This is a genomic window from Enterococcus sp. DIV0213h, from assembly GCF_051711285.1.
GTDB lineage: Bacteria > Bacillota > Bacilli > Lactobacillales > Enterococcaceae > Enterococcus_D > Enterococcus_D casseliflavus.
Genome location: NZ_JBIOMH010000001.1, coordinates 115,343 through 173,013, shown reverse-complemented (window position 1 = coordinate 173,013; position 57,671 = coordinate 115,343). Strand labels below are relative to the sequence as shown.

Genomic DNA, 57,671 nt, shown 5'->3' with positions numbered 1-57,671 from the left:
CCCTATTTTTCGATGGTTCCAATAAAAACTAAGAAAAATGATCGTATACAATAATGCGGTGAAGCCAGTGACCGCCAATGGGTTAGTGATCAAAATACCGACAAACAGCAAAATCAGTGCAAGGATCGCCCCACTCAAGAAAATCGTATAGCCCATTTTCTTCTGCTTGCGTACCAAAACAAACGCCGCCGCACTGATCAGCAACCAGATCAGCAATACAGTATAAGACAGGGAGCCTGCTAGATAATTGAAGAGTTTGTCGCCTAAAAAGTAAGAAAGAACGACCCCAAGATATAAAGTACCGCTGCAAAACATGATCGCTCGTTGGGGCACGCTGTTTTTATTCAGCATCGTAAAGCGGCTTTTTTTCTGGCCATTGTTGCTTAATCGGAAAAACAACGTTCTTGAAGAAGCATAGACTCCAGAATTGATCGACGAAAACAAAGCCAAAATAATCACTAAATTGACGATGTCGGAGGCAAATGGGACATGGATTTTTTGAAACACCATCACAAAAGGACTGACATTTGGATCGGCTAATTGATTCCACGGATAAATGATCAGTAAAAGAAACAAGGGAATGATGTAAAAAGCGGCAATCCGAGTCATTACTCCTTTGATTGCTTGCGGGATCGCTTTTTTGGGATTTTCCGCTTCACTGATCGTAATGGCTACTAACTCAGAACCGCCGTACGAATAGATCACAACCAGTAAAGAATTGATAAACCCTTTGAGACCATGAGGGGCAAAACCACCATAGTCTGTCATTTGTCTCATCGTCGGGAAAAAGCCCCAATCAAAGACTTGCGTGGCAACCAGATAGAGACCCACCAAGATCAACGCGATCACCACACTGATTTTGGCCCAGGAAAGCCAATATTCCGTTTCCGCAAACAAGCGAACCGAAAACAAATTGATGATGGTCGTGAGCAGTGCCAAAATCAACACAAAGATCCAAGCTGGAATATTGGGAAACCACAACTGCAAAAAGCTTGCGGCAGCAACTGCTTCGGCGATGATGTTGATCATCCACATTGACCAGTAGATCCAGTCAATGAAATCGGCTGTATGCACGCCAAGATATGGCTGGACTAAGCCCGAAAGACCATGTTGTTTTTGGTCAGATAAGACCAACTGTCCCAGTCCTGTCATGACGACAAATAAGATCAGCCCGCAAAAAATAAACGCCAGCAAGACCGCAGGCCCCGCTAACTGGATCGCTTCACCGCTGCCCTTGAATAGGCCAGCACCGATGGCGCCACCTAGTGCCAACATAGTGATATGTCTGGTTTTCATCTGCTTTTTTAATTGATTTTTTTCTGTCATAGGTTCCTCCTTGAAAACCGTTGATCCTCCATACAAGGTGATTCTCTCATTGTCGCTATTTTTAATTATATGAATGATTTTTTTTAACTACCTCATAGAGAATACCAGACGCTTCTGCTATTGCAACTAAGAATTGAAAAAATTATCTATTTTTTCTGAAAATTCTATCATCCTCTAATCTTTTTCACCTAAATCAAATCTTGGCGAGCTTTTATCTAAGTGAATGCACGAAAAAAGCCATCTCCCAACTTGCGGGAAATGACTTCCTGTCCTTTTTTCAAGCAGGCTTGATGATCAATGAGTCGTAACCAACTCGTCTTTGACGGCGTCAGGGAGATCTTGTTCGGTCACCTCTTGATACGACTCCACATGTTTGCCCTTTGCATCAAGCTCTAGGTAGGCATTTTCTTTTAGCTTTTGTGGTGCCCAAAACGTGATTTTGATCTTTTGCCCATCTTCATTGACCCCTTCTTGTGTATATTCGTAGGAATCGTGTTCTTGCAACACGCCATACTCGTCGGATGTTTTGACATAGACCTTTTTCTCCGGTACGAACGGATTGAAACGATCCACCAGCTGAACCAGTTCGCTGGAATCATCTTTCGTAAAATAAGACCATGTAACCAATGTGACGGTCCCGATCGTTAACACGAGCAGGATCATACTAATTGCTTTCTTCAAGTGATTGTCCTCCGTTTTTTCTATCTACCTTCAGTATAAAAAAACAAGCGATAAATATAATCAAACTTAAGGCGTATTTTTCCGTCGGTCATTGTGACTAAGACAAAAAGGGACCACTTTTTCAAAAGAAGCAGTAGTCCCTCACTTAGATGTTCCGTTTGTTCGTGACCCTTAAACCGTCACTGCCACATCGATCAGCTTGCTTTGCAAATGAACGAGGGTCTCTTGCGCGACACCAATCGTCCGCAAATAATGATACGCATCGGTATAGGTTGCTTCCAGATGCGTTAAGACGGGCAACAGATACTCAGGTGCTGACAGCCACATCTCATTCGTGATCGTTTGGACTTGCTGAGCTACCAGCGGGTTAGCAGCTAAATAGGTGTGCGTCGTTTGATAGTTGGCAATGATATCGGCTTTTGCTACATCTGCCAGTTGAAGCAGCAGCATAGCGATCACACCCGTCCGATCTTTGCCCGCCGCACAATGAAACAGCACACAACCTTCAGCAGCCGCCATCGTTTCCATGATCTGCTTGATTTGCTCTTTACGGTCTTCAATCATCTGGATATACAGCTCCGCCATGTTGAAAATCAGCGGCTGCTCCAGTTGGGTCACATCCCCCATCGTTTCTGAAATCAAAGAGATCGGCCAATTCTCCACACCGTCGATCACAGGTGTTGGCTCCTTTTCGATCTCTAAGGTCGTCCGTAGATCAATGATGGTCGTCAGCTGATACCTTTGTAAAAAAGCGATATCTTCTGGATGTAGATTGGCTAGACTGTCGCTTCTTAAGAAACGCTTCCAGGCAGTTGCTCCGTCTTTTGCGGCATAACCGCCTAAATCTCTTGTATTATAGGTTCCTTTTAATGGCAATCGTGTGTACATTCTTGATCGTCTCCTTATCTCATTCGTTTTTTGACTTGTCCGATCCCTAATTCGACACTGATCATCGTGAAAAAGATCAGCAAAATCAGCATCGAAATTTCACCATAATTGTATTGACCGATCGCCCGCGTCAAGAGCATGCCGATCCCGCCGGCGCCTACCATTCCAAGTGAGATCGATTCAGCGATGTTGCCTTCCAGACGAATCGACGTCCAGGCTAGAAAGCGGCTGCTCAAGTTAGGCAGCAGGCCTTCTGTAATCATTTGCAGCCAGCCGGCACCGGTGGCTTGCATCGTTTCAATGATTGCCGCGTCTTGTTCTTCGATCGAACTGATAAAGGATTTTGTTAAATACCCCACCGTCGGGAAAACCAGTCCTAAAACCCCCGAGGTATTCCCAAATCCTAAACTAGCCACCACGATCAAGATCCACACTAGGGCTGGAACGGCCCGTACTACCGCTACACTGCCTTTGATAAGCATTGAAAGGAAAAGATGCGGTGTGGTGTTGGCTGCTCCAAGAAAGCTTAATACCAGTGCAATGAGCCACCCGATGAATAAGCCGCAGATCGCCATACACAAGGACACAAACAATTGGCCCAACGCTGGAATGATTTTTGAAAAGTCGAGGGTCATAAATTTTGCCAAAATCGTCCCAGCATCTTGCCAACGGCTTAAAAAGCGCGCGACCTCCAAGTCCAGCAAAGCCACACTTGTGATCAGCAACAAGATGAGGCCACAAATCGTGCCTAAAGTCAGCAGTCGTTCTTTTTTCGTAGATAATGCAATTTTTGTTGTCATCGCTTCCTCCTTCAATCAGGCAATTCGTTTTCTAAGCTGATTGACTGCAAATTCAGTCAATAGCACCAGCAAAACTAAAAGAATAATTAGGGCAAACGCTTCGCGGTATTTAAATAAACGAATATTGGTCTGAATCATGATCCCCATTCCTCCTGCCCCTACCATTCCTAAAATGGAAGACGCACGAATATTGATTTCGAAAGAAAACAAAGTCCAATTGATCCAAGAAGGAATAAATTCAGGAATCAATCCATGAAAAAGAATCTGCCAATAAGAGGCGCCTGCTGCTCGCAGCGCTTCTAATTTACTGCTGCCGATCTCATCGATCGAATCCGCATAAGAACGAGCCAGAAAACCTAAGGTCGCAACGGTCAATGCCAATAGCCCCACCATATTCCCAATGCCGAAAATATAAACGAACAGCGATGCCCAAACCAGTACTGGGATATTTCTCAGAAAAGAGATCACCATGCGGACGCTCGTCCGCACGAAAGGATAGGGATTTGTCTGCTCTGACATCAGCAACCCGCAGACAAAAGCCAAAAAAGCCGAGAGATAGGTGCCAACGATCGCAAACAAGACGGTCTCTGCCACCAAAGGCAAGTAACTACGGATATTTGCAAAATTTGCTGGGAAAAAGTTTTGCACAAAAAATCCCACAAATGCTGGAAGTGACCGAAAGGCTTCCACCACATTGATTTGCAAATAGGCAAACGACAATAGAACAGCTACTACTACCAATAAGCCGTTCAAGACTCGTCCTTTGTTTGACTCAACCCTCAACGGAATCACAAATCTAGGCTTCTCCATAGGTCAACTGCTCCTTTCCTACGGGAATCGTTGCTTGCGTTAACCTCTGCTGTTCTTCTTTTCCTTGATAGATATGTGCGATCATCGCTTCTGTCAATTCTTGGGGCTTTCCGTCAAAGACGATCTTCCCTTCTTTGACGCCGATGATCCGAGTGGCATACGCCTTGGCAAAATCAACTTGATGCAAATTGACGATGCAGGTGATCTGGCGCTCTTGAGTGATCTCTTGCAACTGTTTCATGACGACTTTCGCAGCGTTAGGGTCTAAAGAAGCGATTGGTTCATCCGCCAAGATCAGCTTCGGCTGCTGCATGATGGCGCGGCATATACCAACTCGTTGCATTTGTCCCCCAGACAAAGCATTAGCTCGCTGGTACATCTGCTCTTGTAGACCGACTTTTTCTAATAGTTGGACCGCCTCTTGTTTGTCTTTTTCAGGATACAGCCCGAAAGCCGTTTTGCGAAAAGGAATTTTCCCTAAACGTCCATGCAGGACATTCTTAAGCACATTGGTACGGCCAATCAGATTGTAATGTTGAAAAATCATGCCAATTTCTGAACGAATCTGTCGCAGCTGCTTTTTCTTCGCACGGGTGATGTCCGTCCCCGCAAAGATCACTTGCCCCTCAGAAGGTTCGATCATGCGGTTGATTGAGCGGATAAAGGTCGATTTCCCAGCACCCGATGGACCGATCACGACGATAAATTCCCCTTCTGTCACCGTTAAATCAATTTGCGACAACGCATATTTTTTTCCATCATAGGTTTTGCTCAACTGCTTGATTTCTAATAAGTTATTCGCCATGACTATTCCTCCTCTAAGTTAAGGATCTCGACCATTTCTTGTACCACTTCATAATCTTCATCTTTTGCTTCGGTAAAACGAACCTCTTTGCTGCCATAGAAGGTCTCAAAATACTCTTCGTTTTCATAGGTAAGGTAAAAGTCTTTCAATGCCGCTTTGGTTTCTGCTGGCAAATCGGAGCGAACGACGAAGAGGGCATTCGGGATCGTCTCTGTTTCTCCAATCACTCGGATATCGTCTTCTTGGATCATCCCAGCATCTACGAGTGAGGTGATGACTTGTCCAGCCACTGCTGCGGCATCGTAATCTCCTTTGGCTACCCCCATCAAACTGGAATCGTGCTTGCCTGAATAGGCAACAGTATCAAAAAAATAGCCGGGATTTTCTAATTGATTGGGGTCCAATGACAACTCTTTGACTAATTTCGCCTTGGGGTACATATAGCCAGAAGAAGAAGCAGGATCAACAAAGGCAAAGCTTTTTCCTTTTAAATCAGCCAATGACTGAGTCGTGGTATCGTCTTTTCCAACAACGAAAAGCGTTTTGTATTCTTCTTGGCCCATTGAAGTCGTTGTCACTAGTGGTTCTGCACCTGCGATTTTTTTGGCTTGATAATAACTCATCGGACTAACCAGTAAAACATCCAGCTTCCCTGCTTTCAACGCTTCGATCCCGACTGAATAGTCAGCACCTTCTAATTCTTCCACTTCAATTCCTAACGCCTCTGACATGTCTGAACGGAACTGCTCATTTTTCTGACCAGAGTCTGGATTTGTTTCATCTTGTATTTGAACGATCGTCAGTTTATCAACTGACTGTCCATCCTTAGCATCCGCCGATGCTGCTGATTTCCCGCAGCCTGCCAGCATACCTAGTGCAAAAATGTGAATGAGACCAACCAAAGCCCACTGTTTTTTATTCATAATAAAAAATCCTCACTTTTCGTTTTGTTTAGTAGTATACTACTAACAATATGTAGTATACTTTGATTGAAACAAAGGCGTCATCAAGAACGGGTAAAAACTACGTAAAGGTCTTGTAAACCCACAAATGGAGGAAACGACGTTGGAAGAAACCATCGAAACCATTGTCTATAAAAAAATAAAAAGTGAGATCCTCACAGGAAATATCAAAGTCGGCGAAGCATTTTCGGAAGCTTCTTTGTCCAAATCGACCGGCTATAGCCGCAGCCCGATCCGCTCTGCTTTAAAACAGCTGGAACACGAAAAATTGGTCACTTATAAGAAAAACCGCGGGGTCGTTTTGCGGGAAGCTTCAATCAAAGAACTGGCCGATATCACGCAAATCTGTGTCAATTGGCTGATTTTAACTACTGAGCAGGTTGCTGATGGCTTGGGGAGTTTTGCGATTGACGACATTCAACAGCTGCTGAATGAAGCCAAAACGTACCGACAGCAGATGGATTACGTCAATTATATGAACAAGATGCCAGAAGTCTACATGGCGATCATGGCAGCCAGCCCCAATGATCTTCTGGTCAGCACCTACCAATGGTTGAGCAGCCGTGTCATTAGTGCCTCAATCTATAAAAAAATGGCGAATCCTAAAAATTCGCCAAGAAAAACACTGTCGACGGTTCAATTTTTCCAAACCTACATCGACCATCTCCGAGCAGAAGATTATAGCCAAGCGATTCGCTGCCTAAAAGACTACCAGCAATATGCCAATCATCAGATTCTTTATTATGGGTATTTGTAAAATCGAAACTTCTATACTTTATAATAACGATATCGATTGAAATCCACTTTAAAATGGTTAACAAGTGCATGCCAATGTTCCCCTAGTAGCGAGACATTGGCATGTACAATACTTACAACCACATCAAACCAAACAACTGCTTCTAAAAAAGATAACGAGGTGCTCCATGCTAGAAATCAAACGGATCGATCAAAAACATCAAGCTGATATCCGCTTGAAAAACGAACCCTTCTCCTTATGGGGGAAACTGCTGCCGACTTATAATGAGGGCAACTGGCAGTACACGATCTGTAAATTTGCATCCGAAGACATTCAGACGATGTGTTTCCCAGATGAAAATTATTCCTATGACGAAATGAGCCGAAACAGTCTGTTTATCGGTGCTTATGATGATGGAAAATGCATCGGCTTAGCGATCGTTCAAGACGCTTTTTTCAAGTATCTGTACCTCTATGACTTAAAGGTCAACACAGACTACCGTAAGCAAGGAGTCGGTCAACTGCTGATCCAACAGGCACTGAAAGCGGCCCTTGCCAAAGGTTATCGCGGCATCTACACGCAAGCACAGGACAACAATCCTTCTGCCTGTCTGTTCTACTTGCGAGCAGGCTTTCGTATCGGAGGTCTGGATACGGAAGTGTACAAAGGAACCAATCAGGAAGGCAAAAGTGACATTTTGTTTTATTTGGATGCAGCGGAAACGGCAGGCAAAAAATAGCTAAAAAAAGAAAAAAATTCCTCCTGCCAGATGGTACACTTAAGGCAACAATGTTTTAGAAGGTGAGGAAGAAGAATGTACGTAGGATTTGATATTGGCGGAACAAGTATTAAATATGGTGTTTTAGATGAAAACGGAGTGATCCTTGAAAAATCAGCGATCCCTACTAGCTATGAGCCAGCCCAGTTTTATCAGGATCTACTCACGATCATCGAAAATGCCCAGAACCGCCACACGATTGATGGCATTGGGATCAGCGCCCCCGGGATCGTTCAAAAAGACGGCTTTATGTTAACTGCGGGCGCCATCAAATCGTTATATGGCGAAAATTTCAAAGCAGTATTGGAAGCGCGTACAGGGTTGCCTGTGGCGGTGGAAAATGATGCCAATGCAGCAGCGATCGCTGAAAAATGGATCGGCAATGCGCAAGAGGCTGCCAACTATTTGTGTCTTGTCCTAGGCACTGGTGTAGGCGGTGGGATCGTGATCAATAATCAAGTCTACCGAGGTGCTCATGGCATGGCTGGTGAATTTGGCTGGATGGTGATCGATCAGCTGCCAGAAGAAGGCAATATCGAGGAAAGTTCCATCAATAAAAAAACTGCCGTCGTGGGCGGCTTGATTCGCCTCTACAATTTAGCGGGGGCAGCAGTTCCTGGCTTTGAACCCACCCAAGACGCCAAAGAGATTTTTGACCGCGCGCAGCAAGGCGAAGCGTTGGCGCTGAAGCTGACGGACCAATTTCTGACGGATCTGTCTGTAGGGCTGATCAATTTGATCAGCTGCTTTGACCCAGAATTGGTATTGATCGGCGGCGGCATCAGTGCCAATCCTTATTTCTGGGAACGCCTGCAGGCTCGCTTGACGATCACGGAAACACGGCATGAAGCGATCAATTATTTGCGCGGACAAACCATCGCACCTGTTCGTCCAGCGAAGCTGAAAAACGACGCCGGCTTGATCGGCGCAGTCTATCAGATCCACCAACAGCTGCACCGTTAAAAGTTCGGATATGCTATACTGGTGTAAATTGATTATCTAGGACAGCGAGGAACCAGCATGGCGCTTTTTGAACAATTAAACTTGAACAAGCTCTCTGCGGTAGAACAAGAAATCTACCGTTTTATCGTCAATCACTTAGAAAAGATCCCGTATATGCGCGTGCGCGACATTGCCGATGATGCCCATGTCTCTTCGACTTCGGTCTTTCGTTTTATTCAAAAAGTCGGCTTTCAGTCGTTTCCAGAATTTCGCTTCTATATCAAAAATCATTTAGAAAAAGCCCATTTTGATGCACATCCGGAACACTTGGGTTTAGAAGCGCGCATCAAAGGCTTGAATATGCAGATCTTCCACCCTGATGCGGAATACCAAATACGAAAACTCGCCGAAGCGATGCGGGATGCCGATTTGATCTTATTTATGGGCATGGGAGCATCTGGTGCGATCGCGCAATACGTTGCCCGCAAACTAGCCAGCCTCGGTTACTTTAGCATCAGCATTGATGAACTGACCTACCCGATCAAAAGCTTTTTACGAAAAGATCAAAAGAATGTTTTGGTTTTTTTGAGTGTCTCTGGTGAAACCAAAGAACTGATCGAAGTCATTACCGGTTTAGACAATCAGGCGATCGTGCAGAAGTACTGCATTACCCCAAATCGGGAAAGTACGTTGGCACGCCTGTGCGATTATTCGATCGAGTATGCGATCAAAGAGGAACGCAAAGACATCTTTCTTGATTTGACTAGTCAATTGCCTTCAGTAGCGATTTTAGAAACGCTGATCGGCTATTTACAAGATTATCGTACCCATTCTTGATGGTTCAGTTTACTGAACCATCTTTTTTTGTAACACTGTGTTCCAGCTGCGGAATTTTTTTCATTTCTTGAGAGATATGTACGGAATCCGTATCCGCTTACTTTTAGCCGTTTTCATTCGCTATAATGATGGCATCAATTAATGAAAGGTGTTATTATTATGCAAAAATTCAATGACCTGTTAGACCGCTCGTTGGTACCAATCGCAACAAAGTTGAACAATCAACGCCACGTAGCAGCGATTCGAGATGCGTTCATGCTGATTTTCCCACTGACCATCGCTTCTTCTCTCGTTATTTTGGTCAACAATATTTTATTTTCCAATGAGAGTTTCATCGTGCAATTATTTCAACTGAATCGACTTTTCCCGAATCTGGAAAGTGCCCAGCAAGTCCTAGCTTCCGTGGCGAACGGGACCATCAACATTATGAGTTTATTTATTGCGTTTCTTGTTGCTCAGCTTTTAGCCAAGCATTTCCAAGCAGATGCTACGCTAGTTGGTTTGACAAGTGTCGCTGCCTTTATGATCTTGTACCCGACCTCCTTTGCAGTAGATGATGTCAATGTGATCTCCACACAATATTTAGGCGCCCAAGGGTTGTTCGTAGCTATGATCGTGGCTTGTTTGGTCGGTGAATTCTTGCCGAAGCTTTTCAAAGTCAAACGACTGCAGATCAAAATGCCTGAAATGGTACCACCAGCAGTTTCTCGCTCCTTTTCTGGCATGATTCCGATCGTGATCATCGTGGCAGTCACTGCTTTGATCAATTTCTTAGTTTTGATGATCGCGCCAGAAGGCATCAATGAACTGATTTATAATGGGATCCAAAGTCCATTGCGGGATCTGGGGGGCAATGTCGTCGGTGTCTTGATCTTGGCGTTCTTGCAAACTACGTTGTTTGCGATCGGGATCCATGGACCAAATACTTTGAATGCGGTTCGTTCAGCGATTTTTACCGAACAGGACCTAGCTAACCTAGACTTTATCAACCAAGGCGGCTCCTTGTGGGACGTTCCTTACAAAGAAACTTGGGGCGTTTTAAATGATATGTTCGCAAATATGGGCGGAACTGGTATGACATTGGGCTTGATCATTGCGATCTTCATCGCTTCAAAACGTCCAGAACAACGTGAGATCGCTAAGATGTCTTTAGTTCCAGGAATTTTCCAAATCAATGAGCCGATGATCTTCGGTCTACCGATCGTCTTGAACCCAATCATGATCATTCCGTTTATTTTGACGCCAATGGTCAATATTTTAGTGGGTTATTTTGTCACTGTTGTCTGGCCGATCATGCCGACCCCAGCGATTGGGGTACCATGGACGACCCCCGGAATCATTAATCTCTTTTTAGGAACTGGAGGAAATGCGATCGCTGCAGTTGTCGGTGTCGTTTGTCTTGCGATTTCGGTCTTGATCTATTTGCCATTCGTGATCGCCTCTAACCGTTCCCAAAAAGTGGAATTATAAGCAAACGAATGAGTCGAGGAGGAATGAAATTTATGTCCGCAAAAATGCCAAAAGATTTTTTATGGGGCGGCGCGATCGCTGCCCATCAAGCGGAAGGCGCTTGGAATGTTGCTGGCCGTGGAATGAGTACCGCCGATGTCATGACGGCCGGCGGCAACGGTATTCCCCGTAAAATCACCAAAGGCGTCATTGAAGGGGAATATTACCCGAACCATGAAGCCATTGACTTTTATCATCGTTACAAAGAAGATATCCAGTTATTCAAAGAACTGGGCTTGAAATGTCTACGGACATCGATTTCTTGGAGCCGGATCTATCCAACTGGAACAGAAGAAGAACCAAATGAAGCCGGTCTCCAATATTACGATGATCTTTTCGACGAATTGCAGGCAAACGACATCGAACCCGTCATCACTTTGTCCCACTTTGAAATGCCTTATGCCCTCTATGAAGAATTTGGTGGGTTTGCTAACAAAGAAGTGATTCCCCTCTTTGTCAAATTCGCCAAGACTGTTTTTCAACGGTATCGTGACAAAGTAACGTATTGGATGACCTTCAATGAGATCAATAATCAAGCAGATGGGCAAGAGCCGCTGCACGTTTGGACCAATTCCGCCATGATCATCGAGGATGACAGTCAAAAAGAAGCACTCGTCTTTCAAGCGGGCGTCAATGAGTTGATTGCCAGTGCGGCAGCGGTGATCGAAGGCAAAAAAATCAATCCAGAGTTTCAGATTGGCTGTATGATGGCCTATGTCCCAGTCTACCCCTACTCTTGCGCACCCGCTGATTTGATGGCATCCGTCAAAGCCAATGAACGGCGTTATTTTTACAGCGACGTCCATGTACGAGGCAAGATCCCAACCTATGTACAAAAATATTGGGCAAAAAAAGGCATCACGATTGAGATCACGCCCGAGGAACAAGCGCTATTAAAAGCGGGAACCGTTGATTATATTGGCTTCAGCTATTACATGTCAGGAACGATCTCAACCCTTGATGAAGTGGCTGGCACACCAACTGAGGATATCCCAGGAGCAAAAATCGTGAGTAATCCTTATATCAGTGCTTCTGATTGGGGCTGGCCTATCGATCCAGTCGGGTTGCGCTATGTGTTAAATACGATCTATCAACGCTATGACTTGCCGCTATTTATCGTAGAAAATGGCTTTGGTGCTTACGATCAATTAACCGATGAGCAGCAAGTCCATGATGACTACCGCATCACTTACCTGAAAGAGCATATCGAACAGATGGAAAAAGCGGTGGTTGAAGATGGTGTACCGCTATTAGGTTATACGCCTTGGGGGATCATTGATATCGTCAGCTTCGGCAGCGGCGAAATGGAGAAACGCTATGGCATGATCTATGTCGACAAAGACAATACTGGTAAAGGTACCTTGAACCGTTTGAAAAAAGATTCCTTTGCGTGGTACCAGCAAGTGATCGCCTCTAATGGTGAAACGCTCTAATTACTGCTTCCATGACTAACACAAAAAAAACGCCCCCTCGTTGCGCCATACTCCTTTTTACAACAGGAGCCTGGCAACGAGGGGGCGATTTTCTTATTAAAGAGGTGCGCCATTGCGAGGATGGCTTTTCTTATCATCACTAAACACTACCTCAATGCTGTGGTACACTATAGCTATTCATTTACTTTTACGTTAAGGAGGAACTGCATGAAGCCGATATTTCGTCCGATCCAATCTCAAGATGATGCGCCCTTAGCCGCTATCATTCGCAAAAGCTTGACCGACCACCAGTTGGCGGTTCCAGGAACTGCCTATTTTGATCCCGAGTTAGATCACTTAAGTGAATTTTATGCAGCAGATCCTGCTAGCCGTCATTATTTTGTCGTCACCGATGAATCGGGTACCCTTTTGGGTGGCGGTGGTCTTGCCGCTTATGATTCAGAAGGGCAAATCGCCGAGCTGCAAAAATTTTATCTCAGTGATGCTGCCAAAGGGCAGCGCCTCAGCTATCCCTTGCTGGCGAAGATCGAGGCCAAAGCTGTTGAACTAGGTTATCGGCAACTCTATTTAGAATCCCATCATTCTCTAAAAGCAGCCTTGCATGTCTATCAAAAAGCCGGCTATCGCGCATTGTGCCAGCCACTATTGGCAGCACAGCATACCACGATGGATCGCTTTTATGTGAAAACACTAGAGCCGCAGCAACCAAATCAATGCAACAGCACCCACGGTTTGGACGGCGCCAACGGAAAGACCATAGAATAAAAAGCGCGGGCCTTCTTTTAAAAACTTGCGGAAATCCAAGCGCAAACCGATGGCTGCCAACGCCGTCGTTTCAAACCACGTACTGATAAAATGAGCGCCCTCATTCAACCAGCTAGGCAGCGGCAAGAAGCTGTTCAAGATACAGATGGTCAAGAAGCCCAACACATACCAAGGGATCGGCAGCCGCAGCTTGCCTTTGGCTTTGGTTTTGGTGGGGGTCTTTGTCGTCATTCGTTCAAAAACAATGACGACGACTGCCAACATGATGATGCGCGCGATTTTAAAGAGCATCGCGTATTTGACGGTGTCGGCATCAATCAAACTAGCCCCCGCCACGACTTGTCCGACGGATTGCAGCGTGCCACCAAGTAAGGCGCTTTTTTGCAACAGATCATCGCCGTATAAGGCCAAGCCTAAAAACGGCAGCGTCAGCATCATCACTGTTCCTAAAAGATTGACCAAGGTGATGATCTGCCCTTTTTCTTCATCATCGGCATCAATGGCCGGTGCGATCGCCGCAATCGCAGAGGACCCGCAGACAGCGTTGCCGCCTGCCATCATCAGGCTCATCTTTTGATTAAAGCCCATTTTTTTCCCTATCAAATAAGCAGCGGTAATGACCAAACTCATCATCAGCAATATAAAGAGAAAGCCCCGAAGGCCCATTTCACTGATGGTCTGGAAAGTGACGGTAAAGCCCAGCAAAACCACCGAATATTCCAAGAGCCGACTTTCCGCAACCTTCGTTCCGACTTGATAGCGTTCTTGCTTGAACAGTGTATTTCCTAAAATGATTCCTAATAAAATAGCAAGGGTTGCTCCCCCTAATTTTGGCACAGCCAAAGCCATGATTCGGGCGATGACGGCTACCGAAAAGGATAGGAACAAACCGGGAAGTATCAAAGCTGTTTGTCGTTGCTTCATTGCTTTCATCCTTTCATATAACATCCATTATACACAGATTGACCGATCAGTAGGATTTATTGGTATAATAGTTATGATTGAATTTTCTAATGGAAGGGATTGCAATGTTAAAATTACTGGAGACCTTCAAGATGGTCTATGAAACGAAAAATTTTTCGAAAGCTGCCGAATTGCTGTTTATTTCGCAGCCCACGGTTTCTGCTCAGATCAAGCAGTTGGAACAAGACCTGGATACACCGCTTTTTTTACGCAATGGTCGCAAAAACGTGATCGCCACGCCCCAAGCAGAGTACCTTTACGAAAAGGCACTGAATTTATTGGATGAGTGGTCGACGATCGCCAGCGAGATCCATACCAACACGCAGCATCAAAGCCACTGTGCCCTAGGCATCTCTCATACCTATGCGATGGCCTTGATGCCTGACTTGATGATTGCTTTATACAACGCCTTTCCCACGGTGCGTTTTCGGGTATCGATGATGAATTCCGCTGAAGTCTTAACAGCGCTTGAGCAACATCAACTAGATTTAGGGATCATTGAAAAACCCTTATCTGCACCAAGTATTTTGCGTTTCCCGATTTTGAAAGATCAGCTCGTCTTAGCTGGTGATCCCCAAGTCGGTCCTTGGCTCGTCCGAGAAGCGAGTTCTGGTGTCTACTATTACACTAAGCGCTATCTAGAGGAACAAAATATTCAAGGACCGATCATTGAGATCGCCAGCAATGAATTGATCGTCGCTTTACTGAAACAAGGCTTCGGCTGTTCGATCCTTTCCAAGCGAGCCGCCCACGGCATTGGCTATCAACTGCTGGATAAAAATTTTGAGCGGCAATTTTACCTCATCCAGCGCAAAGCCGTCACAGAACCAGCCATCGAGGGTTTGCGGACCTTCATTCAGGAGTGGTCGCAAGAGGATTCCTTGCAAGCAGAAAGCAAATAAATTCACTTGTTTTTAAGGGAGGAAACCACCGCCTCGTGGGATTTCTTAACCTTTTCTTACGATTACGCTTCCTCGCTGCCGATCTGGTCCGTTTGATTGTTTCTTAAGAAATTTGTGCTAAAATGAAGAGTACTGGCTATGGGCTCTAATGTTCCCCTTTTCGGTGGATCTTAGACCGCCCTTTGACTACTTTTGCAGTTCGTGAGCAAACCAGTAAGAAAGGATCTTGAAATGAACGAACAAATCAAGAACAAATTAGCGCTGCTTCCTGACCAACCCGGTTGTTATTTAATGAAAGATAAAAATAACAAAATCATCTATGTTGGGAAAGCCAAAATTTTAAAAAATCGTGTCCGTTCGTACTTTACCGGCAGTCACGATACGAAAACCGAACGGCTCGTTCAAGAAATCAATGATTTTGAGTACGTCGTTACCGAATCAAATACGGAAGCCTTATTGCTGGAAATCAATTTGATTCAAAAAAACAAACCGAAATACAATATCATGCTAAAGGACGACAAGTCGTATCCTTTTATTAAAGTGACCAAAGAGCGCTATCCGCGTCTGATCATCACTCGTAAAGTTTTAAAAGACGGGGCTTTATATTTTGGCCCTTATCCTGATGCACGAGCAGCCAATGAAACCAAACGGGTGCTGGATCGCCTCTTTCCATTGCGAAAATGCGGTCCTTCTCAAAAGCGGCCTTGTCTTTATTATCATTTGGGTCAATGCGTCTGTCCTTATGTCAACAATGTAGATCCCAAGGATTATCAGAAGATCGTTGATCAAGTCAAACACTTTTTCCACGGCGGTCACGTCGATATTTTGAAAGACCTGAAAGAGAAGATGGGCGAAGCTATTGAAACGTTAGAGTTTGAACGAGCGGCTGAGCTGCGGGATCAGATCCAAGCAATCGATACCGTCATGACGCGACAAAAAATGACTCTGACAGATCTGATGGACCGTGATGTCTTTGGCTACAGTGTCGACAAAGGCTGGATGTGTGTCCAAGTCTTCTTTATCCGTCAAGGAAAGCTGATCGAACGGGAAGTCTCTTTGTTTCCTTTCTACAATGAAGCGGATGAGGATTTCTTGACCTTCGTCGGCCAGTTTTACCAAAAGAATGAGCACTTCATTCCCAAAGAAGTCTTTGTTCCACAAAATGTCGATGCTGCCCCATTAGAAGCGCTGCTGGAAACCAAAGTCCTGCAGCCCCAACGAGGCGACAAAAAGAAATTGGTCGATTTGGCCAATAAAAATGCCCGCATTGCCTTGGCACAAAAATTTGCGTTGATCGAGCGTACTGAAGAACGGACGATCGGTGCAGTGGATCGTCTAGGCGAAGCCATGGGGATCGCGACACCTTATCGGATCGAAGCCTTCGATAACTCCCACATCATGGGGACCGACCCAGTGTCTGCAATGGTGGTTTTTGTCGACGGGAAGCCGTTTAAAGATGATTATCGGAAATATAAGATCCGTACCGCACAAGGCGGCGACGATTATGGCTCTATGCAAGAAGTCATCTACCGCCGATACTCTCGTGTCCTAAAAGAAAACCTGCCTTTTCCTGATCTGATCATCATCGATGGTGGGAAAGCCCAAGTCGGTGCTGCCCAAGAAGTGCTGTATAACCAGCTAGGTTTAGATATTCCCGTTGCCGGTTTAGTGAAGAACAACAAACACAAAACCAGCGAGTTGATTTTCGGGGAGTTTTTAGATCCGATCCAGCTGGAACGCAATTCTGTGGAATTCTTTTTGCTGCAACGGATCCAAGATGAGGTCCATCGTTTTGCGATCACCTTCCATCGCCAATTGCGCAGTAAAAACAGCTTTTCTTCCAAACTGGATGAAATTCCTGGCTTAGGACCAAAACGCAAGCAACAGCTGATGAAAACCTTCAAGTCGTTAAAAAACATCCAAGCAGCTTCCGTGGAAGAGATCCAGCAAGCTGGCATCCCCAAAGCCGTTGCGGAAACTATCTTAGCCAAACTAGGCGATCAAAACCAACCCACTTCTTAAGTCAAAACAAAAACGCTCCATAGCCAACAGTAGCTATGAAGCGTTTTTTCGTTAAAGAAGCATTTTGTAAGCCGTTACTTTTTGCGGTGCTGTAACAGGTCAGGCTTCATGTCTAACATGGAATAGCCACGAACATCATACCGATTGCGGCTGCAGGAATAGTCCACTGGACGTCCCGATTCTAAATAGATGATCTGTTCTAATTCCAATACTGGGTCATCTGCTTGGCACGCTAAATAGGTTTGATCGTATTCATCGCTTTTGGCAGCCTGAAAGGTCCGATAAGCACCAGCAAATTTGTAGCCTAAATCTTGCAGTAGATAGTCATAGACGGATTCTTCCAAGATTTCTTTCGTCAAACCGCTGACCAGATCCAACGGCATATAGGAATGCTCGAGTATGTATGGATTGCCTTCTAAGATCCGCAAACGGATCACATGATAGATTGGTTGTTCGGCAGTGATCTGAAGCATCTCTTGAATTCTTGTTGTAGGAAAACAGACTTCAAAGGTGATGACTTGGCTAGTCAATGTCCGTTTTTCTTGTTTCATCTGATAGCTCAGGCCTTTGTATTCTGTCACCGATGAGGTATCTTTGCCCCAAAAGGAATGATTCAAAACTTTGGTCCCTAAGCCGCGCTTTGTCAGCAGCAAGCCTTCCATAATCAGGATATTCACCGCATTTTTAATCGTCATTCGGCTGACGCCAAACTCTTCCACTAACTCTGTTTGATAAGGTAAAAGACTGTCTTTCGGATAAGTTCCGTCCTTGATTCTTTTACGCAGAACATCTGCGATCTCCATATATTTGGGCATTTTGCCACCTCCAAAACGTGTGTTGTATTGTATTGATTGAAAAACGATAAAAGAACCGGCCAAACGAAAAGAGTGTCATCACACCACTGCACCTTCCAATGAAGCAGTGTGATAAGGGGTATTGCACTCTGATCGCGGCCGGATAAGGTCTATTACGTTTGGCGCTTGTTTCTAATCGACTCGATCAGACATTACGCATTTTTTAAACGGCGTGTTTCTTGAATTTGCGCCATTTTCACGAACGGCAAGTAGATAACGATTGACAAGATCAAGTTTACAGCTGCCAAGATTCCGCCAGCAATACTTTGTGTCGACAAAATACCGCCGATGATTGGTGGCGTCGTCCATGGTGCGATGACGGTACTTGCAGGAACTAAGCCAGTTGCGGTTGCAAAATAAGCAGTCGTTACTAAAACAAGTGGGGTCAACACATATGGGATGAACAAGATTGGGTTTAAGACAACTGGTAACCCAAACATCACTGGTTCATTGATCATAAACACACCTGGTGCAACAGATAGTTTTGCGACAGTCATATATGCTTTATGATGACGAGCAACTAAAAAGATCGCAATCAAAAGACCTAGTGTCGCACCTGTTCCGCCGATGTTCACGAAAGAATCAAAGAATGGTTTGTTCACGATATAAGGCAAATCTGTTCCTGCTTCTAATGCTCGTGCGTTTGCTTCGATCGCTGGCACATTGATCGTTTGCATGAACGGGTCGATGATGTTGGCACCATGTAAACCAAAGAACCATAAGAATGCAGAGATAAAACCTAATAGCAAAGCAGCTGGGTAAGAGTTTGCCAAGCCCATGAATGGTTGTTGCACCAATTCATAGAAGGACAATACGATACTTGTCACACCAAATGCTTGGAAAATTGCTGTAAACAAAGCAAAGATCGATACGGTGATCATTGCTGGGAATAATGCAGCAAATGAACGTGAAACTGCTGGTGGTACTCCATCAGGCATGTTGATGACTAAGCGTGGGTTGCCAGCTAGACGACGGAAGATCTCAGTAGAAATGATCGATACGATTAATGCTAAAAATAATCCTTGAGAACCAAGTCCGGCAGCTGTTAACAAACCATCTGGGCCTGTCGCCATAGCACCTAATGCGAAGAAACTTGCAACTGAGATCGCCCCAGCACCTAATGCGTCTTGATTGTAGCTTTTAGCTAAATTATACGCTACTGTGAAAGCGATTAACAGACCAAGTATTGAAAAAGTACCTGCTGACAAGTTGTTCCCAAAGGCTTGCCATGTTCCTTCACCAAAAATGCCATTCATAAAATCAATATAGGCAGGGATTGGTAAGTTGTTGATCAATACCCCAAAAGAGCCTAAGATCATCAACGGCATCGTTACGATAAATCCGTCACGAATGGCCACTAGATGTCTTTGAGAGCCTATTTTAGAAGCGATCGGAATAAAGTGCTTCTCCATAAATCCAATAAATTTATCCATTGTTTTTTCTCCTTTCAAACCCTAAACAAAATAATGAAACCGATTTCTACTAAAGAATACCACGAGAACGTTTCCATGTCTAGTCTTTTCTTTATCAAAACTGTGCTTTTATTTAACCCAGCTTATCATTTGCAAAAACAGGTGGTTTTTTAATAGAATCCCCCCTTTGAAATTAGCCAGAAGAAATCCGCGATTTTACACAAAAAAAGCAATGCTGATTCCTACAGCATTGCTTTTTTCATTGTTATTAAAAGCCGTTATTATCTGAAACTTCTTTAAACCAACGACCTGATTTTTTCACCGTTCGTTTAGCATCATTTGCTAAGTCAACGGAGATAAATCCGTAACGGTTCTTGTAAGCATTGGTCCATGACCAGTTGTCCATGCAGGTCCACATATGGTAGCCAACACAATTGGTTCCTTCTTGGATCGCTTGGTGGACGTACTTCAAGTGGTCAGAGACAAATTCGATGCGGTAATCATCTTCGATCACGCCATCAGCATTGACGAAACGTTCTTCTCCTTCGACACCCATGCCATTTTCAGAAATGTAGCACTTGATATTGCCATAGTTTTCTCGCGTGTTCGTCAAAATATCATAGATCCCTTTTTCATAGATTTCCCATCCACGATACGGGTTCATTTTCTTGTTCGGCATATCATAGTTATCAAAGTAATCATCAGGCATTGGACTTTTCGCTTCATCGATCGGTGATTCTTTCTTCATGATACGACGAGGTTGGTAATAATTGATCCCCAACAAGTCGATCGTGTTTTCGCGAATCGTTTGTAAATCATCGGCTTCCATCGCTGGTACCATATCCAATTCCTTGACGATGGTCACTAATTCTTCTGGGAACGTGCCTTTGACCGCAGGGTCTAAGAAAGAACGATTAAAGAAGGCATCCGCGATTTGCGCTGCTTTGACATCCTCTGGATCGTTCTCATCTCTTGGATAGCTTGGCGTCAAGTTCAAGATGATGCCGATCTCCCCATCAAGGTTCATCTCATGATAGACTTTGATGGCTTTAGCACTCGCCAACGTTTCGTGGAACCCAACTTGGACTGCATGTTTCATGTTGATCTCATTTGGATAATGGAATTGGTAAAGATAGCCGCCTTCAACAGGGACGATCGGTTCATTATGAGTGAACCATTTCTTGACACGATCACCAAATAATGTAAAGCAGGTTTGCGCAAATGCGACATAGGCATCCACGGTCTCTCGGTTCAACCAGCCGCCTTTTTCTTGCAGCGCCATCGGCATATCGAAGTGGTAAAGGTTCATGAAAGGTTCGATCCCATTGGCGATCAGCTCATCAATGTAGGCGTTGTAAAAATCAACGGCTTTTTGATTGACTTCTCCTTTGCCTTGCGGGAAGAGACGACTCCATTGGATCGACGTCCGAAACGTCGTATGGCCGGTTTCTTTCATTAGTTGAATATCTTCTTGATAGCGTGTGTAGACTTGCGAGGTTTTTTCAGGACCTACCTTATTGAAAAATTTCTCTGGTTCTTGCTGATACCAGTAATCCCAGATGCTTGCCCCTTTGCCATCGCCTTCAAATACACCTTCTGTTTGTGGGCCACTAGCGGCTGAACCCCACCAAAAGCCTGCTGGAAATTGATAATCCATCTTCATTCACTCCTCATTTTTTCTTTGCTGCCCTAATCATAAAGGAAGCAGTTACAAAAATCAATCTTTTTTAAAATAAATGTATAGACATTTAAAATAAAACATGATACATTATCAATGTAATCGATTGCAAAAAGAAATTTAAGGAGTGAAATAATAATGAATGGTTTTATGGACAAGTTATCTGAAAAGATTTTGCCCTTGGCGAATGCCTTAGGACAAAATCGCTACCTGACCGTCTTGCGGGACGCGTTTATGCTTTCGTTCCCAATCACTATGTTTGGATCGATCGTGGTCGTTTTAAACAACCTGCCCTTCTTCAGTGATGCCACTAAAGGAACATTAGGAACACTGTTTGGCAATGGGCAAAATGCAACAATGAGTATCATGACTGTTTTCGTTACTTTCGGTATTGGCTATTATTTATCAAAATCATATGATGTGGAAGGGATTTTTGGTGGTGCCGTTTCGTTTGCCAGCTTTTTGATCTTGACTCCTTTCTTTATGACTACTGAATCTGGCGAAACGATCTCCGGTGTGCTGTCTCTTGATCGTCTTGGCGCAAAAGGGATGTTTATCGGGATGATCGCAGCATTTTTGGCAGCTGAAATCTATTGCCGCATCACAAAACGCGGCTGGCAGATCAAAATGCCTGATGGGGTACCACCAGCAGTTTCTAAATCTTTTGCCGCTTTGATTCCAGCAATTATCACCTTAACGGTATTCTTAGTGATCAATGCCATCATGACGGGTGTCTTCAATGCCAACTTGCATGACCTGGTTTATGAATTGATCCAAAAACCATTGACTGGACTAGGCAGCAGCTTGCCAGCAACTCTATTGGCTTTGTTCTTTGTTCAATTCCTTTGGTTCTTCGGTCTACATGGTCAAATCATCGTCAACTCTGTGATGGACCCGATTTGGAATACATTGATGTTAGACAACTTAGAAGCGTATCAAAATGGGGATGCACTGCCGCATATCGTCACAAAACCATTTATGGAAACCTTTACTGTTGGATTAGGCGGTTCTGGTATGACGTTAGCCGTTGTTATCTTGATGGCTTTCGTATTGAAGAAAAAACAATACCGCGATGTGGGTCGTTTGGCTTTAGCACCAGGGATCTTTAACGTTAACGAACCAGCCATCTTCGGTATGCCGATCGTCTTGAATGCGACGATCCTGATTCCTTGGGTCGTAGCACCTCTTGTGGTAACGACCTTCAACTACTTAGTGATGGCGGCTGGACTTGTTCCTGCACCAACTGGTGTTTCTGTTCCTTGGACCGTTCCAGTGGTCTTCAGTGGTGTCTTAGCAACCAACTCTTGGTTAGGTGGTTTGCTGCAAGTCATTGACGTGGTGATCGTCGGCTTGATCTGGTATCCATTCTTACGTGTGTTAGATCGTCAAGCAGAACCATCGATCGATTAAGCGCAACGGCTGGCTGAATTTTTTCAGTCAGCCGTTCTTTTTATAAAAAAACCAAGGTTTGATTGTCGAAACCGCTTTTTTCAGCTATACTTCTTGCGAGGTGATCAGATGCCAAAATACCAAGAAATTGCCAATATTTTACGCACACGTATCAAAAACAAAACGTATCCGCCTGACAGCTTACTGCCGAATCAAACTGATTTAGTCGAGGAATTCGGAGTCAGCCGGATGACCGTCAAAAAAGCCATCGGTATTTTAGCCATGGAAGGACTGGTTTATTCTCAGCGGGGCGCTGGAACAAAAATATTGAACCACCCATTCTTAAAAAAAGACACCACTGCTTTAACGGTCTATGAAGGCTTGTCAACGGAAATGGGCAAAGCTGGCCGCAAGCTAGTCAGTCAGGTCATCGATTTTCAAGTCGAATTTCCTGACCAAACGATCCAAGAAAAGTTGATGTTAACGGAAGAACAGCCGATCTATAGTATTGTCCGCTTGCGGATTCTTGAAGACCAACCGTTTATTTTAGAATATACCTATATGCCCGTCCATTTGGTGCCCAATTTAACTCGTGGCCATTTAGAAAGTTCTATCTACCGTTATGTCAAAGAGGAACTAGGGGTCCAGTTTGCCGGCGCTTACCGCACCATTGCCGCTGATAAAAGTACCGCATACGATCAACAGTATTTGGACTGTAAAGCCGATGATCCGGTCTTAGAGATCGAACAGATCGTCTATCAGAAAAATGGCTCACCTATCGAATTTTCCCGTAGTCGCAACCGTTATGACGTGCGGGCCTACTCTTATTTAGATGTCCAGCACTAAAAAGACCTGCCCACGGTTTTCTTCCATCAGAAACCGTGGGTAGGTCTTTTTGTTGGTGCATTCGTTGCTTCGTTTACTTTTTCGCTGAGGGTTGGAATCGTTTCAGCCGCAAGGCATTTAATAAAACGGATACCGAGCTGAAGCTCATGGCCGCCCCAGCGATCATTGGATTGAGCAAGGGGCCACCGAAAAGATGCAGCACACCCATTGCGACAGGGATGCCTAAGACGTTATAAGCAAAAGCCCAGAAAAGATTTTCTTTGATGTTTTTGATGGTTGCCCGACTTAACTCGATCGCTGATGGGACGTCCATCAGATCGCTGCGCATCAGTACGATGTCTGCCGATTCGATGGCGACATCGGTACCAGAGCCGATCGCGATCCCTACATCGGCTTGGGCTAACGCGGGCGCATCATTGATCCCGTCACCTACCATCGCAACCTTTTGGCCTTTGGCTTGCAGGCCAGCTACTTTGGCGGCTTTATCTTCTGGCAAGACGTCACTGATCACTTCATCGATACCGACTTGTTTGGCGATGGCTTGGGCCGTTCGGGCATTGTCGCCCGTGATCATTGCTACGTACAAGCCCATTTGATGCAACCGTTCAATGGCTTTTCGACTGCTTTCTTTGATAGTATCTGCCACAGCGATGATCCCGATCGCTTCGCCGTCTTTGGCAACATACATCGGTGTTTTCCCTTCGTGAGCCAATTGTTGGGCTTGCTCGATCAGGCCATCGATGGCAACGTTTTGTTTTTCCAACCATTTCTGGTTGCCTAATAGGACTGGACTGCCAGCGATCGTTCCTTGAATCCCATGCCCTGGGATCGCTTCAAATCCGTCAACTTCTTGTAGGGCGAGAGCTTGCGTGCGGGCTTCGATCACAATGGCTTCGCCTAATGGATGTTCTGAGCCTTTTTCAACAGAAGCCGCCAGCTGCAGCAATTCCGTCGGCGTGTGATTGCCTGCAGGTAGGAGATCGGTTACGACTGGTTTGCCTTCTGTGATCGTGCCGGTTTTATCAAAAACGATCGTCGTCACATTTCTAGCTGTTTCTAACGCATCGCCGCTTTTGATCAAGACGCCATTTTCTGCCCCTTTGCCCGCACCCACCATGATGGCGGTCGGTGTCGCTAATCCTAAGGCACACGGACAGGCAATCACTAATACAGAGATCGTAATGGTCAATGAGAAGATCCAGGTTTCTTGTCCTAAGAAAAACCAGGCAAGTCCTGCAAAAACCGCCAAGACCATGACGATCGGGACAAACACACCCGAAACTTTGTCAGCCATGCGGGCAATCGGCGCTTTGGAGCCTTGGGCATTTTCTACTAACTGAATGATTTGCGCTAACGTTGAATCTTCTCCCACATTGGTGGCTTCATATTGAAAGGAGCCGTTTTTGTTGATGCTGGCGCCGATCACCCGATCACCGACTTGTTTTTCGATAGGTAAGCTTTCTCCAGTGATCATTGATTCATCGATGGCAGAGCGCCCTTGGGTAACGATCCCATCCACAGGAATCTTCTCACCAGGTCGTACGACTAAGATATCGCCAGCTGCGACTTCTTCAATACCCACTTCGACTTCTTCGGCTTGATTCCCGCTGCCACGAAGCACGCGGGCTTTTTTCGGTGCGAGATCCAACAACTTCTTGATGGCTTCGGAGGTTTTGCCCTTCGAGACCGACTCAAGGTATTTTCCTAAAGTAACTAATGCCAAAATAACGGCGGCCGTTTCATAGTACAAGTGCATCGCATAGTGGGTCGTGCCCAGGTAGACCATCACGGTTCCATAAATACTATAAAAGAAGGCAGCACTGGTTCCCAATGCGACGAGGGAATCCATGTTGGGATGGCCTTTCCAAAGCGCTTTGAAACCAGCAATGTAAAAGGCGCGACCGAGGACCATCACCGGTAAGACCAAAAGCAATTGAGTGGTAACGAAATTGACTGGATAGGCCATCGGATCTAAAAAGCCAGGGATCGGCAAACCGATCATTTCCCCCATCGTCAAATAGAACAAGGGGATCGTAAAGAGCGCTGAAAGCCAAAACCGTTGCCATAAAGCACGAATCTCTGCCTGTTTTGAATCCACCTTGTCGGCAGAAGCGGTCGGCAGCTGTGCATCATAGCCCGCCTCTTTCACGGCAGCTGCGATCTTCGCGGCGGTCACTTGATCTTGTTGATAGCTGACCGTCAGTTTTTCTGTTGCCAGATTGACGGAGGCTTGCTCCACACCCGCTAATTTTCGAACAGCTTTTTCTACTGTTTGGGCACAAGACGCACAGGTCATGCCCGAGATGGCAAAGGTCTCTTGTCTTTGGGAGCCGATCAGTTGATAGCCCGCTGCTTTGATGGCCGCAGCGAGTGTTTCTTCGGTGAGCTGCTGCTCATCATAACGAATATGTAATTTTTCAGTAGCCAAATTGACAGCTGCTTGGTCGACCCCCGCCAGCTTGCTGACTGTTTTTTCGACGGTCTGGGAACAAGACGCACAGGTCATCCCTTTTACCCCATAATTCTTTTCGATCATTGTTTCCTTCCTCCTTGCTTGCTATGCAAACCCATTAACCTTTTATGTTTACAGTTGTAATCTTCTTCTACTTTACAATTATCGTTTACACTTGTCAACGATAATACTCAAAAAAAGGACGTTCTCCTTTGAAGCGGCCCAAAACGCGAGACTTTTGGTCTACCTTTGGGCGATCGCTACCGGTGGAACGTACTTTTTTCTAAGAAACGATCACTGCCGTTGCAGGGGTCGTTTCGCTTATTCAGGTATTGGTTTTAGGAGGCTAGCACTCTTGCCCGTTGGTTTTGATCAGCTCTTGGTACCAGTAGAAGCTGTCTTTCTTGTAGCGTGCCAAAGATCCTTCTTGCGTTTCATCTTGGTCGACATAGACAAAGCCATAGCGTTTTTGGTAGCCGTTCAACCAGCTTAGCAAATCAGTGAAGGACCAGGTGCAATAGCCAAGAACTTCCGCGCCGTCGCTGATCGCTTCTTTGATGGCATGGACATGCCCTGCTAAATAATCGATGCGGTATTGGTCATGGATTTGATGATTGTCGGTTAGTTTGTCGTATTCACCAAGTCCGTTTTCCGTAATGATCACAGGCACCCGATAACGGCTAGTGATTCGTCGTAAAGCGATCCGCAGCCCTTGAGGATCGATCTCCCAATCCCAATTCGTCCGTTCCACAAATGGATTTTCGGCTTTTTTGAACATTCCTGGTGTCCCGGTTTCTTCGGAGCTGCCTTTTTTCCCAGTGGTGTTCATTTTCCCCGCACCGACACCATCTAATGGATTGTAGGCATTTGTTGCTGTTTGGTAATAGTTGATCCCTAAGAAATCTGGTTTTGCTGAACGCAGCAAGTCCATATCTCCTGGTTCGATCGTTGGTGCGATCCCTTGCTCTTTCAAGTAATTCATTGCCGCAATCGGGTATTCGCCCCATAGATAGACGTCTAACCAATAATGCGCCATCAAGTCTTCCGCGTTTTCAGCTGCCAAAATATTTTTCGGGTCGCTGTTGATTGGGTAGTTTGGTGAGTAGGCGAAACTTGGTCCGATTTTCCCTGGGATTTTCATCTCATGGAACTTGTTGATCACCGAAGCATTCGCCAAGTTAGCGATATGATTGACTTCATACATCCGTTTAGGATCGGTCACTCCTGGTGGATGGGCAGCTAAAAGATAGCCTAACGAAGTAAAGATATTTTGTTCATTCAAGCTGACCCAATAGTGGACTTTGCCGCGAAAGGCTTCAAACAATACAGCTGCATAGTTGGTGAAATCTTCAATGATTTTGCGAGATTCCCAGCCACCGTATTCTTCTTGCAAAGCTCGTGGCAGATCCCAATGGTACAAGGTCACCATCGGTTCGATCCCTGCTTTTATCAGTTCATCGATCAATGCTAAATAAAAGTCTAACCCTGCTTGATTGACTTCTCCTCGTCCTTCTGGAAAAATCCGTGTCCAAGCAATGGAAAAACGATAGGTTTTCAATCCTTGTTCTTTCATCAAGGCAACATCTTCTTTGAAGCGGTGGTAATGGTCGACCGCGACATCTCCGTTAGTTGCTTTAAAGGTTTTTCCGGGAATGCGGACAAAATCGTCCCAAACCGAAGCGCCTTTGCCGTCTTCTTGCCATGCGCCTTCTACTTGATAGGCTGCTGATGCTGAACCCCATAAAAAATCATTGGGGAATTCTTTTAGTTGTTTATGATCCAATTGTTTCCCTTCTTTCTGTTTGATGATACCCCTTTCTTAAGTATACCGATAATTGCCTGATTTGTCATAAGAAGATTTTGTACCTATGCCAAGAAAGTCGATGGCACGCAAAAAACATCCTTGCAAGCAGTGGCGTTCTCCTTGCAAGGATGTGGACTAGCTATGGATCATGCATCAAATTGTGCCTGATAGAGTGTGGCGTAACGCCCCTCTTTGGCTAATAACTCTTCGTGGGTCCCTTGCTCTACGATATTCCCCTGTTCCACCACGAGGATCGTATCGGCATGTCGAATCGTGGACAAGCGATGGGCGATCACAAAGGAGGTTTTGCTTTTCATCAATTTGGTCATCGCTGCTTGGATCAACAGCTCTGTTTGCGTGTCGACATTCGATGTGGCTTCATCAAGAATCAACAGATCGGCATCCAACAGCATTGCTCGTGCAATCGTCAACAGCTGTTTTTGCCCTTGTGAGATACCGGTTCCGTCTTCAGAGATCAAAGTATCATAGCCTTTTGGCAGGCTCATAATAAAGTCATGGATATGGGCGGCTTGTGCAGCAGCTTGGACTTCTGCCAACGTCGCATTCGCCTTGCCGTAGGCCAAATTGTCGAAAACCGTTCCCGTGAACAACCAGGTATCTTGCAGCACCATCGCATAGCTTTGCCGTAAGCTGCGGCGTGTCGCTTGGCGGATATTTTTACCGTCTAACCGAATCGCTCCTTGGTCAGGGTCATAAAACCGCATCAAGAGGTTCACGATGGTGGTTTTCCCCGCTCCCGTCGGTCCGACGATCGCGACCAAGCTGCCAGCTGGTACTTGTAGCGAAAGGTCTTTGATGATGGGTTGCTGTGCTTGATAGCCGAAGGTCACATGGTCAAAGGCGACATCACCAGACACCTCGTGGTATTCGTAGGCTCCAGGAACATCAGAAACTTCAGGTTCTTCATCCAGCAAACGGAAGATCCGTTCTGCCGCCGCCAATGCTGATTGCAAATCGCTGAAGATGTTGGCTAACTCATTGATTGGTCCTGAGAATTTTCTGGAGTAAAGAACAAAGGAAGAAACATTCCCTAATGTCAGATGACCGAACAAAAACAGCAAAGCGCCAAACATACTGATCAAGGACAACGACAGATTGTTGATAAAGTTGATGGAAGGACCAGTCATACTGCCGTAGTACTCAGCATTGTAATAGGCATCCACCGCTTCTTGGTTTTTTTCGTCAAAACGGCTGATGATCGCTTCTTCTTGGTTATACAGCTTGATCGTTTGCTGACCAGAAATAATCTCTTCCACAAAGCCGTTCAGTTCGCCTAATTTGCGAGAACGACGGCGAAACAATGGTTGAAATTTGCTCATCAAAAAGCGGGTCAAAAAGATCGAAGCGGGAACCGTTACGACAAAAATCAGCACCAGCAGCGGCGAAATCAAAACCATCATCACAAACGAACCAATGATCGTCACAAGACTGCTGAGGACTTGAATGGCATCGCTGGCCAATGACGTATTGATGGTATCGACATCATAACTGATGCGGCTGATGATATCCCCAGTGGCGACTCGGTCAAAATACCCAACCGGCAGTTCGGTGATTTTATCAAAAATCGCCTTGCGCATCGCTGCCACCACCCGCTGACTCAAGCGGATCATCATGAGCGAAATCAGATAACTAAGAAGGGAAGACGCAAGATAAAACAGCAGCATCAGCCCACAATAAAAGAAGACTCGGTCAAAAATGACCTTGCCGGGACCCGGTTGAATGGCATCAATGGCGTACCCTGAAAGCAACGGTCCCACCAAGGCGAAAATGTTGCTGGCCATCATCAATACAGCGGCTGCCAGCAGGAGACCTTTGTACTCGTAGAGATAGCCCCACAAACGCCGTAGTGTTTTCTTACTATCCTGCGGTTTTTCCGTTTTTTTCTTCGGCATCGTCGGTACCTCCTGTCTGACCTTGATAAATGGCTTGGTAGATCGCATTTTCTGCTAGTAATTCTTGGTGACTGCCAAAGCCGTTCATTTGCCCGTTTTCCAGTACCAAAATTTTGTCGGCATGCTGGATCGAGCTGATCCGCTGCGCGATCAAGACCGTCGTCGTCTGTTGAAACTGCTGTCTCAGGACCTTGCGCAACTGAGCGTCGGTCCGATAATCCAGCGCACTGGCAGAATCATCCAAAATCAAAATCTCTGGATCCCCCGCCAAGGCCCGCGATAACAAGACCCGCTGCTTTTGACCCCCGCTTAAATTGCTGCCTTTAGCATGCAGTGGATGAGCTAAGCGCTTGGGTAGTTGATTGATAAACTCCTTGGCTTGGGCGCGAGCCGCCGCTTCTTCGATCTGTTCTTTAGAAAACCGCCGACCAAAAGCGATATTTTCTTCGATCGTTTCCGCAAAAAGCACGTCTTTTTGTAAGACGACACCGAATAACTGATGCAGCTCCGTCGGATCGATGGAGCGAATGTCGCGACCAGCGATGCGAATCATGCCCTTCGTTGGGTCATAGAGCCGCAGCAGTAGTTTGACGATCGTTGATTTTCCACTACCAGTCGCACCGATGATCCCTAAAGTTTCTCCCGGCTGCAAGGAAAAATCGATGTCTTTCAGCACCTGGGTACCGTTAGGATAGGTGAAGGAAACTTTTTCAAAAACGATATGCGCAGACTCTTCTTTGACAGGCGCCTCAATGACTTGCATATTTTGCGGCAGGCGCAAGACGGATTGGATCCGATCGGCAGAAGCCAGCCCCTTCGACACGATCACAAAGATGCGCGTGATACTGAGCATGGCATTCAAAATGATCGTAAAATAAGTCAAAAAGGCGATGATGACGCCTGGTTGGGTCAATCCTTGATTGACGCGAAAGGCACTGACGACGATCACTAGCGTCAGTCCGATATTCAAAAATAGGTCCATCAGGGGTGGTGTCGCAGCCATCGTTCGATTAGCGGTAGTTTCCGCAGCTACTACGTCTTGGTTGACGTGGTCAAAGCGCTTTTTCTCGTAATCTGCTTTGGACAAGGCCTTGATCACCCGAGCCCCAGTCACATTTTCACGGACAGTTCGCACCAACACATCCACTTGCTTTTGTAATGAAGCAAACAAGGGGATCCCCCGTTTCGAGATCGTGACTGCCGCCACTAAAGTGAAGGGCAAGACGCCTACTAAGACCAGCGTCAACACGGGATCTAATGTGGCAGTGATCATGATCCCCCCTAATAACAGAATCGGGGCACGAATCCCCATCCGTTGGATCATGCCTACCGTTTGATGGATGTTGTAAGTGTCTGTCGTCAAACGAGACACCAAAGAAGGGATCCCGACTTCTTCGACTTGCGGAATCGACAGATAGGAAACTTTTTCAAATAAATCATGGCGTATACTACCAGTGGTATCGCGAGCAACACTGGAGGCCATCCGATTGGCGATGATATTGGTGACGACTGCGATGATGGAGCAGACCACCATCGCCCCACCCCAAGCAAAAATCGCAGATACCTGCTTCGTGGGGATCACAGAATCGATGATGTACGCCAAAATCCAAGGCAATAGCAAGTCCATCAGGGAGCCGAAGAATTTGATACTGACGCCAAGGGAGATGCGGCCGATATAGGGTTTTAAATATTGAGTCAAAAGATTCATTCCATCGCCTCATCTTTCGCTAAAAGCCGCTGGGAATTTTCTTTGACGATTTCCAGATCGGCGATCAACTGCTGCTGTTGGGCAGCAGAAAAACCTGCTACGACTTGTTCATTCCAGCTTTGAAGCAGCTGCTGGATCGCTGGTTGGACGGCGAGTGCTTTTTCGGTTGGATAAACCAGTAATTGTCGTTTGTCGGTGGGACTGCTGGTTCTAGTGACAAATCCTCGTTCTTCTAGGATTGCTAGTTGACGGGCAACATTGCTTTTATTCACAAAAATCTTCTTGGCTAAGGCTTCTTGACTGATCCCCGGTTGGCGGCAAATGTTTAAGATATAGGTATGATGCATCCCGCCTAAACCAAATTTTTTCAGTTCTTTTTCCCGATAAAGGGTGGCGAGACGGGCAATATGATTGATTGAGCGGATAATGGCTTCCATGAGCACTCCTGCCTTTCTTAGTTCTTCAAAGTGTCTAATCTATTATAAGGAATAATCGTTGCGTGCGCAACGATTATTGTTTCTGACGAAAAGCAACAGGTACACTGTTGTTGATCAGCAAAAAAAGAACTTCAGCCCTCTCGCTGAAGTTCTTTTCTGATTCATTTTATTCAGATTCTTTCAATAAAGCTTGTACGACCTTACGACGACGGTACAGCTGTCTTGTTTTCCAGCTGATAAAGCCGATGAGTAAAGCGAGCCAAGAAACGATCGTCAGCCATAAAGCTCCGTCGAAAAACCAAGGCGCGTCGTAATCAACGACTAAGACATTCTCCCCTGCTTGCTGTTGGACAGAAACGGCACCAATGGCACTCAAAGAGACATCTTTTTCAGTTAGTGGCTGCTGATTGAGGATCAATTCAGTATATCGGTAATTGATGATCGGTAACGCCTTCCACGTCTCTTGATCACCTTGCCAACGTAAAGTAAGCTTCCCGTTTTCTACGGTTTTTGCCACGGTATCATTCTTTTCAATGATTTCTTCTCCGTACAAATTGTATTTGTTCTTCTTGGTCTCTTGATAGAGGGGCAGATAATCTGGGGTAGAACGTTGATACAGCGCTAATGCTAAGGACTTGTCTTTACTAAAATAGGCTTCCTTCAATTGCGCTTCAGATTCCGCGGACAGATAGGTGTGGTTTCGCAGTGAAACCGCAGCTTCATCGGAGTGCCAGTCCTGCATTTTGACCGTGTTTTGGATCAGGATTTGACCAACACTCAAGACTAAAACGAGGACAAACCAACGCGGATTTGCCAATGGCTTGCCCCGATAATAAGGAACTAGCAGGCACAAACCGACTAAGATCAAAATCGTGGCAGGAACAAAGAACCGAAAAGGAAATTGCAGTAAATTGATTACACCATTGTCCAGACTGCCTAGCCATTGCCAAGGAACAGCGTTCGATGATAAAACGAAAAAGACTGCTGCAGCTGCCGTCATTAATTTGAAGCCGCCAGATAGACGTGGCCACACACGGATCGCACCACAAAAGAACAAAGCACATAAGATGGGCAGCAGGTACGGAGTCGTCCACCAATAGCTGCTGGTTCCAGTAATGGTATTGTTCTGCATGTTGCGATTCACAAAAGGCGCGATCAACGTGTTACTCGTATAAAGATCCAACATCCCTAACCAAATATTGGCGGTCAGTAGCAAGAAGATCCCGATCGCTCCTGCTAAGCGCAGCACCAATTGTCGTTTTTCTTCGCCAGAAGTCCCAACAAAAAAGGCGCGTAAGAAAAAGGGCACGTATAAGAACACTAACAAGATGCTTGAAAACACATGGATTTGAAATAAGACCGCCACGGAAACCCCTACCGCAAAAGGCCGTAACCGTTTATGTTCCCCTAGTGCGATCAGTGGAATCAGGCACAGCGGCAGCACAGCCGCCCCCCAAGCAGAAAAGCCCTGTCGCTCAATCCAATACTGGACAGAATAGGTCGCCATAAACAGGACGCTCATCCCCACTGACAGCCAACCATTGACTCGTAATTTCTTTAATAAGCCAAACATCGAAAACCCTGCTAACAAATAGAGCAGCCCGTTGGCGAGCAGCTGGTAGGAAAACCACGAAGGACTCAGCAAGACCAGCAATCCTTGGAAATAGGCAAAAAAGGGCCCGTATAATGCATTGACGATACGAGCAGATTGCTGAAACCCGTAGATAGAAAGAAAATATTGAAAATTGCCCTCTTTGATCTGCTGGCTGGTCTCATAAAAACGATTGAAGTGAAAGACCACATCAGAGCCCAAAATCATGCCTTGGCCTAAGATCTGCGGCAATAAAAAAACACCACTCATTGCAATCAGAATCACCACTTGCCAGAAAAGCGGCTTTTGTACTATTTTTTGTTTCAAAAAAAAACCTCCTTGCACCTTTTCGGTACGCTCATAAAAAGAGTACCAGATAGGGACGAGGAGGGGAAAAAGAAAGCTTAGTGAAAAGGGATACATGGTAAAAATTTAACCAATTACTAAACTTTTCTAGGTTTTAGGTGGTCGTTTCTGTGCTTTTTCTCAAATTTGTTGGGTGATCGTTTGCCAGCTTTCCAGTAGTTCGCTTAAAAGTGGGACGACCGTTTCTGCAGGGGCTGCCTCTTTTTGGACATTGGCACTGACTAGCTGATCGTACATATAGCCATACAGAGAATCGAGATCTTCAGCGATAGCGCCGCCTTGCTCACGGTCTAAAGAGACCCGTAATTCCAATAAAATATTCTGCGCCTTGACAAATTGCTGATGAGCTTGGCTCAAATCTTCTTTTTCCAATGCGATCACTGCTAATTTGATATTTTTGATCGCTGCTTGCAACAGCATTTCAATCAGTTTGTTGGGGGAAGCACTCATTACTTGGTTCTGCAAATAGTTGTTTTGCATTTTTTGATAATTCATCTTTTTTTCCTCACTATAAATCAAATTCGACGAAGGCGGCACTGTCTTCTTGCTGCAAATACGTTTTGACAAGATTGTTTTTGCGGTTCAAACGCCCCAATTCTTGTTTGATCTCTTGCTGCTGGGCTTTGACCTGGTCTAAGAACGCTTGATACGCTTGGATCACTTGTTGCGCCAATGCACTGGTTTGTGGACTATGGCTCTGTGCTTCTGCTTGCATGGCTGCTATGACCGCTGCATTGGCTGCCATCAAACGACTGGCTTCTTCGCTGTCGCCGCGCCATTGGGCAAAACCAGTTAAAATCTGATTCAAACGTTCATCTAATGATACGTGTGGCTCCATAGGTTGTTTCCTTTCATGTTGACGAGGGTTTCTTATGCGAATGAAAAAATGACTGCTTTAATCGGCTATCCTGCCTAGTTTGACGTATTGGCAAACTGATTGCTTAGGTAGCTCAGCTGATTTTCAGCCTCCATCATCACGGAGTCTAACTTGGTAAACATTGTGATGTAACGCTCTTTTTTCATTGCCAAAATATCATCAAACCGTGTGATCTGCTTGTTTAAATCCTTGATGGTACTGTCATAGGTCGCAGATTTGGTGGCAATGATCCCTTTATTGGCTGAAGTATTGACGACATAGCTGTTGGCTAATTCTTTTAGGGCTAGTGTATAGCCAGTCTCTTTCGTGCTCGCAGTGCCATCAGCTTCTTTGGTTTTCGTACTTGCATAAAAGAAAGACTTCACAGCAGCGGGATCTTCCGCTAAGGCTTCTTTTAACTTTGTCGTATCCAGTCCCAATGTACCATCATTATCAACGGTGGAGATGCCTAGCTTATTGGCGGTCAGCTTTGAGCCGCTGACGGCTGGAATGGTGATCAAATTTCGCAATTGGGTCTGTAGACGAGTCAACGCACTGTCTCCCACCAAGGTCCCCGTCTTGTTGTTTTCACTACTAGGATCTCCCACGGTCAAATTGTCGCCGATAAAACTCATCAAGCTATTGTATTGATCCACTAATCCTTGCACTGCATCAACGACTTTCGAGGTATCATTGGCTAAAGAAAGCGTCACATGCTCCTCGCTTTTTTTCGCTAACGTCAGCGTGACACCATCGATAACATCCGTCACACTGTTGCTGTCGCGAGTGATCTTCATGCCGTCTAGCTCAAAAATAGCCGGTTGGCCTTGCGTCGTTGTCGCAGTTGAACCGATCCCTAACCCTTCGGCAGCATTGCCGTCGATCAAGAAATTTTTGTCGCCCATTTTGGTGTTCGTTAAAATCAAACGGTTATCCACGATGCTCGCCGCGACGAAAGTCGACTTGCTTTGGCTATTGATCTTGGCTGCCACATCTTTTAAGCTGTCTTCGGCCGTGATCTCGATCGAAGCGGTGATCGGTTTGCCATCTTCATCGACTTCCGAACTGGTCAATGACAGCTGACCACTGACATTTAGGGCCGTTTTGCTGCTTTGAGCTACTTGACTCCCCGTCACCTTCGTGGCTGTTGCTAGTTGGTTGACTTTTAGATCATAGGTGCCTTCTGGAGCTTCCGTTGTTCCTGCAATTGAAGCGATGCTGTTATTGGTGGTCGTCGCTTTTTTCGTTTGATAAGCATCATCTTTTTGTAATGCATCGACTTTTGACAAAAAGTTAGTCAAGCGAGTGCTGATATCACTCCACGCCGTTTTTTGTGCTTTAAGCGACGTGATTTTATTCTCAGCGCGGGTCTTGTTGATCGCATCTGCCGCCAATAATTTTTCAATATCTTCTGAAGTCACGCCAGAATAACTCCCTAGCGTTGTACTGATTCCTGAACTGCTGGTTACACTTGCCATGTTTTCATCCCTTTCGATCGACCGCGATGCCCATGTCATCCCATATTTTCCCAATCACGTCTAGCATGTTGGCGGGCGGGATCTCTTTGATCACTTCGTTGGTCTGCATATCCACTAAACGCACCATCGTACGCCCTGTGCGCTCATGTACTTCATAAGCCAATTTCATATCTTTGCCAAGTAGTCGCTGATTCACTTCCTCCACGGAGGCTGCGATCTTGTGCTGATCGGCTACTGAAAAATAGTGGATCGGCGGTTCAGTGGCCACTGTCTGTTCCTTTTTCTCCGCCAGTTTCCCCTCTTGGTGTTGCGGCTGAAGGTTGGCGTTCTCTTGATCTAGGGATTCGATCGGACGTGCTTTAGCGACCGACGCAACGGCTTCGATCGGGTGTATTCCTGACATTGGCTGAATATCCATCAGAGCTTCCTCATTTCTAAGCGTTTTTGTGCTGCTATGTAAAACACAAGAACTGCGCTTCCCCTAGGCAGTCCTTGTGTCAGTGGTTCACTTGATCAAAAATTATCCTTGTAACAAGCTCAATACGCTGTTAGGCATTGAGTTTGCTTGTGCCAACATTGAAGTTGCTGCTTGAGAAAGGATGTTGCTCTTCGTAAAGCTCATCATTTCTTGCGCCATATCAACGTCACGGATACGTGAGTTTGCTTCAGATAGGTTTTCTTGCGTTGTACCTAAGTTGTTGATTGTGTGTTCTAGACGGTTTTGCGCCGCACCAAGATCCGCACGTTGTGCAGAAACTGCTTTGATCGCTTCATCGATTTTTGTGATTGGGTTGTTTTCAACGCTGACAGTTGCCGCTGCTGCTTTGCCTTCATCAGAAGCGGTAAATGTTGCTAAAGCATCATCGTATGTTTTTTGAGCTGTTGCTTTTGCTGTATCATCAGCTGCAGATTCGATGGCTGTTTTTAATTCAGCAACTGTTTTACCAGCTGCCGCATCAACTGTGCCGTTCGCTGCATATTTTGTTGTAGTATCTGCTTCGAAGGCAGTCGCTACTGCTTTATCTTTTGCTGCAGCAATATCGCTTGTGTCAAATGCTTGTGTTAAATCTAAGCCTTTTACTTTCAATGCAGATGAGCTCATGTTGTTGATCGAAACGCTCATTGTTTGGTTTGCGTTGGCACCGATTTGGAAAGTGAATGATTTCGCATCATCGCCTTCACCAGTTAACAAGCTTTTTGTATTGAATTCAGTGGTATTGCTGATACGGTCGATTTCATCAGACAATGCGGTGTATTCTTTGTTGATCGCATCGCGGTCATCATTACTTAACGTACCATTTGAACTTTGAACTGCAAGATCACGCATACGCCCTAAGATACTGTGGGTTTCATTTAATGCACCTTCTGCTGTTTGGATCAATGAGATACCATCTTGTGCGTTGCTTTTTGCTTGTGACAAACCGCCGATTTGGCCTTTCATTTTTTCAGAAATTGCTAAGCCAGCTGCGTCGTCCCCAGCTTTGTTGATGCGTAAGCCTGAAGATAATTTAGACAAAGAATTGCTTTTAGAAGCATTTGCTGCCGTTAGGCGTGAGTAAGTATTCAATGCTGAAACGTTTGTATTGATTCTCATGTGTAGTTCCTCCTAATTTTTATTCGCTAAGGTTTCCCTCTGCTACTATTTATCGGAAGAAACCGTTCAGGGTTAAGCCTTTTTTCTAAAAAAAATAAAAAACTTTTGCTCTCAGCAAAGAACAAAAGTTTTTGGGTTAATTTAAATAATCTAGAATGGACATCTGCATGATCTTTGTTCCCATCGCTAATGTTGAACGGTAGGCAGTCATTTGATTTTGATATTCCATATACTTTTCCGCAATATCGACGTCTTGTTTGTTGGACAGTGTTTCGGTCAAGTTCAGCTTTTCCGTCTCATTTCGATCAGCTGCCGCCTCCAAGCGATTGTAGAGGGTGCCGATCTGCGCCCGTACATTCACCACATTAGTGGCATGCTGGTCATGAGCGGTTAAAAGCTCGCCCCCTAAGGCATCTTTATCATCACTGCGCAATGCAGACAACAAATCATTGAAATAGGTGCTTAAATTTTGGGGATCCGCAGCTGTGCCCGTCTCGTTCATCAGACGATCACCGCTGGCTAACAGATCCACTGAGACCCCATTTGCGATTTCTCGCGGCAAGTCTTCGCTGGTGCCATTGTATTTGATACCGACGATGGCGTCATTTTCTTTGACGATCTCAAAAGGCGCCGTCGTCGTATTCGTTCCGCTAAATAGATAGCGGCCATCAAAGTTGGTGTTTAATGATTCAACGATGCCTTCGATCTCTTGCTCGATCTCTGAACGATTTGCCCCTAATTCCTCACTGCCAGCTGTCGCATTGGCAGAAGATTGAACCAACGAGCGAATCCGCAGCATCGAAGTACTGACGCTTTCTAAAGCAGAATCTTGGGCTTTTGTCCAAGAAATACTGTCTTTGATCGTATTGTTGTAAGTTTTGTTTTGATTTAACGACACATTGAGATCCATGATTTTTGAAACCAGCAGCGGATTATCCGAGGACTTGCTGACTTCTTTTAAGCTCGATAGCTGATTCAACGTGGATTGGACTTTGGAGGCGTTGGTTCCTAGATTTCGTAAAAAATCATTGTAGGTGATTGAATTGGAAATACGCATGGTCTACACTCCTGTTCGATTGATCAATGTGTCTAACATTTCAGAAACGACCGATAATATGCGGGCATTGGCCTGAAATCCTTGTTGGAAACGAATCACATCTGACATTTCTTCATTTAATGAAACCCCAGACACCGATTGATTTTTGTATTCTAGTTGATTCAGCAGCGACAATTGGGCACTGACCGTATTGTCGGCTTGCTGTTTTGAGATTCCGTTTTTGGTGACGATGCTGTTAAAATAACTGCTGACACTCATGCCCGATGCTGCATTAGCAAACGTCAATGTCTCAGAATCAAAAGAAGCGATCGTCTTTTCTGACAACGGGAAATCCAATTTGGCACTGCTGAGTTTCGCCATTGCAGCAGCTCTTGAACCATCTCCTGCTGCATTGCTCGTTCCGCCGGTCACCAGACTTGGGTTATCTAACAGTGCTTGGCTGACCCGAATCGTCGTCGCTGTGCCGGTATCATCTTGGCCGATCTCAAATAGTCCGCTTGTGCGAGAAGCGCCGCCGGTAAAGACCATGTTCATGGCTTGCGCGATCGTCGTCGTAAAGTTGTTCAATTCCGTCAAGCGGCTGCCGATTTCACTAGATGATGCTTGCAGGCCACCAATCGCGCCTTCTTTGATCGGCAATTCTGTATAGGCGGTTTCGCCATTGTCGGTGGTTTTCGTCAACAAGACGGTTCCAGCTGGATAAGACCCTGTAATGGTTTCGGCAGGATTCAAGGCGTTGCCGTCTTTGGAAACCAAGGCGCCTGTGTCGCTTTGTCCCACCACCACACTAAGGGTATTGCGTTCCTCCGCACTTAAAATCGTCTGTCCGCTCATAGATACAAACCCACGGCCATACTGATCGGTCTTGGTTTCGATCCCTGCTAGACCCGAGAGATCTTTCAACAGACTGTCTCGACGATCTAAAAGATCATTGGGTGTCTCACCACTCGTCGTCAACCCATAGATCTGTTCATTCAAGGATTGCAGCTGTTTGACCTTCTCATTGAAGTCCAGCGCGGATTTTTCGATGGTATCCAGCGTGTCGCTTTGCAGCTGCGTCATTTGTTTGCCCATTTGGTTGATGGTATCGGCAAACGTACTGCTGTTTTCCAGCACAAGGGTCTTAGACGTATCCAGTTCAGGATTGTTGGCTAATGCGGTCCAAGAATCAAACATCGTTGCCAGCTGTTTGGACAGTCCATTGTCAGAAGGCTCATTCATTAAACTTTCCAGCTGTCCTAATATGTCTGCTTTTTGTTCATAATATGTATAGGTAGAATTGGCATTGCGTACTTGTCCAATGACAAAATCATCGACGATCCGTTCGACACTGCCGACTTTCACACCCATACCGATGCTGCCGACACCCGCTAAATGATAAGACGCTTCGGCTTGCAAGTTGACTCGTTGTCTTGAGTAGCCGTCTGTATTGGTATTTGCAATGTTATGGCTGCTGGTTTGCAACGCTGCTTGATTGGCGGTCATGCCCCGGGTTGCGGTGCCTAATGAACCAAATAGTCCTGTCATAGAAGTACTCCTTACATTTTTTGATCGATGATCGCTGTTGAGACAGCTTGTTTTTCTTGGTATTTCGAATACGTATTTGCCGGTGTCTTGATATTTTCTTTGACTGCATCCATCAAAACAGTTTGGAAACTAATGGCTTGCTCCGTCAGCAGGAGATTTTCGGCTTGCTGCACTTGGATTTGGCGGATGAGTTCTTTGATCGTCACTGAAAGAGTTCCTTCATACGTGGAAAAAACGGGTACGAAGGCGGTTTTTTTCTCGACGAGTTCTGGTAATTTTTCTGCTTGATTTTTGATCAAGCAGGTCTTTTCTTTTTGCAGCAACCGCAAGAACTGCTGAAGCTGACGCTCAAATTCCCGTTCTGTCATCTAGTCGACCTGCTTTTCATCTTGTTGCAGCATTTTATCTGCGATCGTTTCGGCAGATACTTGGTAGGTGCCTTCTTTGATCGCTCGTTTCAATTCTGCCACTCGCTCACTGCGACTGGCTGTTTGATTGGCACTCTTTTGAATGGCTTGAGCTGTTTCGGACAATTGAACATCGACGGTTTTTTCTGTCTGAGCAGCAGATGGCTTTTCTTGTTTGACCGCTTCACGTTTGATGGCCTTGTCGCTGTATTCTGCGTAACCTCTTTCGATTTTCATAGGTTCTCCTCCGTTCTCATTCTTCTACCCTCTACTATCGGTCAAATCACAAAAAAGTTAAACCCATATGTTTAACTTTTTGCGATTTCTTCAAATTAATGCAAATTGTGGATGCGTTGTTTTTGCGAAAGAATGTTGGTGATCCGCACACCGAAGTTTTCATTGATGACCACGACTTCCCCAGTGGCGATCAGTTTGCCGTTCAACAAAATCTCTAGCGGTTCATCCGTCAGTTTTTCCAGCTCGATGACGGACCCCGTATTGAAAGATAAAATGTCCTTAATAGTTTTTTTGCTGCGGCCTAACACGACACTTAGATCCAATGGCACATCAAGAATCAAGTCCAAATTATCCCCATCGCTCACTCCGCTGGAGGCCAATGTTTGAAACGCAGGTTTGCTGACTTCCACGGGCTTTGATGCAGCCGCTGGTTCTGGCGTAGGCGCAGCAACGGGTGCCGTTGGCTGCGGTGTTGGTGTTTCCCGAGTAACGACAGTCGCTTCATCGGAGAGCATCGCACTGGCGATATCGTTGACCACAGGATCGGTAAAGATCTGCATGATTTTGCTTTCGATCAAACCTTCGACGCGCAAAGAAAATGAGATACAGTAAATCTCTTCCTCTGCCTCGATCCCGCTATACTCAATGTTTTCTGGTGTCTCCCATAGTTTGACGATCGGCGGCAAGATATCCACTTTGCGGCTGATCATCGTTGCCATCGAAGTCGAGGCAGTCCCAATCATTTGGTTCATAGCTTCTGCCACAGCACTTAGCTCTAATTCCGTAAATTGAGTGTTGCTGGTTTCACCAGTTCCACCCATCATCAAATCGGCGATCACGATGGCATCTTTGACTTCTAATAGCATCAAATTACTGCCTAAAAGGCCTTCTTTAAATTCAACTGTCGTCGCTACTTTTGGTGCAACGAGGTCGTTTAAGATCTCACCAAATTTGATTTTAGACACTCGGGGAGTCGTGATGCTGACCCGACGATCAAGAATGGAAGACAACGTCGTCGCCGCTTGCGACATGGAGATATTGCCAACTTCGCCGATAATGTCGACTTTGACTTGCTCTTCTAATCCTTGCGGCTGGGCTGGGGCACTTTGATTCAACAATGCATCGATTTCTGCTTGGGATAAACGTTCACTCATAGTTCTTGCTCCTCTTCTAACTTGTCTAATAATTCAATGGCTAAACGGTCCTCTTGCTTCCCAGGTTTTGCTCGGAAGTAAGGTTTTCCATCGATGAAAGTCTCCAATGGTTCAGTAATTTTTTTGTCTAGTTTGATGACATCGCCTTCTTCTAAGTGGAGAAACTCAGAAAGACTCATTTGAGCATGGCCCAGCAGAACTTCTAAATTCAAACCGACGCCATTCAAACTTTTTTGCAACTCGCGGCTATCGTCTTGGTTGACTGGCTGATTGCTATCAAACCAATTGCGGAAACTTAATTTATCAATGATCCCTTCAAAGAAGACATAAGGGATACATAGATTGATAAAATGTTTCACTTCAAAAATTTTGATAGTAAAGGTCACTAACACGACGGGTTCGTTGGGCGACATGTTTTGCATCAATTGCGGATTCGTATCGATTCCATCCAAAACCGAATCCAAGGCAACGATGTCCTTCCAAACATTTTGGTAGACCCGTACAAATTGTGCCACCACTTCTTCCAAGATTGCTGTTTCAATATCAGTAAAACTTTTTTTCTCGCTAAAATCCATTTCGATCGGCTTGTTTTGATAGACATCCAAGCCGCCGCACAACAACTCCACCAACATCATACACAGTTGTGGGTTCATCTCGATCATTTGGATCCCGCTCAAAGGCTGCGAATGAAAGAGCCCCAACAAAGTAAATTTTGGTATCGAATGGATAAATTCGTCATAACTGACTTGTTCGATAGCTGCCAACTGCAAAGAAACATTGGTCCGCAGTTGGGTAGAAAGCATGCTACTGCTCATCTTCGAGAAATCCTCGAAGATCATGTGCAGGGTATTGACGTATTCTTTCGACAGCTTTGTTGGTCGGCGAAAATCGTAGGCTTTCACTTTGGCTTGTTTGTCTTCTATCTCAATAATTTCTTGATCGATCTCTCCGCTGCTCATCGCATTCAACAATAAATCAATCTCTTGCTGCGTCAATACCTGATCCACACTAATCCCCCATTTTTTTAAAAAATCATGTGATCGATTTGAATCACACTGGCTACTTTTTCACCGATCGTCACGACCCCAACGGCATGTTCTGTCTCTTGATTGCCCAGTTGGATATCGTCTTCGGTGATATCAAGAACTTCAATTACTTCTTCTACGAGGACCCCTTTGGTCTCCTCTTGCTTCTTCATGATCAATATGTTTTTTTCGTAGGCTGGTTCCATGATGGGAATCAATTTTGCCAAACGAATCACCGTTACGACAGACCCCCGCAGATTGATCAACCCTTCCACCCACTCTGGTGCTAAGGGCACCTTCGTAAAAGAAGGGGCATCAATGACCTCGTCCACCGAGTCTGCCGAGATCAAATAGTACTGCTGAGCCATTTTGAAAAGAATCATCTGCATGTCGCTATCCTCCTAGGCATTAGGCAAAGGCTTTGTCGATGGCAGTGATTACGCGGTCCGTGTCAAAGGGCTTCACGATAAAGTCCACCGCACCGGCGCGAATCGCATCCATCACCATTCCTTGTTGTCCCATGGCACTGCACATTACGACTTTGGCCTGCGCATCAAACGTGCGGATCATTTTTAATGCCTCTAAGCCATCCACTTCTGGCATCGTGATATCCATGGTCACTAAGTCTGGTGTCGTTGCTTGGTATTTTTCAAAAGCCTCTTGGCCATTTTGGGCTTCCCCCACGACTTCATAGCCGTTTTTTTCTAAAATATCCTTTAATTTCATGCGCATAAATACCGCATCATCCACGATCAATACTTTTTTTGACATTGTATTTGCCCCTTTCAAATTCCTAATGAATCAAATATGTTTTCTAGTACACCGATTTCTGGAATCAAAAATAACGATGCCTCTAATGTTTCTTTGGCGTAGACGAACTCATTACGGATCACCATCACCTGCTCATCATACTGGGCCATCGCCAAATAGATGGAGCTGATCGCTGCGCCAAAGAAATCATAGCTGGCGCTTGGTAAAGACGCACTCAGCTGGGTTTCCAACAGTTGCCCGATCGCGATCAAAAAAGAATTGGTAAGGATGTTGGTCAACTCGTTGATGACCGATTGCTTCAATTCTTCAGACGGATCGCTTTCTTGGATCATCAACTGACGCAATTTTGCGGCGGATTCATCCGTTAAGACAAACAAGAAGATCCCTCGAAATGCCCCTTCGATCTGGCTCATCACCACATGAACTTCTTTGTCTTCCGCCATGATCTGCTGATACAGGTCCTCATACGCTAGAATCTCGACTTCCGGTACCCGCATATCGATCGGTTGTTGGACGAGCTTTGATAAACTAGTCGCAGCGTGACCACCGCCGATATTGATCAGTTCTTTTAGGCCATCGATTTGCAGCGCTGTATAGCTCATAAGCGGTCATCCTTTTTTTCCTGACAGATGGCATGAATGTCTAGGATCAGTGCGATCGAGCCGTTGCCCATAATCGTTGCCCCTTGATAGCGATTCAGCTTTTGCAGCAATGGATCGATTTTCTTGATGACGATTTCTTGCTGGCCGATCAGCTCATCTGCCAAAATGCCGTGAAATTGCTGGTCATTGTTGACGATGATGGCGAATTTTTTCTCAGATGGATCGCCTTCGATCGCTAAGAGTTGATCGGTCCGAACCAACGGAATCAACTCCTCTTGAAAACGATAGACCTCATCTGAGACCGTCTGGATGATCTCTTCTTCTTTGACCATCACCACGCGTTCGACGAGATTTAATGGGATCGCAAAGGTTTCTGCTCCGACGCGAACCATTAACGCTTGAATGATCGACAGAGTCAATGGCAATTTGATCACAAACTGCGTGCCTTTATTTGGCTGGCTCTTCATTTCGATCGTGCCCCCTAGTTGGGTGATCTTGGATTGCACGGCATCCATCCCGACACCGCGCCCAGAAATGTTAGTCACTTCTTGTGCCGTTGAAAAACCAGGATGGAAAATCAGCTGCTGCAACGCTTCATCGGAAAGACCTTCCGTTGCTAAGCCTTTCTTTTCAGCACTTGCTTTGATTACTTGCGGATCAAGGCCTTTGCCATCATCCTCTAAAGTAATGATCACGCGATTGCCTTCTTGATAGGCCGCCAAGCGAATCGTGCCCTTGCGCGGTTTGCCCAGTTTTTCCCGAACATCGGGTGCTTCGATGCCGTGATCGACAGAATTACGTAACAGATGGACCAGAGGTTCGCTCAATTCAGAAACCACTGTTTTATCCAATTCCGTTTCTTCCCCAAAAATGACAAGTTCCATTTCCTTTTGCAGTTCATTGGATAAGTCCCGAACCATTCGTGGAAAGCGACTAAAGACGACATTGACTTGCTGCATGCGGATCCGCAAGACCAAATCTTGCAGCTCAGAGGTCAATCGCGAAACTTGCTCTAAGGGGTCTTTGACTGCTTCGATGTTTTCCCGCTCACTGACATCTTCCAATTGATTGCGATAGACCACCAATTCGGACACGAGATCCAAGAATGAATCTAAGCGATTCAAGTCGACTCGGATCGATTGATTTTGGGCGGACGCATGATGCGCGGGCGCCGGCGATTTTTCTTTCGTTTCTGTTGTCGCTTGCTGAAGAGCAGAAGTCTCTGACTCTGGGGTCGGCACTGGTTGAAGCAGCTCTTCTGCCTCCTCCAACACAGCAGCTGAAGGATCAAACGGTGCCACCACGAAGGCTTCGATCTCACTGTTGCTGGCGATGTTTTGCTCGACATCAGCCAGTGTTTGCTGCGTCAAATACAGTAGTGAAAAATCTGATTCAAAGGTGCCTTCTTCAAGTGTTTGGGCATCTGGTTCTGTATAAAGAACATCCCCTGCTTGGCCAAGCTTTTCCATGATCAAGAAGGCACGAGCACCTTTTAACATGGATTGGGCATCTAAGCGAACAGCAATTTGGACCGCTTGATAGCCATCTCCAGCCGCTTGCTCGATCACATACAGATCAGAAGGATCGATCTGTTGAAGCTGTGGGGTTAACGCGCCCACTGCGGTGGGGTTTTGGCTTGCTTCTGTCTCGGTTGATATACCGCCAGAATGTTCCGTTTGGTCAAGTTCGGCCAATAAATCGGCAATTTGAGCTGGCTGCAGGTCGCGTTCTTCCCGCAAGTCCTCCACAAGTTCTGACAGGCGATCCAGACATTTGAAAATCAATGAGATCGATTGCTGGGTCACTTGCAAGGTCCCAGTTTTAAATAACTCAAAAATATTTTCCATTTTATGGGTCAGCTGCGTCATGACGTCATAGCCCATCGTTGCCGCCATCCCTTTAAGGGTATGGGCAGAACGGAAAATATCATTCAGCAAGGCGCTATCTTTTGGATCGTTTTCCAATTGCAAGACATGATCATTCAACTGTGCTAAATGATCGTCTGTTTCTTCAAAGAAAAGGGTACGATAGACACTATTGTCATCCAAATGGGTCCCTCCTTTACAAAATTATACTTTTTGATAGATAAACGAATCGATTTTCTTAAGGCCGAATTGTTCCGCGAAATTGATCGTTTCTGTCGCTCCCGTAAACAAAATGCCCCCTGGGACCAATGCATCGCTGAATTTTTGATAGACGGCATCCCGAGCATCACTTTTGAAATAAATCGTCACATTGCGGCAAACGATCACATCAAAAGGCCCATTGTACGGGTCTTTCAAAAGATCGTGTTGCTTAAAATGAACCCGCCGTTTGATTTCCGCTTTGATCTGATACTGGTTCTTTTCTTTTGCATCAAAAAAACGGGTACGTTCTGCCGCTGAGACATTCCGCAATTCGTGGTCTCGATAGAGTCCTTGCTTGGCTTTTGCCAAAATTTGCGTATCGATATCGGTAGCCAAAACATTGGCTGTGGCAATTTGGTTTTTTTCTAGCAGCATCGCGATCGTATAGGGCTCTGCCCCAATCGAACATGCGGCACTCCAAATTTTGGGCAGCGTGGTTTTCGGGAGAACAATGGTTTTCAAGACGCGTTCAAAGGCGTCAAACAGTTCTTTGTTGCGATAAAATTCCGTTACGTTAATGGTGATATGGGCTAAAAAAGCCGCCCGCACCCCGTCATCGCCTTCGATCAATTGCTGGTATTCCCTCAACGTTTTTGCCCCGCTGTTTTCCATGATCGTAAGGATGCGGCGCTGCATTTGATTTTCTTTGTATGCGGCTAAGGGAATCCCTAATCGGCGATCCACCCACGCATTAAATAAGGCAAATTCTTCTTCCATCTTCTTCACCTGACCATCTGTGCAATTTTTGCTTCAATGCCCTGCAATGGCAGGACTTCATCCACGACTCCTTGTTCAATGGCATACCGTGGCATCCCAAAGACTGTACACGTTTCTTTGTCTTGAACGATCGTATAGCCCCCAGCCGCTTGGATCTGTCGTAAGCCAGCGGTGCCGTCTTTTCCCATCCCCGTCAAAACCACTGCCGCTAGTTGCGGGCCATAGTAGTCAGCTGCTGAGGAAAAAAGGTAATCGACGGTTGGCCGCGTCCCATGCCGTTTTTCTCGCTGGTCCAGCTGCAGGTGCCCTTGTTGGACCGTCATGTGGTAATCACCTGGACAAAGATACACTTGATTTTCGATCCGCATGCCGTCGACTGCTTCTTGTACTCGGACGGTTGTCTCTGTGTCTAAGCGTTTTGCAAAGGAAGCCGTGAAGCCCGCTGGCATATGCTGAACGATCAAAATCGGGCAACGCAAACGTGCAGGCAGACGGCGAATAATTCCCAGCAAGGCACGGGGTCCGCCTGTTGAAGCACCAATGACTAGCGCATCAAGTGATACCGGCAAGCTGTTTTGTGTCAGCTTAGTGGGCTGGGCAATCGTTGGTACTGGCGGGTGAACCGTACCGACTTCATGATCCATCGCCAAAATCTTTTGATGAAATTCAGCGATCCATTCTTTTTCGATCATCGATAGACTGACGGGTTTTTCCACAAAATCTCGGGCGCCAAGCGCCAAAGCCTCAATCGTGGTTTCTTGATTGGTTAATGAACTAAGCATGATGACGGGAATGGCTGATTGCTGTTTCATCCTCCGCAAGGTCTCTAATCCGTTCATCACTGGCATCTCCACATCCATTACTACCAAATCGATCGCTTCTTTGGTCAGATAGTCCAATGCTTGTTTGCCATTGCGGGCAGCGACGGTCACCTCGATATCAGGCAGCTGATTCAATAAATCTGTCACTACTTTCCGCATGAATGCCGAATCATCGACGATCATTACTTTTTTCATGTCCCTGTACTCCTTTTACAAATAAACGATTTCTTGTTTGACTTGCCGAACCATGGTCTTGAAATCCTGAAGATCTACGATCATCGTTCGACCAGCGCTGCCGCCAACATGTTTGGCTACGATCGGAATGTTTAACCGAGCCAAGACTTCCTCGACGGCTTCAATATTGCGCTGGCCAATATTGCTGGCAGCGTTAAGCGTCTGGAACTGAAACATATTGGCGCCGCCAACGATTTTCGCTTGAAAGCGAGGCCGACGGATCTTTTGTTCCAGCTCAGCCACCATCGCTGGCAATGCCAAGTCCGCAAACTTCTCGGGCTTGATTTCCCGCTTGTGCAAAAAAGGCTGACTATCTGGCAGCATAATATGACTCAAGCCGCCGATATGACTGGCTTCATCGTAAATGATCGTGCCGATGCAAGAACCTAAACCCACCGTGATCAAACGCGTCGGCGCTTGGGCGATCTTATACTCCGAGATCCCCACATGCAGTTCCTCATTCACGGTCATCATTGTCATGGTCATTGGCGGCTGCCAATTCCTCTGTCTGATAGGCGTCTAACTCCGCCGTCATCTCAGCGGCTTGTTCATAGCTGAAGAGAAACGGCAGCTCCAATGCCAGCACAAGTTCATCGTCTTTTTTCAGAAAGGCTTCGATATAGTTTTGCTTGAGTCCTGATGTATTTAGTTCCGCATTGCTAGGACTTTCAACGAGCGGTAAAATGCCGACGATCTCTTCCACGTAAAGGCCGATCGCCTGCTCTTGCCAGTGACACAACAAGACCACATTTTGCCCAGTTTCCGGTGTAAATTCATCAAACAGCTTTTTGCGGATGTCAATGATCGGCACCATCGCCTCTTCAAAAGGCTGGATCCCCAGCACGAAATCCGCCACTTCTGGCAGCTGTGTAAAAGAAGCAGCCTCAATGACCCGTACCACATAGTCGATACGCAAGGCAAAGAGTTGTTGATGACTTTTAAATACAACGTATTGTTCCATTGGCGTCACTGCTCCTTTTTAGAATTTGAAACTATCCACTTGGAATTTAAGGATAGTGGCGATCGTTTCGATCTCTTGCACATTCCGTTCAAAGTCTTCGATGACTAAGTAGAAGTCTTCTAAGTTTGCCGTTACTTCTTGGGTGCCGGCAGAGGTTTCCGAAACAGCAGCCGAAATGTTGCTGACGGAAACTTGAACCATGTCTTTTTTCTCAACGATCCCCGTAATATGGGCTTCCACGGCTTGAATACTTGAAACCAATTTTTCGACAATATCAGAGATCTCATTGGCTGACTCGATCGCTTTGTTGATATTGTTGGTTTGTTTTTCGCCGCTTTCAAAGGAATCCGTCACTGCAGAGACCACTTTTTCCGATTTTTTGCGGATCGTTTCAATGATCGAACGAATGCTTTTCGTTGATTGACTGCTTTGTTCCGCCAAGCTGCGGACTTCTTCCGCAACGATGGCAAACCCTCGGCCCGCTTCTCCAGCTCGAGCTGCTTCAATGGATGCATTCAATGCCAGTAAGTTGGTCTGATCAGAAATGTCATTGATCAGCTGAACGATCTTACCGATGCTTTGGACATCTTCGTTCATGTCGTTCATGCTTTCTACTAATTCTGCTTGGTTTTGCCGTTCGATCTCCCAGCTTTCAAACACATGGAACATCATTTCTGAATTGTGGACATTGCTGCTTTGGGATTGACCGACATAGCCGTTCATCAATTCGATCTCTTTGTGGATTTCTTCGATACTTAAGGCTAGCTCGTCCATATCAAAGGAGGTTTGTTCCGCTTCGGAGGCTTGTGAACTAGTGGCATCTGCGATGGCATTCATCGTCTGACGCACATTTTCAATTGAATTTTTGGCATTTTTTGAGGTTGTCGTTAGGCCGCCTACCATTTTTTCCATTCGGCTGCTTTCTTCGTGCATGCCAACGATCACCGCTTTGAAGGTGTTTAAAACCCCTTGAAAACGATTTTGAACTTGCCCAAAAAGAGAAGTCTGGTCGCTGCTGCCGATCTCATCGATATGCGACAGATCGCCAGAACCGACTGCTTCTAGTTCTGTCAATAACGTATCCATGCCTGAATGGGTCTCTTTTTTTACCAAATAGGTCATTCCTACTAACACTGCGATTTCTAGCAGCAGTACGATTACTGAAAAAATAAAGAAACTTTTTGCTGCTTGTCCGTCTCCGTGGGTGCGGATCACGAAGAAATAGCATCCTAATAATACGATCAGGGTAAATCCTAGCGGAATCAACGCCGCCAAGCGGATTTTTTTGATGATAGCTTGTACCTTCTTCTTCATAACAGTATCCTTTCCTATGCAAAATGATCAGTCGTGCTGTTTATCAAGATTCGCTCTTCACTTGATAATCGTTGGGTCACTCCTTCTTTATCCGATTATGAAAACAATCTTCTAGTTCTTTAATCGGATCTTTTGCTAGAAAAGTTAAGCATCTTCACCAGACATATGTATCTTTTGGATCAGCAAAGCGCGTATAGCCGCCTTGATATTCATCACGAACCAAGCGACCGTTTTGCAGCTCGACCACCCGATTACGGACCGTATTGACCATCGTGCTGTCGTGAGTCGCCAAGAGGATCGTGGCACCGACTTGATTGATCCGCAAGAGCAGTTTCATGACTTCAACGGCTGATTTGGCATCCAGATTGGCGGTGGGCTCATCGGCGATCAAGACTGCTGGCTCTGTGACGATCGCCCGCGCAATCGCTACTTTTTTGCGCTGTCCCACGGAAAGCTCTTCAGGATAGTGATCCTTTTGAGGAAACATGCCCACCAGTTGCAGTGCTTTGGCGGTTTTTTCCTGACGCAGCTTGCGGGGAGTGCCTAGTACTTGCAGCGCATAATCGACGTTTTTGGCAACCGTCAGATAAGGAAGCAAAAGGTCTTCTTGTCCGACGATACCGACTTGTCGTCGAACCATATAGAGATGACGGTCTTTGAGTTGTTCCAACAAGACATTGCCGACTTGGATAGAACCAGCCGAAAGCTCTTCTTCTTTCAAGAGTAATTTGAATAAGGTCGATTTGCCCGCACCGCTGGGACCCACCACATAGATAAATTCTCCTTGAGGGATCGCAACAGAAATATCGGCCAATGCCAACGTGCCATTGCTGAATTTTTTACTGACCTTGGTTAAGCGAATCATGTTCTTTCTCCTCTAATCTGTAAAACGATTGATCACGGACCACATCTCATCGGCTGTCTGCATGGCTTTCGTGTTCAATCCATACGCACGCTGGGTCGTTAACAAGTCTGTCATGGACGTCGCTAGATCCACCGTCGACTGTTCTAACTGTCCTTGCAAGACGCTGCCAAAGGCTGCTGGATTGGTTTGCGAAGTAAGCAACGCTTGATCACCGGCACGATACAGTTGGTTGCCCACTGGCGTGATGTTTTCTGTATTCGTCGGCTGATAAAGGGTCAGCTGTCCCAACACGCGAGTCTGACCATTTTCTTCCGTCGTCAGCTGACCGCTGGCATCTATTGCGATTTGCTGCGCATCTGGCCACTGAGGGGTCGGTACGTTTGTGGTCATTGCCACAGGGTACCCTTCACTATTGACTAATTGCTTGTTCTCACTTAAATGAAAATTGCCTGCTCGACTCAGCAGCAATTGACCAGTTTGGTCCCGGACCCCGAAAAAGCCATTGCCTTGGATCGCGAGATCTAATGGCTGAGTGGTGCCCGCCAGATTGCCTTGGGCAAAACTGGTAGTCGTAGTCGCTTTTGCCCCCATTGACGCACCATATTGGGCGGCGTTTCCATTAAATAGCGTTTCTTCTGCACCGATGGCATTTTCCATCAATGCTTGAAAATGGGGCGTTTGTGCTTGATAGCCATTGGTATTGACGTTGGCGATGTTGTTGGCTGTCGTGTCTAAGTTTGTCTGCAAATGATTCAACCCAGAACGGCTGATTCCTAATAATCCACTGATATTCATTGACTCATCCTCAAATCTTTCCTAATTCGTTGACCGCTTTTTGCAATGTCTGATTCGTTGAACTCAAGGCTTTCTGATTGGCTTCAAATTCGCGAGAAGTCTGGATCATCGCCACCATTTCATCGGCAACCGCTACATTGGCTTGTTCTAAGGCACCTTGCTGGATCACGGGTGCATTCACCGTGGTTCCTGCTGCGTTGCTAGTCACATAGTTTTGACCAGCTGTAGTCAATGCTTCTGGGGGGAATGTTTGGATCTGAAAGTTCGCTGGTCCCAAGGCGCTGACTACTTGTCCATTGGCACCCAAGACAAGATAGCCTTCTTGTGTCACGTATTGATTCTGCTGATTGACGGTAAAGTCGCCATTTCTCGTATACAACCGCTGCCCCGCATTGTTTTGAACGACAAAGTAGCCTTCGGAAAGCAGTGCAAAATCGCTGGCTTGTCCCGTCTGTTTGACAGCACCTTGGTCTTGACTGATGGTACTGCCTGCCAATTGGGTCCCTAAAGACAATTCACCGATATCACGGCGGGTATCCGCATTGGGCCCGCTTTGGTAATTATGCAATGCGACTTCATCTAGCGCCGACTGGAACAAAGTTTTTGCTTGATACCCTGTTGTATTGACATTGGCAATATTGCCGCTCGTCGTCTCTTGTCGCTTTTGTAATAATGAAATGTTCCGTGATAAGACATCCAATCCTCGAATCATGCCAGTTCCTCCTCAATCAATGTGCGCAATTTGGCAATCGTTTTGCCATGAATTTGTGAAACTCGCGGAATCGAGACTTCTAAGATTTCAGCGATTTCTTTTAACGTCAGTTCTTCGGTATAGTACAAACTTAAAATCAATTGTTCCCGTTCCCCTAATTTTTTGATGCACGCCACCAAGGCGGTGCGTTTTTCTTCAGCGACCAAGGTATCTTCGACATTTTCGGCTGGATCCCGAACCATATCTTTTAAGGTCATGCCTTCTTCTTGGTAAGCAAACAAGGTATCTTCCAAAGAGACGCTGGCTAAGTAGTGCAGACTCTCATAAATATCCGCTAGTTGACTTTGGTTGATTCCCAGCTGTTTGCAGATCTCGGTGTCGGTCGCTTCTCTTTTGAGGCTTTGCTCCAACTCTTGCCGTGCTTGATAAAACTGATTGACTGCCGCCATTTTGTATCGGGAGATTTTGGCGTGCTTGCGTACTTCATCAATAATTGCCCCTTTGATGCGAATCGCTGCATAGCTTTCAAAAGGAACTTTTTTTGAGGGATCGAATTTCCGCAAGGCATCCATCAGCCCAATCACCCCAATATTATAGAGATCGCCTGATTCATAATCGGCGGTTTTGATAGACAGGCGCTGAACCACCCGTTCCACTAGCGGCAGATACTTGATGATCTCCGCTTCTCGATCGACTTCATACATCGGCGATGCCCCTTCCTAAGAAAATTCTGCTTAAATGTCAATACTGCCCACCGTTTCGATCGCAATTTCATTGGGAATCTCATTCAGAGAAAGAACGGCGATATCTGGAAAATTAAAAACGATCATTTTTTTGAATGCTAACCGGATCTTAGGCGATGCCAGAATCACGAAATTGATATTTTGAGCGATCGCCGCATGTTGGATCCCACTGATGGAATCCAACAGCTTGGTCACGGTATCTGGTTTTAAGACCGGGTACGAGCCAGTTGCGGTTTTTTGGATACTTTGAGCGATGATTTCTTCTAGTTTCGGCTGGATCACCGCCACTTGCAGCTCGTGGTTCTCATTGGCATACTTGGCAGCGATCGTCCGTTTCAATGCTTGGCGGACATATTCTGTCAAAACTTCTACGTCTTTCGTGACAACGCCGTAATCGGCTAAAGTTTCTAAGATCGTTGCTAAGTCATTGATGGGAATTTGCTCATCCAATAAATTTTGTAAAACTTTTTGGACCTCGCCGAGCCGTAAAATATCGGGGATCAATTCATCGATCACGACATTGTACTGCTCTTTGATGCCCTCCAATAATTTCTTGACTTCTTGGCGACCTAACAGCTCTGGTGCATGGGCATAGATGATTTCTTTTAAGTGTGTTGCGATCACGGTCAACGGCTCGATAATCGTAAACCCTTGCAGATCCGCCATCTCCTTATCGGATTCATCGATCCACATAGCATCCAGATGAAAGGCTGGTTCTTTTGTTGCGATTCCTTGAAAAGGAAACGGCTCTTCATTCGGACTGATCACCATGACTTTATTCGGGTAAATATCGCCGCGGCCGACTTCGTTGCCGCGGATCTTGATCACGTAATCGTTGGCATCCAAATAGAGATTGTCGCGAATACGAACGGGACTGACTAAGATCCCTAATTCTCTAGCACTCTGTTTACGGATCGCCACGATGCGGTTCATCAAGCTGTTGTCGATCGAACTATCCACGATAGGGATCAGACCATACCCGATTTCCACTGAGATTGGTTCCACTTGGAAGGAAGCCACGGAATCGTCTTCTTCCTGTGCTTCTTTTTTGCGTTCCAGTGCCAATTTTTGTTCCCATTGTTTTTGTTCCACTCGCTGCTTTTCTTCTTTTTGCGTAACCAGAAAGCTGGCTGCGAAAAGGCCTAAGCCAATCAACACAAAAGGCACAAAAGGAAACCCAGGAACTAAGGCTAAGACGAAGAGAATCGCGCCCACGATCCGAAACAGTTGGGGATTACGCATCACATCTGCCGCAATATCTAAACCAAAGGAACTATCGTTATCAGAACGAGTCACGATCACCCCAGAAGCAATCGAAATCAATAAAGAGGGAATCGAGCTGACCAAGCCATCCCCGATTGCCAGTTTCCCGAATTGGGCGAAGGCTTCCATGACGGTCATTTGTCCCCCCATGGAGAAAATGATCGCCCCGCCGACTAAATTGATGACAGTGATCAAGATCCCTGCGATCGCATCCCCTTTGACAAACTTGCTGGCACCATCCATCGAACCAAAGAAATCAGCTTCTCGCTGCAGATCTTTTCGTCGTTTGCGGGCATCCGCTTCCGTGATCAAACCGGCATTTAGGTCGGAATCGATCGCCATTTGCTTGCCGGGCATCGCATCTAATGTGAAGCGAGCAGTCACTTCTGAGACACGCCCTGCACCATTGGTCACGACGACTAGCTGAACCACCATGATGATCACGAACAAAATGATCCCCACGATGTAATTGCTGCCGGCAACGACATTGGCGAAGGCATCGATCACGTGTCCGCCATTTCCTTGGGTCAAGATCAACCGCGTGGAAGATAGGTTCAAACCTAAACGAAACATCGTTGTGATCAGCAGCAAGGTTGGAAACGTAGTGAATTCCAACACTGATTTGGTAAACAGGGTGATCAGTAAAATGTTGATCGCGATCGTCAAATTGATAATGATCAGAATATCTAATAGTGCACTCGGTAATGGAATAATAATCAAACCAATAATAGCTAGGACGATCACCGAGATTAAGATATCCGCCAGACCAATGCCTTTTTTCGGTTTTGAGGCAGCCTCATTCATTTTTGTTCCTCCTGTTTCCTTAAATCTTGCCGCGTTGGCTTTCTTCTAACTGATAGACCAAAGCGATGATTTCGGCAATGGCTTCATACATCTCAACCGGGATCAGATCCCCGGGTTCTACTTGGCGATAAAGGGCTCGTGCCACTTCACGGTTTTCGATCTGTGGAATATTTTCTTTCAGTGCTTCTGCTTTCATCCGCTGCGCCAGCTGATCTGCCCCTTTGGCCAGGACCCGCGGCACCCCTTCACTACTGGCATCGTAACGAATCGCAATGGCGAAATGGGTCGGATTGGTGATCAAAACCGTCGCTTCTTTGACGTTGGCGATGGCATTTTGGGTCATCGCACGGTACTTCGCTTTGCGCTGTGCTTTGACTTGCGGATCACCTTCCATTTGCTTGAACTCTTCTTTGACTTCCTGCTTGCTCATCATCAAGTTCTTACGATGGCTATAGCGTTGGTAGCCGTAGTCGACTACGGCCAAAACGATCAAGAAAATCGAGATCTGTAAAAACAATTCTTTGGCCCGCAGCAGCATGAACAGGATCGTTTTTTCCAACCCGACTTCACTCAAACCCAGTAAAACAGGGACGGCGGCTAAAAATTGTTGGTAGCACAAGTAGACGATCACGCCGAATTTCGCCAATGTTTTGCCTAAATTCATCAACGAGCGCAAACTGAATTGCTGCTTGATCCCGCTGATGGGGTTCAGCTTTTTAAAGTCTGGTTTGACGGCCTTGCCAGAAAACAACAGACCAACTTGGGCATAATTCGTGATAAGCCCGACTCCGAGCGCGACCAGAAAGACGGGCGCACACAACAAAAGCAGCAGCAAGATACTCTGCACCCCCAGTTTCGGCAGATCCGCCAAACTGGTTTGATAATCAGCCAGCTGCGCCAAACTTCGGGAAAAATAAGGCAAAAAAGAAGCTGCGAAAAACTGCCATAAAGACAGGATCAAAAACGAGAAGACCAATAGCGAAACAGCTGCTGCTAATTCCTGGGTCTTAGGGACCTCCCCGCGTTTGCGGGCATCCCGCAGCCGCTTGGCACTAGGTAGTTCGGTTTTGCCATCTTTTTCTGCCATCTTCTCACCTCCTGCTGGCTACCTGTTACTTTATTGAAAGGACTCGATAAACTCCTGCAAATAGCGGACCGTATCTGGCAAGTGTTTGCCTAAGTACGAAAGAACATTGGGTAGTAGCAAGAGAAACACCACAAAACTGATGGCGGTTTTCATCGAAAGACTCATCATCAAAATATTGATCTGGGGAATCGACCGAGAAATCACACCTAGCACCAGGTCCACCAACAGCAGCGCAATGATCATTGGTGCCGCAAGATTGACTGCCATCACCATCATTTGGCTGAAAAGTTTGACGATGCCTTCAACCGTCGTTCCTTGGATCACCACAGAGCCTAAGGGCACGATCCGAAAAGACAACAGCAATGCTGTGATCAGTCGATGATGCAGATCAAGTCCAAAAAACACAGCGATCGTCAGCCAATAGTACGTTTTGCCATACTGGGAAGAGGCGATTTGCAACGTCGGATCATAGGCTTGCGCCATCGAAAAGCCTACTTGAAAGTCGATCAGTTGACCCGCAATTTCCACACCAGTAAAGACCAGCTGACTCAAATAGCCCATCGCCATCCCAAACAGTACTTCCTTGATGACGAAAACCGTCAGCATAAAGAGGGAAAGCTCGGGAATCGCAGGTGCCGTCGGCAGGCATAGGACCGTCAAGGCCATGCCGATCACGATTTTTGCCAGTGACGGAAAATTTTGCTGTGAGAAGATCGGACAAAGGACGACAAACGCCAATATTCGACAAAAAATCAACACCGTCGCTTGAATCGGCGCCATCAGGTTTCCTCCTTACATTGCCGCAATCATCTTGAAGATCATTTTGGTAAAATTCAACAAGAGATTCAGCATAAAATTCCCCGCCAAGATCAAGGTCAAAAAAATCGCTAATAGTTTCGGCACAAAGCTCAA

The 57,671-nt window shown here is 45.8% G+C and carries 56 protein-coding genes (2 of these 56 running past the window's edge); 11 read left to right on the top strand and 45 right to left on the bottom strand.

The annotated features are described in order from the left end of the window. The 7 genes from IGI77_RS00815 to IGI77_RS00785 form a co-directional block, all read right to left on the bottom strand. Positions 1-1,326: the 5' portion of an amino acid permease gene (locus IGI77_RS00815; RefSeq protein ID WP_167826600.1), read on the bottom strand. 21 nt of this gene lie to the left of the window's left edge; the window shows 1,326 of its 1,347 coding nt (coding positions 1-1,326); the start codon lies at positions 1,324-1,326; its stop codon lies off the left edge, out of view. Positions 1,327-1,620: 294 nt separating this feature from the next. Then, a complete protein-coding gene (locus IGI77_RS00810; RefSeq protein ID WP_016609076.1) occupies positions 1,621-1,989 on the bottom strand; it encodes a YxeA family protein in 369 nt (122 codons plus the stop codon). Positions 1,990-2,178: 189 nt separating this feature from the next. Then, positions 2,179-2,895 (bottom strand): tyrosine-protein phosphatase, encoded by a 717-nt coding sequence (locus IGI77_RS00805; RefSeq protein ID WP_016609074.1) that lies wholly within the window; start codon positions 2,893-2,895, stop codon positions 2,179-2,181. Positions 2,896-2,909: 14 nt separating this feature from the next. Continuing rightward, a complete protein-coding gene (locus tag IGI77_RS00800) occupies positions 2,910-3,695 on the bottom strand; it encodes a PhnE/PtxC family ABC transporter permease (protein ID WP_034859161.1) in 786 nt (261 codons plus the stop codon). 15 nt (positions 3,696-3,710) lie between these two features. Beyond that, a complete protein-coding gene (gene phnE, locus IGI77_RS00795) occupies positions 3,711-4,505 on the bottom strand; it encodes a phosphonate ABC transporter, permease protein PhnE (protein WP_016609071.1) in 795 nt (264 codons plus the stop codon). Continuing rightward, positions 4,492-5,310: a phosphonate ABC transporter ATP-binding protein gene (phnC, locus tag IGI77_RS00790; RefSeq protein WP_015508763.1), complete on the bottom strand. Its 819-nt coding sequence runs from the start codon at positions 5,308-5,310 to the stop codon at positions 4,492-4,494. Before phnC ends, phnE begins: the two co-directional genes overlap by 14 nt. 2 nt (positions 5,311-5,312) lie before the next feature. Next, positions 5,313-6,233 carry a phosphate/phosphite/phosphonate ABC transporter substrate-binding protein gene (locus IGI77_RS00785; RefSeq protein ID WP_015508762.1) on the bottom strand — a complete coding sequence of 307 codons (921 nt, stop codon included), beginning with the start codon at positions 6,231-6,233 and terminating at the stop codon, positions 5,313-5,315. Positions 6,234-6,375: 142 nt separating this feature from the next. Between IGI77_RS00785 and IGI77_RS00780 the strand changes: the two genes are divergently transcribed. The 7 genes from IGI77_RS00780 (at position 6,376) to IGI77_RS00750 (ending at position 13,272) form a co-directional block, all read left to right on the top strand. Further along, a complete protein-coding gene (locus tag IGI77_RS00780) occupies positions 6,376-7,029 on the top strand; it encodes a GntR family transcriptional regulator (RefSeq protein ID WP_438769216.1) in 654 nt (217 codons plus the stop codon). A 166-nt stretch (positions 7,030-7,195) separates the two neighbouring features. Beyond that, positions 7,196-7,747: a GNAT family N-acetyltransferase gene (locus tag IGI77_RS00775; RefSeq protein ID WP_438769215.1), complete on the top strand. Its 552-nt coding sequence runs from the start codon at positions 7,196-7,198 to the stop codon at positions 7,745-7,747. A gap of 75 nt (positions 7,748-7,822) precedes the next feature. Beyond that, positions 7,823-8,749, top strand: coding sequence for an ROK family protein (locus IGI77_RS00770; protein ID WP_438752681.1), 927 nt, complete (start codon positions 7,823-7,825; stop codon positions 8,747-8,749). A gap of 57 nt (positions 8,750-8,806) precedes the next feature. Further along, positions 8,807-9,565 carry a MurR/RpiR family transcriptional regulator gene (locus tag IGI77_RS00765; protein ID WP_010748570.1) on the top strand — a complete coding sequence of 253 codons (759 nt, stop codon included), beginning with the start codon at positions 8,807-8,809 and terminating at the stop codon, positions 9,563-9,565. A 159-nt stretch (positions 9,566-9,724) separates the two neighbouring features. After that, on the top strand, positions 9,725-11,035 hold the full coding sequence (locus IGI77_RS00760) for a PTS sugar transporter subunit IIC (protein ID WP_008376519.1): 1,311 nt from the start codon (positions 9,725-9,727) through the stop codon (positions 11,033-11,035). Positions 11,036-11,067: 32 nt separating this feature from the next. Beyond that, positions 11,068-12,507, top strand: a complete 1,440-nt coding sequence (locus IGI77_RS00755) for a 6-phospho-beta-glucosidase (RefSeq protein WP_438752677.1) — start codon at positions 11,068-11,070, stop codon at positions 12,505-12,507. A 207-nt stretch (positions 12,508-12,714) separates the two neighbouring features. Further along, positions 12,715-13,272 carry a GNAT family N-acetyltransferase gene (locus IGI77_RS00750; RefSeq protein WP_438752675.1) on the top strand — a complete coding sequence of 186 codons (558 nt, stop codon included), beginning with the start codon at positions 12,715-12,717 and terminating at the stop codon, positions 13,270-13,272. Here IGI77_RS00750 and IGI77_RS00745 read toward each other — a convergent pair. After that, the gene (locus tag IGI77_RS00745) at positions 13,198-14,220 is read right to left on the bottom strand and encodes a YeiH family protein (protein WP_060791641.1); all 1,023 of its coding nucleotides are present in this window, start codon (positions 14,218-14,220) and stop codon (positions 13,198-13,200) included. The genes IGI77_RS00750 and IGI77_RS00745 overlap by 75 nt on opposite strands. A 65-nt stretch (positions 14,221-14,285) precedes the next feature. Here IGI77_RS00745 and IGI77_RS00740 point away from each other — a divergent pair, with 65 nt between their 5' ends. Both IGI77_RS00740 and uvrC read left to right on the top strand, forming a co-directional pair. After that, complete coding sequence (locus tag IGI77_RS00740) at positions 14,286-15,137, top strand: LysR family transcriptional regulator (protein WP_142965130.1); 852 nt, start codon at positions 14,286-14,288, stop codon at positions 15,135-15,137. A gap of 231 nt (positions 15,138-15,368) precedes the next feature. Next, entirely contained in the window at positions 15,369-17,159 is a 1,791-nt protein-coding gene (uvrC, locus tag IGI77_RS00735) for an excinuclease ABC subunit UvrC (RefSeq protein WP_005226686.1), read from the top strand. Between the two features lie 74 nt (positions 17,160-17,233). Here uvrC and IGI77_RS00730 read toward each other — a convergent pair whose 3' ends face one another. The 3 genes from IGI77_RS00730 to IGI77_RS00720 all read right to left on the bottom strand — a co-directional run bounded on the left by IGI77_RS00730 (position 17,234) and on the right by IGI77_RS00720 (position 21,082). Then, positions 17,234-17,974, bottom strand: a complete 741-nt coding sequence (locus IGI77_RS00730; RefSeq protein ID WP_008376546.1) for a GntR family transcriptional regulator — start codon at positions 17,972-17,974, stop codon at positions 17,234-17,236. Positions 17,975-18,165: 191 nt separating this feature from the next. After that, positions 18,166-19,446: a PTS sugar transporter subunit IIC gene (locus IGI77_RS00725; RefSeq protein WP_005232725.1), complete on the bottom strand. Its 1,281-nt coding sequence runs from the start codon at positions 19,444-19,446 to the stop codon at positions 18,166-18,168. Between the two features lie 247 nt (positions 19,447-19,693). Next, complete coding sequence (locus IGI77_RS00720) at positions 19,694-21,082, bottom strand: glycoside hydrolase family 1 protein (protein ID WP_375847458.1); 1,389 nt, start codon at positions 21,080-21,082, stop codon at positions 19,694-19,696. Positions 21,083-21,241: 159 nt separating this feature from the next. On the opposite strand from IGI77_RS00720, the gene celB reads away from it, so the two are divergent. After that, on the top strand, positions 21,242-22,513 hold the full coding sequence (gene celB / locus IGI77_RS00715; RefSeq protein ID WP_005226670.1) for a PTS cellobiose transporter subunit IIC: 1,272 nt from the start codon (positions 21,242-21,244) through the stop codon (positions 22,511-22,513). 108 nt (positions 22,514-22,621) lie between these two features. Next, a complete protein-coding gene (locus tag IGI77_RS00710) occupies positions 22,622-23,338 on the top strand; it encodes a GntR family transcriptional regulator (RefSeq protein WP_005226669.1) in 717 nt (238 codons plus the stop codon). Between the two features lie 73 nt (positions 23,339-23,411). Here the strand turns inward: IGI77_RS00710 and IGI77_RS00705 are convergent, their stop codons facing one another. From IGI77_RS00705 to fliQ, 34 genes are all read right to left on the bottom strand, one after another. Then, positions 23,412-25,874, bottom strand: coding sequence for a heavy metal translocating P-type ATPase (locus IGI77_RS00705; RefSeq protein ID WP_218212455.1), 2,463 nt, complete (start codon positions 25,872-25,874; stop codon positions 23,412-23,414). Positions 25,875-26,136: 262 nt separating this feature from the next. Further along, complete coding sequence (locus tag IGI77_RS00700) at positions 26,137-27,573, bottom strand: glycoside hydrolase family 1 protein (protein WP_438769212.1); 1,437 nt, start codon at positions 27,571-27,573, stop codon at positions 26,137-26,139. A gap of 167 nt (positions 27,574-27,740) precedes the next feature. Next, positions 27,741-29,507 (bottom strand): ABC transporter ATP-binding protein, encoded by a 1,767-nt coding sequence (locus IGI77_RS00695; RefSeq protein WP_438769210.1) that lies wholly within the window; start codon positions 29,505-29,507, stop codon positions 27,741-27,743. Next, complete coding sequence (locus tag IGI77_RS00690; RefSeq protein ID WP_159161145.1) at positions 29,473-31,215, bottom strand: ABC transporter ATP-binding protein; 1,743 nt, start codon at positions 31,213-31,215, stop codon at positions 29,473-29,475. The genes IGI77_RS00695 and IGI77_RS00690 overlap by 35 nt, the downstream gene beginning before the upstream one ends. Beyond that, a complete protein-coding gene (locus IGI77_RS00685) occupies positions 31,212-31,652 on the bottom strand; it encodes a MarR family winged helix-turn-helix transcriptional regulator (protein WP_010748552.1) in 441 nt (146 codons plus the stop codon). The genes IGI77_RS00690 and IGI77_RS00685 overlap by 4 nt, the downstream gene beginning before the upstream one ends. Before the next feature lie 166 nt (positions 31,653-31,818). Continuing rightward, a complete protein-coding gene (locus IGI77_RS00680; RefSeq protein WP_438769207.1) occupies positions 31,819-33,570 on the bottom strand; it encodes a hypothetical protein in 1,752 nt (583 codons plus the stop codon). A gap of 159 nt (positions 33,571-33,729) precedes the next feature. Further along, complete coding sequence (gene fliS / locus IGI77_RS00675) at positions 33,730-34,104, bottom strand: flagellar export chaperone FliS (protein WP_438769205.1); 375 nt, start codon at positions 34,102-34,104, stop codon at positions 33,730-33,732. Positions 34,105-34,117: 13 nt separating this feature from the next. Further along, the gene (locus IGI77_RS00670) at positions 34,118-34,447 is read right to left on the bottom strand and encodes a hypothetical protein (RefSeq protein ID WP_005232745.1); all 330 of its coding nucleotides are present in this window, start codon (positions 34,445-34,447) and stop codon (positions 34,118-34,120) included. A 74-nt stretch (positions 34,448-34,521) separates the two neighbouring features. Beyond that, positions 34,522-35,943 carry a flagellar filament capping protein FliD gene (gene fliD / locus IGI77_RS00665; protein WP_438770482.1) on the bottom strand — a complete coding sequence of 474 codons (1,422 nt, stop codon included), beginning with the start codon at positions 35,941-35,943 and terminating at the stop codon, positions 34,522-34,524. Positions 35,944-35,947: 4 nt separating this feature from the next. Then, entirely contained in the window at positions 35,948-36,361 is a 414-nt protein-coding gene (locus IGI77_RS00660; RefSeq protein WP_005226643.1) for a flagellar protein FlaG, read from the bottom strand. Positions 36,362-36,463: 102 nt separating this feature from the next. Next, positions 36,464-37,537 (bottom strand): flagellin, encoded by a 1,074-nt coding sequence (locus tag IGI77_RS00655; protein ID WP_413153951.1) that lies wholly within the window; start codon positions 37,535-37,537, stop codon positions 36,464-36,466. 136 nt (positions 37,538-37,673) lie between these two features. Next, a complete protein-coding gene (flgL, locus tag IGI77_RS00650; RefSeq protein ID WP_005226641.1) occupies positions 37,674-38,594 on the bottom strand; it encodes a flagellar hook-associated protein FlgL in 921 nt (306 codons plus the stop codon). Positions 38,595-38,597: 3 nt separating this feature from the next. Continuing rightward, the gene (flgK, locus tag IGI77_RS00645; RefSeq protein WP_016609030.1) at positions 38,598-40,121 is read right to left on the bottom strand and encodes a flagellar hook-associated protein FlgK; all 1,524 of its coding nucleotides are present in this window, start codon (positions 40,119-40,121) and stop codon (positions 38,598-38,600) included. An 11-nt stretch (positions 40,122-40,132) separates the two neighbouring features. Beyond that, on the bottom strand, positions 40,133-40,489 hold the full coding sequence (locus IGI77_RS00640) for a hypothetical protein (protein WP_005232752.1): 357 nt from the start codon (positions 40,487-40,489) through the stop codon (positions 40,133-40,135). Next, positions 40,490-40,765, bottom strand: a complete 276-nt coding sequence (flgM, locus tag IGI77_RS00635; protein WP_005226638.1) for a flagellar biosynthesis anti-sigma factor FlgM — start codon at positions 40,763-40,765, stop codon at positions 40,490-40,492. A 95-nt stretch (positions 40,766-40,860) separates the two neighbouring features. Beyond that, positions 40,861-41,919: a flagellar motor switch phosphatase FliY gene (fliY, locus tag IGI77_RS00630; protein WP_005226637.1), complete on the bottom strand. Its 1,059-nt coding sequence runs from the start codon at positions 41,917-41,919 to the stop codon at positions 40,861-40,863. Further along, positions 41,916-42,926: a flagellar motor switch protein FliM gene (gene fliM, locus IGI77_RS00625; RefSeq protein WP_005232756.1), complete on the bottom strand. Its 1,011-nt coding sequence runs from the start codon at positions 42,924-42,926 to the stop codon at positions 41,916-41,918. The genes fliY and fliM overlap by 4 nt, the downstream gene beginning before the upstream one ends. 17 nt (positions 42,927-42,943) lie before the next feature. After that, positions 42,944-43,333, bottom strand: a complete 390-nt coding sequence (locus IGI77_RS00620) for a chemotaxis protein CheW (protein WP_005232757.1) — start codon at positions 43,331-43,333, stop codon at positions 42,944-42,946. Positions 43,334-43,352: 19 nt separating this feature from the next. Continuing rightward, a complete protein-coding gene (locus IGI77_RS00615; protein WP_003129084.1) occupies positions 43,353-43,715 on the bottom strand; it encodes a response regulator in 363 nt (120 codons plus the stop codon). Between the two features lie 14 nt (positions 43,716-43,729). Next, positions 43,730-44,317, bottom strand: a complete 588-nt coding sequence (locus IGI77_RS00610; RefSeq protein ID WP_005226634.1) for a chemotaxis protein CheC — start codon at positions 44,315-44,317, stop codon at positions 43,730-43,732. Further along, on the bottom strand, positions 44,314-46,365 hold the full coding sequence (locus tag IGI77_RS00605; RefSeq protein ID WP_010748546.1) for a chemotaxis protein CheA: 2,052 nt from the start codon (positions 46,363-46,365) through the stop codon (positions 44,314-44,316). Before IGI77_RS00605 ends, IGI77_RS00610 begins: the two co-directional genes overlap by 4 nt. Before the next feature lie 21 nt (positions 46,366-46,386). Beyond that, on the bottom strand, positions 46,387-47,160 hold the full coding sequence (locus IGI77_RS00600; protein WP_284591525.1) for a CheR family methyltransferase: 774 nt from the start codon (positions 47,158-47,160) through the stop codon (positions 46,387-46,389). Between the two features lie 5 nt (positions 47,161-47,165). Next, entirely contained in the window at positions 47,166-48,176 is a 1,011-nt protein-coding gene (locus IGI77_RS00595) for a protein-glutamate methylesterase/protein-glutamine glutaminase (protein ID WP_016609024.1), read from the bottom strand. 15 nt (positions 48,177-48,191) lie between these two features. Further along, positions 48,192-48,701 carry a chemotaxis protein CheD gene (locus IGI77_RS00590; RefSeq protein WP_005226629.1) on the bottom strand — a complete coding sequence of 170 codons (510 nt, stop codon included), beginning with the start codon at positions 48,699-48,701 and terminating at the stop codon, positions 48,192-48,194. Continuing rightward, positions 48,673-49,176: a chemotaxis protein CheW gene (locus IGI77_RS00585; protein ID WP_010748543.1), complete on the bottom strand. Its 504-nt coding sequence runs from the start codon at positions 49,174-49,176 to the stop codon at positions 48,673-48,675. Before IGI77_RS00585 ends, IGI77_RS00590 begins: the two co-directional genes overlap by 29 nt. A gap of 18 nt (positions 49,177-49,194) precedes the next feature. Continuing rightward, positions 49,195-50,490, bottom strand: a complete 1,296-nt coding sequence (locus IGI77_RS00580) for a methyl-accepting chemotaxis protein (protein WP_005226627.1) — start codon at positions 50,488-50,490, stop codon at positions 49,195-49,197. 154 nt (positions 50,491-50,644) lie between these two features. After that, positions 50,645-51,355 (bottom strand): cell division ATP-binding protein FtsE, encoded by a 711-nt coding sequence (locus tag IGI77_RS00575; protein ID WP_005226626.1) that lies wholly within the window; start codon positions 51,353-51,355, stop codon positions 50,645-50,647. A 12-nt stretch (positions 51,356-51,367) separates the two neighbouring features. Continuing rightward, positions 51,368-52,150, bottom strand: coding sequence for a flagellar hook-basal body protein (locus IGI77_RS00570; RefSeq protein WP_438769204.1), 783 nt, complete (start codon positions 52,148-52,150; stop codon positions 51,368-51,370). Positions 52,151-52,160: 10 nt separating this feature from the next. Further along, positions 52,161-52,862: a flagellar hook-basal body protein gene (locus IGI77_RS00565; protein WP_438769203.1), complete on the bottom strand. Its 702-nt coding sequence runs from the start codon at positions 52,860-52,862 to the stop codon at positions 52,161-52,163. Next, positions 52,859-53,566 carry a sigma-70 family RNA polymerase sigma factor gene (locus tag IGI77_RS00560; protein ID WP_015508736.1) on the bottom strand — a complete coding sequence of 236 codons (708 nt, stop codon included), beginning with the start codon at positions 53,564-53,566 and terminating at the stop codon, positions 52,859-52,861. The genes IGI77_RS00565 and IGI77_RS00560 overlap by 4 nt, the downstream gene beginning before the upstream one ends. Before the next feature lie 30 nt (positions 53,567-53,596). Next, the gene (gene flhA / locus IGI77_RS00555) at positions 53,597-55,672 is read right to left on the bottom strand and encodes a flagellar biosynthesis protein FlhA (protein ID WP_005232779.1); all 2,076 of its coding nucleotides are present in this window, start codon (positions 55,670-55,672) and stop codon (positions 53,597-53,599) included. Positions 55,673-55,691: 19 nt separating this feature from the next. Further along, positions 55,692-56,759: an EscU/YscU/HrcU family type III secretion system export apparatus switch protein gene (locus tag IGI77_RS00550; RefSeq protein ID WP_016609019.1), complete on the bottom strand. Its 1,068-nt coding sequence runs from the start codon at positions 56,757-56,759 to the stop codon at positions 55,692-55,694. 30 nt (positions 56,760-56,789) lie between these two features. Beyond that, on the bottom strand, positions 56,790-57,539 hold the full coding sequence (gene fliR / locus IGI77_RS00545; protein WP_005232781.1) for a flagellar biosynthetic protein FliR: 750 nt from the start codon (positions 57,537-57,539) through the stop codon (positions 56,790-56,792). A 12-nt stretch (positions 57,540-57,551) separates the two neighbouring features. After that, on the bottom strand, positions 57,552-57,671 hold the 3' end of the coding sequence (gene fliQ / locus IGI77_RS00540; protein WP_005226613.1) for a flagellar biosynthesis protein FliQ. Its footprint extends 144 nt past the window's final position; the window shows 120 of its 264 coding nt (coding positions 145-264); its start codon lies off the right edge, out of view; the stop codon is at positions 57,552-57,554.

Coding starts and splice junctions, on each gene's coding strand:
- fliS (WP_438769205.1), bottom strand. CDS start 34,104: ATGAATTATCAAAAAATGCAAAACAACTATTTGCAGAACCAAGTAATG.
- IGI77_RS00785 (WP_015508762.1), bottom strand. CDS start 6,233: ATGAATAAAAAACAGTGGGCTTTGGTTGGTCTCATTCACATTTTTGCA.
- IGI77_RS00720 (WP_375847458.1), bottom strand. CDS start 21,082: ATGGATTATCAATTTCCAGCAGGCTTTTGGTGGGGTTCAGCCGCTAGT.
- IGI77_RS00755 (WP_438752677.1), top strand. CDS start 11,068: ATGTCCGCAAAAATGCCAAAAGATTTTTTATGGGGCGGCGCGATCGCT.
- IGI77_RS00670 (WP_005232745.1), bottom strand. CDS start 34,447: ATGGAGCCACACGTATCATTAGATGAACGTTTGAATCAGATTTTAACT.
- flhA (WP_005232779.1), bottom strand. CDS start 55,672: ATGAATGAGGCTGCCTCAAAACCGAAAAAAGGCATTGGTCTGGCGGAT.
- IGI77_RS00775 (WP_438769215.1), top strand. CDS start 7,196: ATGCTAGAAATCAAACGGATCGATCAAAAACATCAAGCTGATATCCGC.
- IGI77_RS00610 (WP_005226634.1), bottom strand. CDS start 44,317: ATGAGCTATACAGCGCTGCAAATCGATGGCCTAAAAGAACTGATCAAT.
- phnE (WP_016609071.1), bottom strand. CDS start 4,505: ATGGAGAAGCCTAGATTTGTGATTCCGTTGAGGGTTGAGTCAAACAAA.
- IGI77_RS00600 (WP_284591525.1), bottom strand. CDS start 47,160: ATGGAAGAAGAATTTGCCTTATTTAATGCGTGGGTGGATCGCCGATTA.
- fliY (WP_005226637.1), bottom strand. CDS start 41,919: ATGAGTGAACGTTTATCCCAAGCAGAAATCGATGCATTGTTGAATCAA.
- celB (WP_005226670.1), top strand. CDS start 21,242: ATGAATGGTTTTATGGACAAGTTATCTGAAAAGATTTTGCCCTTGGCG.
- IGI77_RS00615 (WP_003129084.1), bottom strand. CDS start 43,715: ATGTCAAAAAAAGTATTGATCGTGGATGATGCGGTATTTATGCGCATG.
- IGI77_RS00800 (WP_034859161.1), bottom strand. CDS start 3,695: ATGACAACAAAAATTGCATTATCTACGAAAAAAGAACGACTGCTGACT.
- IGI77_RS00705 (WP_218212455.1), bottom strand. CDS start 25,874: ATGATCGAAAAGAATTATGGGGTAAAAGGGATGACCTGTGCGTCTTGT.
- IGI77_RS00760 (WP_008376519.1), top strand. CDS start 9,725: ATGCAAAAATTCAATGACCTGTTAGACCGCTCGTTGGTACCAATCGCA.
- IGI77_RS00655 (WP_413153951.1), bottom strand. CDS start 37,537: ATGAGAATCAATACAAACGTTTCAGCATTGAATACTTACTCACGCCTA.
- flgM (WP_005226638.1), bottom strand. CDS start 40,765: ATGAAAATCGAAAGAGGTTACGCAGAATACAGCGACAAGGCCATCAAA.
- IGI77_RS00710 (WP_005226669.1), top strand. CDS start 22,622: ATGCCAAAATACCAAGAAATTGCCAATATTTTACGCACACGTATCAAA.
- IGI77_RS00590 (WP_005226629.1), bottom strand. CDS start 48,701: ATGACCATGACAATGATGACCGTGAATGAGGAACTGCATGTGGGGATC.
- IGI77_RS00730 (WP_008376546.1), bottom strand. CDS start 17,974: ATGCCCAAATATATGGAGATCGCAGATGTTCTGCGTAAAAGAATCAAG.
- flgK (WP_016609030.1), bottom strand. CDS start 40,121: ATGACAGGACTATTTGGTTCATTAGGCACCGCAACCCGGGGCATGACC.
- IGI77_RS00595 (WP_016609024.1), bottom strand. CDS start 48,176: ATGAAAAAAGTAATGATCGTCGATGATTCGGCATTCATGCGGAAAGTA.
- IGI77_RS00565 (WP_438769203.1), bottom strand. CDS start 52,862: ATGATTCGAGGATTGGATGTCTTATCACGGAACATTTCATTATTACAA.
- IGI77_RS00725 (WP_005232725.1), bottom strand. CDS start 19,446: ATGGATAAATTTATTGGATTTATGGAGAAGCACTTTATTCCGATCGCT.
- fliD (WP_438770482.1), bottom strand. CDS start 35,943: ATGGCAAGTGTAACCAGCAGTTCAGGAATCAGTACAACGCTAGGGAGT.
- IGI77_RS00640 (WP_005232752.1), bottom strand. CDS start 40,489: ATGACAGAACGGGAATTTGAGCGTCAGCTTCAGCAGTTCTTGCGGTTG.
- IGI77_RS00570 (WP_438769204.1), bottom strand. CDS start 52,150: ATGAATATCAGTGGATTATTAGGAATCAGCCGTTCTGGGTTGAATCAT.
- IGI77_RS00770 (WP_438752681.1), top strand. CDS start 7,823: ATGTACGTAGGATTTGATATTGGCGGAACAAGTATTAAATATGGTGTT.
- flgL (WP_005226641.1), bottom strand. CDS start 38,594: ATGCGTATTTCCAATTCAATCACCTACAATGATTTTTTACGAAATCTA.
- IGI77_RS00695 (WP_438769210.1), bottom strand. CDS start 29,507: ATGCCGAAGAAAAAAACGGAAAAACCGCAGGATAGTAAGAAAACACTA.
- phnC (WP_015508763.1), bottom strand. CDS start 5,310: ATGGCGAATAACTTATTAGAAATCAAGCAGTTGAGCAAAACCTATGAT.
- IGI77_RS00585 (WP_010748543.1), bottom strand. CDS start 49,176: ATGGAACAATACGTTGTATTTAAAAGTCATCAACAACTCTTTGCCTTG.
- IGI77_RS00740 (WP_142965130.1), top strand. CDS start 14,286: ATGGAAGGGATTGCAATGTTAAAATTACTGGAGACCTTCAAGATGGTC.
- fliR (WP_005232781.1), bottom strand. CDS start 57,539: ATGGCGCCGATTCAAGCGACGGTGTTGATTTTTTGTCGAATATTGGCG.
- IGI77_RS00620 (WP_005232757.1), bottom strand. CDS start 43,333: ATGCAGATGATTCTTTTCAAAATGGCTCAGCAGTACTATTTGATCTCG.
- IGI77_RS00580 (WP_005226627.1), bottom strand. CDS start 50,490: ATGAAGAAGAAGGTACAAGCTATCATCAAAAAAATCCGCTTGGCGGCG.
- IGI77_RS00660 (WP_005226643.1), bottom strand. CDS start 36,361: ATGGATATTCAGCCAATGTCAGGAATACACCCGATCGAAGCCGTTGCG.
- uvrC (WP_005226686.1), top strand. CDS start 15,369: ATGAACGAACAAATCAAGAACAAATTAGCGCTGCTTCCTGACCAACCC.
- IGI77_RS00575 (WP_005226626.1), bottom strand. CDS start 51,355: ATGATTCGCTTAACCAAGGTCAGTAAAAAATTCAGCAATGGCACGTTG.
- IGI77_RS00685 (WP_010748552.1), bottom strand. CDS start 31,652: ATGGAAGCCATTATCCGCTCAATCAATCATATTGCCCGTCTCGCCACC.
- IGI77_RS00690 (WP_159161145.1), bottom strand. CDS start 31,215: ATGAATCTTTTGACTCAATATTTAAAACCCTATATCGGCCGCATCTCC.
- IGI77_RS00805 (WP_016609074.1), bottom strand. CDS start 2,895: ATGTACACACGATTGCCATTAAAAGGAACCTATAATACAAGAGATTTA.
- IGI77_RS00550 (WP_016609019.1), bottom strand. CDS start 56,759: ATGGCAGAAAAAGATGGCAAAACCGAACTACCTAGTGCCAAGCGGCTG.
- IGI77_RS00810 (WP_016609076.1), bottom strand. CDS start 1,989: ATGATCCTGCTCGTGTTAACGATCGGGACCGTCACATTGGTTACATGG.
- IGI77_RS00560 (WP_015508736.1), bottom strand. CDS start 53,566: ATGTATGAAGTCGATCGAGAAGCGGAGATCATCAAGTATCTGCCGCTA.
- IGI77_RS00765 (WP_010748570.1), top strand. CDS start 8,807: ATGGCGCTTTTTGAACAATTAAACTTGAACAAGCTCTCTGCGGTAGAA.
- IGI77_RS00750 (WP_438752675.1), top strand. CDS start 12,715: ATGAAGCCGATATTTCGTCCGATCCAATCTCAAGATGATGCGCCCTTA.
- IGI77_RS00745 (WP_060791641.1), bottom strand. CDS start 14,220: ATGTTATATGAAAGGATGAAAGCAATGAAGCAACGACAAACAGCTTTG.